40 protein-coding genes (1 of these 40 running past the window's edge) are annotated in these 57,671 nt (G+C 48.8%); 17 read left to right on the plus strand and 23 right to left on the minus strand.

The features are described 5' to 3' along the window. Positions 1-216: 216 nt before the first annotated feature. Positions 217-2,241 carry a tetratricopeptide repeat-containing sensor histidine kinase gene (locus tag BGO59_RS11650; protein WP_293683798.1) on the minus strand — a complete coding sequence of 675 codons (2,025 nt, stop codon included), beginning with the start codon at positions 2,239-2,241 and terminating at the stop codon, positions 217-219. 23 nt (positions 2,242-2,264) lie between these two features. Beyond that, entirely contained in the window at positions 2,265-2,999 is a 735-nt protein-coding gene (locus BGO59_RS11655; protein ID WP_293683799.1) for a LytTR family DNA-binding domain-containing protein, read from the minus strand. A gap of 165 nt (positions 3,000-3,164) precedes the next feature. Here BGO59_RS11655 and BGO59_RS11660 point away from each other — a divergent pair, with 165 nt between their 5' ends. From BGO59_RS11660 to BGO59_RS11670, 3 genes are all read left to right on the plus strand, one after another. After that, the gene (locus BGO59_RS11660) at positions 3,165-4,037 is read left to right on the plus strand and encodes a hypothetical protein (protein ID WP_293683800.1); all 873 of its coding nucleotides are present in this window, start codon (positions 3,165-3,167) and stop codon (positions 4,035-4,037) included. A 17-nt stretch (positions 4,038-4,054) separates the two neighbouring features. After that, positions 4,055-4,606 (plus strand): hypothetical protein, encoded by a 552-nt coding sequence (locus BGO59_RS11665; protein ID WP_293683801.1) that lies wholly within the window; start codon positions 4,055-4,057, stop codon positions 4,604-4,606. Between the two features lie 218 nt (positions 4,607-4,824). Further along, entirely contained in the window at positions 4,825-5,595 is a 771-nt protein-coding gene (locus BGO59_RS11670) for an SDR family NAD(P)-dependent oxidoreductase (protein ID WP_293683802.1), read from the plus strand. Between the two features lie 34 nt (positions 5,596-5,629). Here BGO59_RS11670 and BGO59_RS11675 read toward each other — a convergent pair whose 3' ends face one another. The 7 genes from BGO59_RS11675 to BGO59_RS11705 form a co-directional block, all read right to left on the minus strand. Beyond that, positions 5,630-6,730, minus strand: coding sequence for a response regulator (locus BGO59_RS11675; RefSeq protein WP_293683803.1), 1,101 nt, complete (start codon positions 6,728-6,730; stop codon positions 5,630-5,632). A 49-nt stretch (positions 6,731-6,779) separates the two neighbouring features. Next, positions 6,780-10,529, minus strand: a complete 3,750-nt coding sequence (locus BGO59_RS11680) for a PAS domain S-box protein (protein ID WP_293683804.1) — start codon at positions 10,527-10,529, stop codon at positions 6,780-6,782. A gap of 34 nt (positions 10,530-10,563) precedes the next feature. Then, positions 10,564-11,307: a response regulator transcription factor gene (locus tag BGO59_RS11685; RefSeq protein WP_293683805.1), complete on the minus strand. Its 744-nt coding sequence runs from the start codon at positions 11,305-11,307 to the stop codon at positions 10,564-10,566. A 455-nt stretch (positions 11,308-11,762) separates the two neighbouring features. Next, positions 11,763-12,614 carry a M12 family metallopeptidase gene (locus tag BGO59_RS11690; protein ID WP_293683806.1) on the minus strand — a complete coding sequence of 284 codons (852 nt, stop codon included), beginning with the start codon at positions 12,612-12,614 and terminating at the stop codon, positions 11,763-11,765. Beyond that, positions 12,604-13,023 (minus strand): response regulator, encoded by a 420-nt coding sequence (locus BGO59_RS11695; RefSeq protein WP_293683807.1) that lies wholly within the window; start codon positions 13,021-13,023, stop codon positions 12,604-12,606. The genes BGO59_RS11690 and BGO59_RS11695 overlap by 11 nt, the downstream gene beginning before the upstream one ends. Before the next feature lie 351 nt (positions 13,024-13,374). After that, positions 13,375-14,127 (minus strand): cyclopropane-fatty-acyl-phospholipid synthase family protein, encoded by a 753-nt coding sequence (locus BGO59_RS11700; RefSeq protein WP_293683808.1) that lies wholly within the window; start codon positions 14,125-14,127, stop codon positions 13,375-13,377. Between the two features lie 455 nt (positions 14,128-14,582). Then, the gene (locus BGO59_RS11705; protein ID WP_293683809.1) at positions 14,583-15,428 is read right to left on the minus strand and encodes a hypothetical protein; all 846 of its coding nucleotides are present in this window, start codon (positions 15,426-15,428) and stop codon (positions 14,583-14,585) included. Between the two features lie 241 nt (positions 15,429-15,669). Between BGO59_RS11705 and BGO59_RS11710 the strand changes: the two genes are divergently transcribed. Continuing rightward, a complete protein-coding gene (locus tag BGO59_RS11710; protein WP_293683810.1) occupies positions 15,670-16,041 on the plus strand; it encodes a hypothetical protein in 372 nt (123 codons plus the stop codon). 63 nt (positions 16,042-16,104) lie between these two features. On the opposite strand, the gene BGO59_RS11715 is transcribed toward BGO59_RS11710, so the two are convergent. The 6 genes from BGO59_RS11715 to BGO59_RS11740 all read right to left on the minus strand — a co-directional run bounded on the left by BGO59_RS11715 (position 16,105) and on the right by BGO59_RS11740 (position 24,560). Further along, positions 16,105-16,566, minus strand: a complete 462-nt coding sequence (locus BGO59_RS11715) for a RidA family protein (protein ID WP_293683811.1) — start codon at positions 16,564-16,566, stop codon at positions 16,105-16,107. An 87-nt stretch (positions 16,567-16,653) separates the two neighbouring features. Then, positions 16,654-17,901: an amidohydrolase/deacetylase family metallohydrolase gene (locus BGO59_RS11720; RefSeq protein ID WP_293683812.1), complete on the minus strand. Its 1,248-nt coding sequence runs from the start codon at positions 17,899-17,901 to the stop codon at positions 16,654-16,656. 37 nt (positions 17,902-17,938) lie between these two features. Then, positions 17,939-19,159, minus strand: a complete 1,221-nt coding sequence (locus BGO59_RS11725) for an aminotransferase class V-fold PLP-dependent enzyme (protein ID WP_293683813.1) — start codon at positions 19,157-19,159, stop codon at positions 17,939-17,941. A gap of 253 nt (positions 19,160-19,412) precedes the next feature. Then, positions 19,413-19,853 carry a RidA family protein gene (locus BGO59_RS11730; protein ID WP_293683814.1) on the minus strand — a complete coding sequence of 147 codons (441 nt, stop codon included), beginning with the start codon at positions 19,851-19,853 and terminating at the stop codon, positions 19,413-19,415. 12 nt (positions 19,854-19,865) lie between these two features. Then, positions 19,866-21,428, minus strand: a complete 1,563-nt coding sequence (locus BGO59_RS11735; RefSeq protein ID WP_293683815.1) for a SusD/RagB family nutrient-binding outer membrane lipoprotein — start codon at positions 21,426-21,428, stop codon at positions 19,866-19,868. A gap of 18 nt (positions 21,429-21,446) precedes the next feature. After that, positions 21,447-24,560, minus strand: coding sequence for a SusC/RagA family TonB-linked outer membrane protein (locus BGO59_RS11740; RefSeq protein WP_293683816.1), 3,114 nt, complete (start codon positions 24,558-24,560; stop codon positions 21,447-21,449). A 444-nt stretch (positions 24,561-25,004) separates the two neighbouring features. Here BGO59_RS11740 and BGO59_RS11745 point away from each other — a divergent pair, with 444 nt between their 5' ends. Then, the gene (locus BGO59_RS11745) at positions 25,005-25,763 is read left to right on the plus strand and encodes a DeoR/GlpR family DNA-binding transcription regulator (RefSeq protein WP_293683817.1); all 759 of its coding nucleotides are present in this window, start codon (positions 25,005-25,007) and stop codon (positions 25,761-25,763) included. Between the two features lie 181 nt (positions 25,764-25,944). Here BGO59_RS11745 and BGO59_RS11750 read toward each other — a convergent pair whose 3' ends face one another. Further along, positions 25,945-26,979, minus strand: coding sequence for a dienelactone hydrolase family protein (locus BGO59_RS11750; RefSeq protein ID WP_293683818.1), 1,035 nt, complete (start codon positions 26,977-26,979; stop codon positions 25,945-25,947). Positions 26,980-27,132: 153 nt separating this feature from the next. Next, on the minus strand, positions 27,133-28,212 hold the full coding sequence (dinB, locus tag BGO59_RS11755; protein WP_293683819.1) for a DNA polymerase IV: 1,080 nt from the start codon (positions 28,210-28,212) through the stop codon (positions 27,133-27,135). A gap of 214 nt (positions 28,213-28,426) precedes the next feature. Here dinB and BGO59_RS11760 point away from each other — a divergent pair, with 214 nt between their 5' ends. Both BGO59_RS11760 and BGO59_RS11765 read left to right on the plus strand, forming a co-directional pair. Continuing rightward, positions 28,427-28,765: a PadR family transcriptional regulator gene (locus BGO59_RS11760; RefSeq protein WP_293683820.1), complete on the plus strand. Its 339-nt coding sequence runs from the start codon at positions 28,427-28,429 to the stop codon at positions 28,763-28,765. After that, positions 28,762-31,443 carry a permease prefix domain 2-containing transporter gene (locus tag BGO59_RS11765; protein WP_293683821.1) on the plus strand — a complete coding sequence of 894 codons (2,682 nt, stop codon included), beginning with the start codon at positions 28,762-28,764 and terminating at the stop codon, positions 31,441-31,443. Before BGO59_RS11760 ends, BGO59_RS11765 begins: the two co-directional genes overlap by 4 nt. Positions 31,444-31,551: 108 nt before the next feature. Here BGO59_RS11765 and BGO59_RS11770 read toward each other — a convergent pair whose 3' ends face one another. Then, complete coding sequence (locus tag BGO59_RS11770; RefSeq protein ID WP_293683822.1) at positions 31,552-32,403, minus strand: sugar phosphate isomerase/epimerase; 852 nt, start codon at positions 32,401-32,403, stop codon at positions 31,552-31,554. 87 nt (positions 32,404-32,490) lie between these two features. Then, positions 32,491-33,717 (minus strand): ABC transporter permease, encoded by a 1,227-nt coding sequence (locus BGO59_RS11775; RefSeq protein WP_293683823.1) that lies wholly within the window; start codon positions 33,715-33,717, stop codon positions 32,491-32,493. Positions 33,718-33,921: 204 nt separating this feature from the next. On the opposite strand from BGO59_RS11775, the gene BGO59_RS11780 reads away from it, so the two are divergent. The 6 genes from BGO59_RS11780 to BGO59_RS11805 all read left to right on the plus strand — a co-directional run bounded on the left by BGO59_RS11780 (position 33,922) and on the right by BGO59_RS11805 (position 45,922). After that, the gene (locus tag BGO59_RS11780; protein WP_293683824.1) at positions 33,922-34,470 is read left to right on the plus strand and encodes a DNA-3-methyladenine glycosylase I; all 549 of its coding nucleotides are present in this window, start codon (positions 33,922-33,924) and stop codon (positions 34,468-34,470) included. A gap of 183 nt (positions 34,471-34,653) precedes the next feature. Next, a complete protein-coding gene (locus BGO59_RS11785; protein ID WP_293683825.1) occupies positions 34,654-35,001 on the plus strand; it encodes a PadR family transcriptional regulator in 348 nt (115 codons plus the stop codon). A gap of 126 nt (positions 35,002-35,127) precedes the next feature. Further along, positions 35,128-37,764, plus strand: coding sequence for an ABC transporter permease (locus BGO59_RS11790; protein ID WP_293683826.1), 2,637 nt, complete (start codon positions 35,128-35,130; stop codon positions 37,762-37,764). Positions 37,765-37,816: 52 nt separating this feature from the next. Continuing rightward, positions 37,817-40,477, plus strand: a complete 2,661-nt coding sequence (locus BGO59_RS11795) for an ABC transporter permease (protein WP_293683827.1) — start codon at positions 37,817-37,819, stop codon at positions 40,475-40,477. 103 nt (positions 40,478-40,580) lie between these two features. After that, the gene (locus tag BGO59_RS11800; protein WP_293683828.1) at positions 40,581-43,223 is read left to right on the plus strand and encodes an ABC transporter permease; all 2,643 of its coding nucleotides are present in this window, start codon (positions 40,581-40,583) and stop codon (positions 43,221-43,223) included. Positions 43,224-43,282: 59 nt separating this feature from the next. Continuing rightward, a complete protein-coding gene (locus tag BGO59_RS11805; protein ID WP_293683829.1) occupies positions 43,283-45,922 on the plus strand; it encodes a permease prefix domain 2-containing transporter in 2,640 nt (879 codons plus the stop codon). A gap of 40 nt (positions 45,923-45,962) precedes the next feature. On the opposite strand, the gene BGO59_RS11810 is transcribed toward BGO59_RS11805, so the two are convergent. The 4 genes from BGO59_RS11810 to BGO59_RS11825 all read right to left on the minus strand — a co-directional run bounded on the left by BGO59_RS11810 (position 45,963) and on the right by BGO59_RS11825 (position 49,444). Beyond that, positions 45,963-46,958, minus strand: coding sequence for a hypothetical protein (locus tag BGO59_RS11810; protein WP_293683830.1), 996 nt, complete (start codon positions 46,956-46,958; stop codon positions 45,963-45,965). A 45-nt stretch (positions 46,959-47,003) separates the two neighbouring features. Beyond that, the gene (locus tag BGO59_RS11815; RefSeq protein WP_293683831.1) at positions 47,004-48,296 is read right to left on the minus strand and encodes a T9SS type A sorting domain-containing protein; all 1,293 of its coding nucleotides are present in this window, start codon (positions 48,294-48,296) and stop codon (positions 47,004-47,006) included. Between the two features lie 93 nt (positions 48,297-48,389). Continuing rightward, positions 48,390-48,857, minus strand: coding sequence for a hypothetical protein (locus BGO59_RS11820; RefSeq protein ID WP_293683832.1), 468 nt, complete (start codon positions 48,855-48,857; stop codon positions 48,390-48,392). 59 nt (positions 48,858-48,916) lie between these two features. Continuing rightward, positions 48,917-49,444 carry a dihydrofolate reductase family protein gene (locus tag BGO59_RS11825; RefSeq protein WP_293683833.1) on the minus strand — a complete coding sequence of 176 codons (528 nt, stop codon included), beginning with the start codon at positions 49,442-49,444 and terminating at the stop codon, positions 48,917-48,919. 169 nt (positions 49,445-49,613) lie between these two features. Here BGO59_RS11825 and BGO59_RS11830 point away from each other — a divergent pair, with 169 nt between their 5' ends. From BGO59_RS11830 to BGO59_RS11845, 4 genes are all read left to right on the plus strand, one after another. Further along, positions 49,614-49,952, plus strand: coding sequence for a PadR family transcriptional regulator (locus tag BGO59_RS11830; RefSeq protein WP_293683834.1), 339 nt, complete (start codon positions 49,614-49,616; stop codon positions 49,950-49,952). After that, the gene (locus tag BGO59_RS11835) at positions 49,949-52,663 is read left to right on the plus strand and encodes an ABC transporter permease (RefSeq protein WP_293683835.1); all 2,715 of its coding nucleotides are present in this window, start codon (positions 49,949-49,951) and stop codon (positions 52,661-52,663) included. The genes BGO59_RS11830 and BGO59_RS11835 overlap by 4 nt, the downstream gene beginning before the upstream one ends. A gap of 62 nt (positions 52,664-52,725) precedes the next feature. Then, a complete protein-coding gene (locus BGO59_RS11840; RefSeq protein ID WP_293683836.1) occupies positions 52,726-55,350 on the plus strand; it encodes an ABC transporter permease in 2,625 nt (874 codons plus the stop codon). A gap of 56 nt (positions 55,351-55,406) precedes the next feature. Next, a protein-coding gene (locus tag BGO59_RS11845) for an ABC transporter permease (protein WP_293683837.1) crosses the window boundary here: on the plus strand, positions 55,407-57,671 show its 5' portion. 369 nt of this gene lie beyond the right edge of the window; only the first 2,265 of its 2,634 coding nucleotides appear in the window; its start codon is at positions 55,407-55,409; its stop codon lies off the right edge, out of view.

Here is a 57,671-nt window from a genome sequence, read left to right on the forward strand (position 1 = left end):
TTATATGCTTAATCCAAGTTGCTCCACAAGTATTGTCCTTGATCCCTCAAACATTAGCGATGCCAACGCATGGTTCACTGGTTTTATATTCGTATTGGTAGGTTTGACTCGTCAGTATCAGCTAAAGCAATTTGCTTGATTAACGCCCAGCGATCACTCTAATCCATCTGCTCTGTTATGGCTGAAAACCGTCTGCCCCCAGAACGTTGATACATTTTACGTAAATGACAATCGAAACTCTGTACCGTTACCAGGATCAGACCGAACGCTGATCTGACACGCAATTGACCGAGCCAGATCACGGATAAGATGTAACCCTAACCCACTTTTACCACCTATCGCGGCATCGCTGGTATACAAGGCAGCCAACTGTCCTTCCGACATACCAGGGCCATTATCGCTAATAATGAGCACCACTTGCTCTTCTTCAAGCCGGGCCTGCCAGTGTATGTACGCATCAGACTGATTAGCCAGTATCTTGACGGCGTTACTGGTCAGGTTCTGCATGATGGTACGGAGATAGTCTTCATCAGTAGCCACCTGTAACCCTGGGGGCGCTTCGAAGCGGAACAGAATCTGTGTTTCTCCCACAAAAAACCGTTGTAGATAATCGAACAGCGATTGTACCGGAATTATTTTTACAGTGGGACGGAATTGCTGCATCTGGCTCTTACTCCAGAGTAACATTGATTCCATTGAATCGAGTAATCCTTCGGCCGCTTCCGTAATTTTTTGCTGATGATAAACCGTCTGGTCAGGCGTAAGCAGGTCAGGGCTCGTACGTTGCAGATGCAAAAAGCTGATCAGGTTGGCAATTGGGCTACGCAGATCATGGCTCAGGATGGCAAAAAAACGTGTCTTCACCTGGTTAGCGTCGTCAAGTTCCTGATTCAGACGGAGCAAGGTATTCGTTGTACGCTGGCGGATTCTACTTTGCCAATAGAGCAGTCCGCCAATTACCAGTAATAACCCAACACCTACTAACAAAGCGGCCTGCTGACGTTTATGCCCAGCGATCACTAACCGATTGACTTCAAGCTGCTTGTCGCGAAGCGCTATTTCACGTTGCCCTTCCAGCCGGGCAATTCTATTTTTGGTCTCCTGCGAATAGAGCGAATCCTGTAAACTCTGAGCCGTCCTGAAATGCTCATAGGCCGCTTTATAATTCCCCATCAATGCCTGTAGTTCGGCCAGATTAGCCCGAAAATGGGCCTGATCACCCACTTCGCCCTTCATGCTACTAAGCCGAACTGCTTCGGTAAGGTAACGTTCTGCCAGTTGTAGCCGAGCCGTTCGACTAGCCGGTAAAACGGAGGTATTGGCCGATGAATCAACGCGTACCAGGTCCAGGTAGGCGACACCCAGATTGGCCTGATTATTAACGGCTTCCAGATGCTGCGGATTAATACGATCCCATAGTTGTTTGGCTTTGCGCGCATAGGCGATTTTTTGTGGATAATCACGCTGCATCGCAACCGACAGATTACCGTAGGTTTTAGCCATTCCCTCCTGATTATCGACCTTCTGATGTTCAGCCAATGCCTTAAACCCATAGTCACGGGCTTTGGGCCAATCCTCCATCTGCGTATACAGGGCGGCCATGCTACTCAGCGCCATAGCATATTCACGACGGGCGTTGATGTCGGGATTTCCCTGCTTTTGGCGGAGTATGAGGGCCTTTTGGCCAAATTGCAGGGCTTTCGGAAAGTTTTTCTGTATCCGGTAAATTTCGGATATGTTGTCAAGACATAAGCCAATCAGGTAGTTATCGCCAGCAGCTTCGGCATATTTCAGCCCCTCGAAATAATAGCGGGTAGCCGCCGGGTAATTTGACCGAATGTTCTGTTCGGCAACACCAAGGTTGTTGGTCGTACTGGCCAGATTCCATGTATCGCCTAGTTTTTTATAGATGGTAATAGCTTTCAGCAAATAATATCGGCTGGAGTCATAGTTACCTTTTTCGTTGTAAACCCTACCCATGTAGGCATTAAACACACCAATACCCCGTTGCCATTTCATGCGGGTTGTGTGTTGTAAACCCAATCGGCTATAATGCAATGCCTGATCGACATTGATAAAAAACGATTCCTCGGTAATAACCCGGTAAAGCCTCCCTTTAACGGTATCGTTAACCGCTTTAGGCAGTTCGCCCACCAGCGAGTCGATGAGCGCCCGACCCTGCTTCTGTGCCAACACAGGCACAGCCATAACGAGGAATATAATCAATAAAAATTGACGCATACGGAAAACGATTATCGATGCTCTCAGGCAAATCGGCTGGTTTGCTGACGGGCAATCAGTTCGTCCAGCGTCGACCGGTAGCTACGGCCAATTGGCAAAGTAAACTGCTGAACCTGAATCTGCTGGGGTTCGATTCGGTCGATAAAGTGTCGCTGAACAGCGTAACTACGGTGAATACGGAGAAACGATCCAAATGAGCTGTTCTGTAGCAAGGTCCCGATGGATGACAGTACTGTGTATTGCTGGGTGGGTGTTACGATCCGGGTATAATCTTTCAGCCCTTCCAGGTATACAATCTCATGCAGCTTCAATTTAACTTGCCGATGGCCGTCTTTGATGAACACGGTATCAGCTCCCAGGCTCAGATCGAACAATTGCGCTTTTCGGTTCAATTCAAAAAAATGCCCGATGCGGTCCATGGTGTGCCTGAATCGTTCAGCCCGGATGGGCTTTACCAGATAATCGAACGCATCGACGGCAAAGCTTTCGGCAGCGTAATCGGGATAGGCCGTAATGAACACGCATACCGGAATCTGCATCAGCCTGGCCCGAAGCTCAATCCCATTCAGGCCAGGCATATCTACATCGAGCAGCAAAACCTCTACGGGATGCTCCTGTAAAAACGGCAAGGCATCAGTAGCCGATTCAAACATCCCTATTACCTCGAGCATCGGGTATTGTCGTGCGTGAGCCAGCGCCGTCAACCGATCAATCTCGCTGTCATCAACAATCAGGCAGGAATAGGTAGTCGAAGGCATCACAGGAACGGTCAGTTACCCAAAAGTAAGTGCTTTTCAGTTTACACTGCTTACCGTTGGCTCAATACGGATGCTGTTCGTCGATTCAAACGGTCGTTAGTCGATTCAGGATTGTGCAAACGGCCTCCTCTCAGCAGTTTCGGACCGTCAACGTCGATTCCGATTATGAAAAAGCTCCTGTTTTTACTCCTGCTGGTCAGTTGCAGCAACCCTTCTAACGATCTTCAGCCTGATCCGAACTCCGGTAATTCGTCCACTCCTTCAACACCGGGTTCAACAACGCTGGGGAATGGGCAACCCGGTATTGTGGGTCTGGCTGGTATCGACGCCTGGGATAAGCTATCTGGCAGCGAGAGAGATCGGATCAAACGCTGGAATACGCTGTTTCTGCATCAATCTGTTGGCCAGGATCTGGAAGAAGGAGCCAAAGCCAACGGTAGTCCATTTGAGTACTTTGGAGCGCAGGATCGAGCTGATAAAGGCTCTGAAGGTCGGGGCTTACGGGGCGGTATTTTCGTCGATGTAGGCGGTATTTCGAACGGCAATCCCTACGAAAAAATACGGATTTTCACTGAAGTTGCTTTACGGAGCAAGACAACCTTGAACATTGCGGTGTTCAAATTCGGCTATGCCGATGTGCTGGACACCAACCGCGATCAGGTAAAAACGGCTTATAAAACCTTTATGGATGAGCTACGAAAACAAATTCCCGGACTTCGGTTCGTTCATATAACACCCCCACTCGTGTATTCGACCTCTGCCGAAGAAGGTAACGCAGCCAAAGCCAACGTAGGACAGTGGATGAAAGACACCTTTAAAGGAACGGATGTAATCTTCGACCTACAGGCTATAGAAACCAACGAGGGAACCTGCCAGCAAGCTAATGTCCCCCGCATCTGCCAGGAAAACCGCGCCAGTGCTACCGACCCATCGGAGGTAAATGGTGTAGACAGCGATGGCCAGGGACACCTGGGTAAAAAGGCGAGTCAACGCATTAGTAAAGCCCTTTTGTATGCTATTTATCAGGCTGGCAGGTAATTATTAAACACAAAATCATGAAAAAGCTAGCGACATATGGCCTGCTGATGGCTATCCTTTTTGGTAACTCCGGTGCTGGATGCAGCAGCAACACCGATAACCCAACCCCGCAGCCCGATTCGTTTACCAGTCTGCTTGGTCGGTGGGAACTTAAAGAAGCGAATGTCTATGCTCAGGATGCTGGCATGCCGCAACGACTACTCGGCAAGTCGGGTGAAGGACTGGCTTATAGTTTCTATGCTGACGGCTCGTATGACGGTTGTATCCTTTCGGGTTCCGACTGGGATAATGCCAGCCAGTCGGGAACAACGGGCAACTGGAACTGCACGACGAACAAACCTGGTCGATGGGCTCTAAAAGTTACCCGCGTGCAAGGGAAAGACATTGACGATGGTACGTTAACCCTGACAGCCCCTACCCTTCCTAAGCCGTTTGTGCTGGAAAAACTATTTGTTGGTTCTGCTACCAGTGGCTCAACGACAGTGACTGTTCTTGTTGGTGAATCCCCCACCGAAACCGATGCCAGTGGCAATACATCATGGGCAACTTATCATTTTGTAAAAAAATAGCGAGGACGCCAGGGCCGGATCGTCTATGGCTCACCAGCGAGGCAGTTAACAGAAAATAGCCGACTGTCTGTTTCTGTTCATGGATAGGGGAATGGGTAGTGAAGCAGCTTTGGGTAGCTTTTTACGAAAAATCAGAAAGACTTTTCGCTACTTTGCACTGCCTACAAACGTAGCCACAACAACACCTATTCCTCGCTTGCCCGAAGTGGCCTAAACACATGTCGAACAGAATTGCCATCGTAACAGGTGCCGCCAGGGGTATCGGTCTGGCCACCACAAAATTGTTTCTGGAACATGACTGGCAAGTTGCGATGGTCGATCGCGATGAAGCCGAACTCCAGTTGGCTTCAGCCAATCTAGCTAGTACGTTGCCTATTGTATGCGATGTTTCTATTCCCGATAGGGTTCAGGAAATGACCTCGAAAGTGCTGGCCACGTTTGGGCGGATCGATGCGCTGATCAATAATGCTGGGGTAGCGGTATTCGAGCCACTGGAAAAAACAGATTTCGACATCTGGCGCACCATTATGGCCACCAATCTGGATGGTGTTTTCCTTTGTTCTCAGGCCGTTATACCGGCTTTAAAAGAAAGCCAGGGTTCTATTGTCAATATTGCCTCCATCTCGGCACTTCGGGCCAGTACGTTACGGGTAGCCTATGGCACCTCAAAAGCGGCTGTGGTTCACTTGACCAAACAATTGGCGATTGAACTTGGCGATTATGGTGTCCGGGTAAACTGTGTTTCACCAGGACCGGTAAAAACGAAGCTAGCCGAAGCCGTCCATTCACCGGAGATTATTAAGGCCTATTACGATGGAATTCCATTGAATCGCTCAGCCACTGAACAGGATATTGCCGAAACGGTCGTCTTCCTTTGCTCGCCAAAGGCCTCTTATATCACCGGCCAGATGATTGCCGTCGATGGAGGCTTCGATGCAAGCGGGATCGGCTTGCCAGCCCTTCGGGCATTACGGGCGCGTTTTACTTAAGCATCCTGTTCGCTTTATTTCAGACTATCTCGGCCTACTCATCCAGTTGCAGCCATATTGATACAGTCGTCTCGTCGTCCGATTTGCTGGAAATACACAGTTGCCCCTGATTCAATTCTAAAATTCGTTTGACAATCGCCAGGCCCAGTCCGAATCCTTGCTGCTCGTATTGCTGGCGATCAAATTGGGTGTAAGGGGCGATCTGGTCATGGTAACATGCCTTAAACGGTTGCCCTGTATTGGTAAATGTCAGCCGATACTGATTGTCATCACAAACGCCGACCAAAAGCACTTTCTGTGTAGCATTGGAAAATTTAAACGCATTATCAATTAGTTCTTCCAGACATATACGAAGGCTATCCTCCGACATTCGAAGCGATACAGATTGGATGCTGAGCTGGTAGCCAATTGTCCGGTCGAGTCTATATAACACAGCCTCAATGAGGCTCTCGACCCGCTCAGCTGTAATACAGGAGCTACCTTTCGAAAAGTAAGCATAAGCCTCAGTACGAGATGGATCGATTTGCTGTAATATATCCATAAGTTGAATATTATCCAGCGATCGTTTCAACCGCAGGCCACTCACTTTGACCATACCCATCATTTCAATCGTTTCCTCATCGGATAACTGCTGATAATCATCCAGTAGCAGGGATGATATACCGATGATGCCAGCCAGGGCTGTATTATACTCATGCGCAGTTACGGAGGCTAATTTATGGCGAAACGTATCGATCTGCGTTTTAAGGTCTATTTTCCGCATATATTCCCGCTTCAAGCGGCTTTCAATCGTACGTAGCAGATTCTGAAAGGTGAAGGGCTTTGTCAGATAATCATCGGCCCCCAGGTCCATACCTCGTCGCATATCGGAGGTATCTGATTTAGCAGTAAGAAAAATAAACGGCACATTGGCTATTAGTCGATTGGAACGAACTACCTCAAGCACCTGGTAACCACTCACTTCCGGCATCATAATATCGCAAAGGATCAGGTCTGGAAGGTGTAGCATAGCCTGAGTTATTCCCTCCCGGCCATTGGTAGCGGTTTCTACCTGGAATCCCTGCGACGTCAGCAACTCTTCTACATTTTCGCGTATCTGAACGTCGTCTTCAATGAGTAGGATTTGTGTAGCCATGCATTCAATCTAGTTTGGCAATTTTGTTAATGAATTAAAAGTTAAGCCATTACGGACTGACCAGAGTCTGTTCAGTCATATTGATGGGTAGCGAGATCGTACAGATCGTCCCCAGCTTTTCCTGGCTCTGAATGTCAAAATGACCGCCATGGAGTTCGATAAACTGCCGGGCAATGACTAGGCCTAACCCAGTGCCTGGAATCCCACTTGTGTTGCTGGCCCGAAAGAAAGCCTGAAACAGGGCTGATAGCTCTTTCTCAGGAATACCAATCCCTCGATCAACCACCTCGAAGACAAGACGTTGCTCGTCGAAAACAATTCGTAGCCTGGGATTACTTTTCGAAAATTTGAAGGCATTGGATAGTACGTTGACAATGACATGGGTGATCAATTTATCGTCCATATACACCCTATGCGGCACCCCTTCTACGCTGAAATCGACAGCCCGGTTATCGTTTCTACGGCTGAAATGAGTGGCAATTATTTCTTCACATAGCAACACCGCATCGACAGACCGGGGAGAAAAGCTTACTTTTTTGGACTCAATCCGCCCGATTGTCAATATATCCGTGAGCAATACACTGAATTGCTCGATCTCTTTTTCGATAACGGAGAGATGTTTCTCAATAGATGCCCTGGCATCGGCAACGGGTAGATCCAGGTATAATTTAATTAAGTCAACACTCGACTGAATGGTGGCCAAAGGTGTTCGGAACTCATGCGAGGCCGTAGCTACAAACTGCGACTTCAGTTGGTTCAGCTCTTGTTCCTGCTGGAGCGATTGCTGTAAAACCAGTTCTTTTTCCTTCTGACTCGTGATGTCGTTGGCAATGCCAATCTGCCGGGTGACGGTACCGGTTTCGTCGCGAATAATAAACGTACGGACCGACATCCAAAACAAGGTACTATCCGGCCTGACTCCCCGGCACTGAATACTCACTTCCTCTCCTACTTCATACAGACTAATCGCTTTCGCAACGGCCGGCCTATCCTCTTCGTAAATGGCATCGAGAAACGAAAAGGGATTTTCGTATAAGCTCTGACAGCTCCGGTTCCAGATGCGTTCGTAGGCCGAATTGACGTAGAGCAACCGAAATGGGTCTGTTGCATGAATCCAGAATACTTCATCCACATTGTCGGCAATGTCTCGAAAACGTTGCTCACTTTCCAACAAAGCCGCTTCTGCCAGCTTTCGTTTGGTTACATCCCAGGCAACGCCAATCGCCCGTATGGGTTTCCCCGTTTCATCGTGGATTAGTAAACCATTTGCTTCAATGTAGCGCACACTTCCATCGGGCCGGATAATTCTGGATACGACAGATTGCTTGCTATTTTGCGCTCTGGAGAACGTAAGCTCCTGAAAGGTAGACACATCATCGGGGTGGATTATAGCCAGAAACTTCTCGAAGTTCCAATCAGGCTGCCGATATTCCTCACCAAAAATCTTCCACATCTGGTCATCCCAGAATAAGGAGTCCGTTATTAAATCTTTTTCCCATAGGCCCTGACCAGCCGCCTGGGTGGCTAATTGCAGCCGCTGATTCAGGCTACGTAGCTGACTTTCGGCTTCCTGCCGCTCGGTAATATCCCGAGCCGATCCGTACACTACCTGATTGATTCCGACGGCATTCCATTCAATGATCCGATAGGAGCCATCTTTTCGTCGCATTCGATTGATCTGATTTCGAATAGGCTGATCCAGAATCGTTTCTAACAAATTTTTATAAACAAATTTCTGCTCATCAGGATGAATGAGCTGTAAAAAAGGGATACGCATGAGTTCGGCGTCTGAATACCCCAGCGTATCCTGAAATGCCTGATTAACTGCCCATATATTCCCTCGGCTATCGGCAATACAGTGCATATCCAGCGCCCCTTCAAAAAAGGTGTTCAGTTCCTGATTCGACTGCTGAAGCCTTAGTTCAGCTTTTTTCAGGGCCGATATGTCAGTCGAAATACCCACATAGCCAATAAGCGCCCCGTTATCGTCCTGCAAAACACTGACGGCTAACAGAATAGGCACCAGCCGACCTGATTTGGTAGTGGCAACGCATTCACAATAGAAAAAGCCTTCGGCAGCCAGTATCTCCGCGAACCGGGTAGCCGGACGCACATCCTGAGTAACCGATCGATAGACAACGACAGGTAAGGGCTGATCAGTTGTACCGGGTTCGAGGTACGTCTGACGACCAATTAATTCATCAGGCCGATAGCCTAGTAAATGTTCACAGGCCTGGTTGGCGGTCTGGATAACCCCATTTATATCGGTCGATACGATCGCTTGCCCGGCATGTTTTAATATAGCCTGATGGAGAGTTGACAAACGGCGGATTTCCTGAGTTCGCTCTTCTACCCGCCATTCAAGCTGCTCTGTATAGTGCTTTAGCTGTTTATCCTGCTGCTGCTGGCGTAGGCCAATGGCTAACAGGCGCCCAACTTCCTGCGCAACCTGAAGATACTCTTCCTTAAAGAAATGAGGGGTTACCGACATCAACGTAAAGGCCCCAATACAGTCTTTCTGGCTGTATAATGGTATGGTGACCTGTGAACGAAAACCGTTCAGGTTAGGCAGCAAATCAGAAGGGATACCGGCTGTGTCGGTCTGTACATCCGGGTAATAGATCAGTTGAGTGGGTATCTGGTTTTGCAGGAATCGCTCATCAAAGTAGCGGGCCGGCACCGCTAGAGTAGGGTTACCCTCCAATTCACCCTCAATTACCCGGCATTGAGCTTCTGCCAGCCCTGTTTCTCTATTGATTTGAAATACCGAAATCCGATTACAAGGTACCATGGTATACATATATTGCATGGCAATCGACAGCGGTGGCTGATCATGCATCCTGGAATTGAGCAACGCCTGATCAATGGCATGCAGGCCTTTCAGCCGGAAGTTTACCCGTCGTATGGCCGCTTCCTGCTGCAATCGTAAGAGCACATTAGCAATTAACGTACTGAAGGTTTCTAACAACGATATATCGTTTTGATCCCAGCTATGCGGTTTACTGATTGTGTAAAACCCGATAAACCCCTGCGTTTTCCGTTTCTGAATCAAGGGAACGGCAATCATTGAATACACCGAAATGAAGTCAAAAAAGGCTTTTTCCTGAATCTGATCAGCCGTAAGTTCGTCAATCTGTAAGCGGATAAATTCACCATTTTCCAGCTTTGGCCGCATCCAGTCGAAGCACTCCCTGGGCCGAGTCTGAATTTTAGCTTTCCTTGACGAATGCCCCGGTGCACACCATTCATGCACACAATGGCCTTCCTGATAATCGTTGGAGTACATAAATACCGATGCCCGTTCAGCCCCGATGTACTCACCAATCTCTTGCAGGGCTTTACCAATATACCGGTCAGCCTGATCAGTTTTTAATGTAATGAAGCGACTGGAAATAGTCGAGATGATCGACTCCATAGCCAGCCGTCGCTGCAGACTATGTTCATATCGTTTCTGTTCACTGACATCCTGGATAGTCACCATGATCTGGCCACCCATTGGGGTTAACGTAATATCCTGCCACAGGATTTCTCCAGCCTGCTCCTGCCGCTTACGCATACGCTGTGGCTCACCCGTCTGGTAACTAGTTTCCAGCAATCGAATAAACTCCTCCCCCAGTGTTTTTACGCCGATCATCTGGCCCGTAAGTGCTTCCTGCGTTTGCGACACCATGTAGGCAAAGGCCTTATTAACCAGCTTATAGCGAAATTTAATGAGTAATCCCTGCGCATTCTGCACAGGCGCTACGAAAGCGACTCCCTGCGACGAAGCGTTAAACCAAAGCGCCAAATCTGTTTCCATTAGCACGTACTAGCATTCATGCAGTAGTCTGACTTTAAGTAGATAACCAGTTTTTAAAGAAACGAAACCGTGCTTTCGGCAAAATCACTTCCTGGTGTTTGCCCCCTGCTTCGATCAATAAGCAATGTTTGCCTTTATCCCAATACGTATAGTTCAGGACGCTTTTCCGGTGCAAAATAATGTGCCGATTTACCCGGAAAAACTGGGCAGGGTCTAGCTTGGCAGCCAATGTGTCGAGGCTTGTATCGACCTGGAACGTACCTAATGGATGATGGACAAAGTATCCCCGCTTGTGCGTGCAGAAATAACTGCATTCGTCAATGCGCAGGATCATGTATCCTTTCTCATCGCGACCCCGAATCGTTTTTAAGTACGGACTTACCGCACCAGTATCCCTTCGCTGCTCATAATTCCTCTTCAATCGACTCTCTATTGCATTCAGCAAATCACGGAGCAGGAAGGGTTTTGTCAGGTAATCATCGGCCCCCAGCCCCATCCCTTGTCGCAAATTTGCCATGTCTGCTTTGGCAGTCAAGAAGATAAACGGAATATGCGCCGTATCCGGGCAGGTTCGAATACTCTCCAGTACCTGATAACCGCTTACGCTTCCCATCATTATATCGCACAGGATCAGGTCGGGGAGCCACTGACGGGCTTGCTTCAACCCTGTTATGCCATCTTCAGCGGTTCGTACGTCATATCCATTCAATGCCAATTGCTCAGCTATATTCTCCCGGATTTGTGCAACATCGTCAATTATGAGTATTTGCTTCAACATGTGTAGATAAGATGCAACGCGAACTACGCATTCGGTAGCGAACAGCCATTAAATGCATTGACTAAACCCTATTACGTTTGTTGAGTTGCCAGGGCCCGGAGACTACTACCATTGGCGCCCTGCAAGGCTTATTTACTAAGTCAGCAGAAAAGAAAAGATATTGATCGCTGATTAATGAGTGCCACCAGTCAAAGCAAGGACTCACGCTTACAAACAATCCGTTAAGCAAATGTATTTACATAATTTTTAATAAAAAAAATACAAGTAATCCTACTTATTGGTAAGTAAAGTTAAAATACCATTAATATAAAATAAATATATTCATATTTACGATATTTCAATTCAATTCCTCTATAGATAAAATACGTACTGACAAGTAACAATACCCCGACCTATCAGTACGTACACAAACTATGCATGCAAAGCCTGCCTCCAATGGCGAACGGCTGCCAGTATTAAGGGTACATCGATTTTACGGTATTAATATCCAATATCGACAAGCCCTGACGCTGACTTATAAACGTCGACCCATCTTTTCTTGTCATCGTAGGTAAACCATTGCTCGAAAAGTCATAAGAGCTATACAGCATTACTGACCCAAAATCCAGTCCACCCGCGAAATCAAACCCATCCATACCCCGTTGAACGTACGTTTGGAAATCTGACTCATAACCAGGCAGAATATTATCTGTATTTATGGTAACGTACGAATCCCGGTCTGCCCGGCTCTGTTCATGCCATAACCCAATGGTATGACCAATCTCGTGAATCGTATTACCAGTGGTGCAGGTACTTGCCAGGTTTATGTATTGTACACTGCCAATATACCCCACATTGGACGAGCAACCGGGACCAGGTCGAAATAGCACATACCCTCGCTGGGAGGTACGGAGCACAAACCGAATTGGGGTATTGGCTTCCCAGTGAGCAATCGCGTCGGTTACCCGAGCCTGATTAGGAAGTGCCGGATCAACAGCATAATAAACGATTTTGTTGGGCCAACGGGTGGATACCTTTGAGCGGCCGGTGCCTTCTGTGTGTAAGTCGGCTGTGGTACTGATCGAATCGGGTTTTATCAGGATATCGCTCTGAAAAACCGCTTGACCGCCGACAAGGGAGTACGTGATTTTATCACCATGCAGAGTGCCTGTTTCCGGCAGCCCTCGTTGAAACGGGAACGCTTCTTCCGGACGGGTAACGTTTACTCTTGGACTGACGTCCCGCTCTTTTTCAGTTGCTATCTGGGAGCAACTTAGTGAGCTACAGACAAATGCACAAAGCAATATAGAGGTTAATTTAGTTTTCATGGGTGGTTAGTGGCAAGATCATAAACGATGTCAATACGTTTTCATCATTCTGGTAAAAACTAGATTTATCCAGAAATACGGAGCAGCCTAATTCCAGGCAGCGCTTTCGGGCAAGCCTGTCAGTCGAAGCGCTGTAGATGATAACAGGTATTCCTTTCCAGTCAGGATCGCCTTTTAGCAGACGTAATACATCATATCCCGATAGGATAGGCATATGAAGGTCTAGCAAAATCAAGTCGGGAAACCGGGCATCCAGACGATGGGTAAGCTGAGTAATCAGATCTGCGCCATCACTAAAACAGCGGATAGCATACGAATCACTTTGTTCGTCAAAAATGGATTGCACCAGAAAATGCTCACCCTGATCATTATCAACCAGATAAATCAGTGGATTGTGGAATGCATTCATACGATAGATAGAGAAAGTAGTTACGGTGAAAATGTAGTCTGCACAAATGGGCATACACATAGTTATGCCCTATCGTATGGCTGACTAACCATCCGATAGTACTAACCTACTATACATAGTCATAAAAGACTACTTACCATCATCCATTCATGCGTGAAATGACCCTTTTGCCGGACGAAATGACCTAAAACAATTTACCAATCACTCGCATATCAATACAGATAGTTACTACTTACCTATATTTCACAACAAAAATCACCTACTTAATCCATAGCCTACTCCCTCGATAAAACAGAGCAGGCGGTACCGACATATGGATACCGCCTGCTCAAACTAATTAACCCATATAGCCTACATTTTCTCGGCAACCAGATATACTTGTGGATCACCCATTTGGTAGGCGATCCCGTCGGTTGAGTTATAGACCGCTGTTGTTTGTAAGCCGAACTTTGCCAGCAGCCGTTTCATCTCGGCAAGCGTATACACATAGTGCTTGAAGTAATGCGTTTCCACATTGCCTGCTTTAGTATAGGTAAGTTCTGTAGTCAGGCAACTCTCGTCGATGGTATATCCATTGTGAATATCCATCAGCAGATCGCCCAGAATGTACTGCTTCGTACGCGGAAAGTTGGGCAAAATGCTTTCGGCGAGCAGACCCGAATTAATCACGAATCGCGATCCTGGTTTTAGAGCCTCAGCCACTTTCCCGACAAACACCTGCATGCCCTCGTGTGCTACGTACCCAAAACTATTTCCTAAACAGTAGGCGCCATCAAAACCCGAAGGCAACTCCATTGTCAGGATATCACCCAGAATCAGGTTCATCGACAGTTGTTCCGCTGCCAGTTGATTGCGAAGGGTTTGCATAAACTCTGTGGAAATGTCCACACCTGTCAGGTTAAATCCTCGTTTGGCTAATTCGACGGCATGACGACCAAATCCGCAGGGAATATCCAGTACCGCAGCACCGGGGGCAATTTCCAGTTCCTTAATGAGAAAGTCGACCTCGCGCAGTGTCCATTCTGGCGTCATGGCTCTTTCCCACATTTCGCAGTTTAGGCCTGCAAAAAAATCTTCGTACCAATTATTTTTAATTGTTGTCATTGTCTGTATGAACAGGGCCTTAGCCCATTAGTAGCTAGTTTAATTGACATCAACAGACCAAACCAGCGCCAACCTTATGGGCTGGTCATTGGACTAGTCCTATAGGCATGTATAAAGCGTATAGAGGTCAGCCATAGCAAAGCTGTCCAGGAAAACCCAGCTAAATCTGGCTATACGTATCAAGGCAAATCGGAGCCAATCAAACGGCTGACTGTTAACTGGTCAATCCGAATCGGCTCAATTGAAGGAAGATAAACGATGAACCCGCGTGGGGTTCTCAGGCCATGGTAGGCACCGGCAGTGTATTTATGTACGGAGTAAAGCTAATGAATTCGTTTGTCAGAAACCAATACCTGTTGACCCTACCACTAAAAACCTATTTATTAGGAAGTTATAAATAAAACACCCCGAAAGGTCGATAACCGTTCGGGGTGTTTTATTTCATTTTAGCAGTGCTATTTAAGCGAATACGCTTTTACCGTATTGTGAAAAAAAGTGGGAACAAAAAGCATCTGGTTACTGGAGCTATAGCCAATGTCGGCCGAATTGATTTTCTCTTTCGACGTGTCGAGTTTCAACTCCGTTTTGCCATCGGGCTGTACATACCAAATCTTTCCGGCCCATTCTGTAACGACATATTTTTTGTTGCCCAGGGCAACAATGCCATCGATTCCGCCCATACCTTTAGCCAGCGTAGTCAGTTGTTTGGTAGCTGGATTCATTGACAATAATGAGCCGTCGCCATTACCAATCAGCAGTTGATTGTTTTCGAACAGAAGACCGTTCGGCCCTTTGAGCGGAGCGCCTGCCAGCACCAGACTCGGTTTGCCACCCGTAATGGCCCACACCTTGCTGTCGTCCGAATCCGATACATACACAATGCCTTTCTGGGTATCTATGGCAATATCATTCAGGAACTTAGCCCCTGCTACCGGATACCGATTGAGTATTTTGCCTGTTGCCAGTGCCACTTCGGCCACCTGATTCATCTCGGTAACGTACAGCTTGTCGCCCAGAATACCCATCCCTTTGGTGGAATTGAGGCCTTCGGTGAATTTTAGCTTAATCACTTTCCCATCCATACCCACTTTGGCAAGGTAGCTGCCTTTGTTTTGCAGGGTTGGGTTTCCATTGATGCAGGCTACGTACAGCACTTTTTTAGCGGGATCTACCAGCACACATTCAGGGGTTCGGAGCGTGGTATCGGTTTCCCAAACAGGTTTTAAATGTACGGTTTGTGCCTGAGTGATCGTAGAGCAGGCAATCAGACTCATACAGGCGATAACGAGTGTTTTTCTCATCGATTGGTTGGTTTTGAGGAACAAATGAAGGCTATCTCATAATCGTTGATATAGCGCGGCCAATCTATCGAATTTTCGCCAAATAATACATCTGACCTGGCCAGTGAGAGCCTCTTACACCCTATATCCGAGTGAATGGCAATAGCTGGTTCACAAAAAGTCTTTCTGACAGATGCAACCTCACCCAAACGATTAACATCTACGCTATAAAACAGCATAAACCCGTTAACTCGTTTTACGAATGATCCGTTCTCTCTTATCAATCGCCCTGCTTATATCAATCAGTTCATGTTCATTTACCCGACAATGGCAGGGCAACTCAAACGCCCAACAAACCAAAGCCTCTTTCAAAGAATTGACTGGCCGACAGACCTTCACGCTTCATGTGCCTGAAAACGATATTTATCTGGCCTATCAGTTTATCGAAACCGATGGAGAAATGTCTGCGTCTGTAAAATCACCTTCGGCTACCGTTTTCAATAAGAGGATCAGCACATCCGAAGCTAACACGTTGCACCTGGTCAATCAGAAAGGAGTTGAATATATCGTGATGATTAAAGGGAAACGGGCATCGGGCGCGTTCGATGTTCGGTTTGTAGCGACGCCGAATTAACGGCTAGCCTGCCTTGAACCCCTCTCCTGTGTTTTGGGAGAGGAGTGCAAGGCAGGCTAGCCATTAGATATAGGCGATGCAGTCCATTTCGACCAGTGAATCGCCGGGAACACCACCATACACCGCTACGGTTGTTCGGACAGGAGGCTTACTACCGAATCGTCCTTTGTACACTTCATTCATGGCTTTATAGTCGTTCAGGTCGTGCAGAAAGACATTGACTTTCAAGACTTTTTCCATCGACGAACCGGCCTTGATCAACTCTTTTTCCAACTCTTTCAGTACTTCGTCGGTGTGTACTTTAATGTCACCCTCTTTGTGATAGCCCTTTCCGGCCACAAACACCAGATTCCCCAGCTTGGTAGACCCCGAAAAGAGAGGCACATCCTGATGATTCACTACGTTATATACCTCTTTTTCGGGTGCGGCTTCAGCGGCCACGGCTTTCGTAGTAGCGCCTAGCCCAATCGCTCCGGCGGCTGATGCGAAAAGGCGTTTTAAGATGGAACGACGTTCGGTTTTCATACGATTCTCAATCAGTTATAAGTTACTTTTTACGTTTACCAAGTGGTTGCAGGATGAGGGTATTGGCTAATCACCGCAAGGGCGTTATCAGTTTAAGCCCATCGGGCTGACGATCCCATTCAGGTCATAGACGATCTTTCCGCCTTTGATTGTCATTTCGCATTCAAATTTTTGCTTAGCCATTAGTTTATAGCCTGTTTTATCATACAAGCCAAAATTACCCTGCCGCATACTCAGAATAGCCACATCGGCAATGGCTCCGACCGACAGATGACCCAGGTTTTCGCGCTTGATGACCTGCGCCGGAGTCCAGGTACTAGCCCGGATTACACTAGGAATATCCTCTCCCATCGCTACGAATTTCGACATGATACTGAGGATATCTTTCATCGAGCCATTCATACTGCCTGTGTGCAAGTCGGTACTGATGGTGGTTGGATAAAACTTGCTTTTGATAGCCGGAATCGCCTGTGAGAAATTAAAGCTGGCCCCACCATAGCCCACATCAAACACAACACCTCGTTTGCGGGCCTCCCAAACAAATGGTTTTACGGTTTTGGTGGCTTCATCCACAATCGTTTCCCGGACATTGTTGGGCAATAGCGTATAGGTATGCGTAAAAATATCGCCCGGACGCAGGTGTTTCAAAAATAGGTCTTCCAGAGGTAATGGGGGTTGACTGCCACCGAAATCAACCATCACCGGCATGCCTGCCAGCGTGCCAGCCTCCACCGCATGATCGACAGGGGCCCAGCTTGCGCCCTGAAAATGAGCTACTTTAAAGCCAACCACATCGTTCTTATTCTCCATGGCCACCCGGGCCGCCTGCTTCGGATCCATGTCGGTAGTGTCCTGCTCGAATTTGCCGCCCCGCATGCCCTCGCCTACAATATTGAGAAACGACAATACCCGCGTTTTGGCCGTTAGGATGATGTTCTGCTTGAAGGTTTCGAAGGATTTCCAGCCTGCCCCGCCCGCATCGACAATCGTTGTAACACCCGTGCGAAAGGTAAAGCCATCGGGCGCTACGGCCGTGGCTCCATTGCTCAGGTAATGATTGGGTTGTGTACCGTAAAAGACATGCCCGTGCAAATCAATCAGGCCGGGAGTTACGTACATACCTTTTGCATTCACCACCTGTCTGGCCTGACTGGCGTCAATGGATTTGGCCACCTGCACGATTTTTCCGTCGGTAATCGCTACATCCATCAGGGCATCGATGTTATTCTTCGGATCAATCAGGTGCCCACCTTTGATAAGAACACTATACAACTGGGCATCAGCCGTATAGCCTGATATACAGATAAGGGTAAGGAATAGAATAATCTTTTGCATACGCTACGTAAGGTTTACTGTAAACCAGATGTGGACTTTATACCGAACCCTTAGCCAGTTCTTCTTTTAAGCGGGCAGCTACGATTTTTTCTTCACCGGACTTCAGCATCCAGGTTGTCATGCCGATGGTCTTTCCATCGCTGACGATCTCAATGGAGGGGGTTCCATTCCGTAAACCCTCCTGCACTGCTTTGGCTGTAAGATTCACTTTGGTTGTATCCCAGCTTATGCGCAGCGTTGGGGTATGGTTTCCCAGCTCAGGTGCGAACGTTTCGACGCTTACTCCCTTCACACTTTTAGCGGCTTCGGTAATGTGGGCGGCCCGTTCTTCCAGCATTTTCCAGTCTTTGGCCTGATCACGGGCAATGAACTTTTCAAGGGCTACATACATGCCCAGAATTTCTTCTTTGTTCACTTTCATGCCCCGCCCGATGGTCGATCCGCGCGGTGGCATACTAAGCCGGGCTGCATCGATGTACATTTTTTTACCCATGAGCAAACCCGCACTTTGTGGCCCACGCATAGCTTTTCCACCTGATACACAGACCAAGTCGAAGCCCATATCATTGAATTTCCATAGGTTTTCGACAGGGGGCACATCGGCGGCAATATCGATCATGGTGGGAATATTGTGCTTCTTACCCAGATCGACCCACTGCTGATGCATGATCTTACCTTTGTCGGACTGGATATTCAAAAACCAGAGCATGGCGGTTTTCGGATTGATTGCCTTTTCAAGCTCGTCAACCGTTTCCACGAACACAATTTTACACCCTGTATTGGTCAGGGCATGGGAGTACCCGACATTGTGGCCCTTCTGCACAATCACTTCCGATTTAATGTCGGTACCATCGAGGTGCGGCAGCTGCTCCACTTTTTTCTGGTCCATGCCCGTCAGTACACCAGCGAGACCCAGGGTCATTGCCGAAAAACAACCAGCGGTTACCACGGCCGATTCAGCATGGGTCAGAGCGGCAATTTTTTCGCCCACTTTGGTCTGCACATCGTCCAGCATCATAAACTCTTTCGACGACGCCAGAATGGTACTAACAACATCGTCGTCCATGAGCGAACCTGTCATAGCCGTATACGTGCCAGCTGCGTTGATGAAGGTTCGGATACCTAATTCTTTCACCAGATTACGGGGAGCCAGGGCCGGAGCTACCAGGGGCGAGGCAACGGACGCACCCTCGCCAAATAAACCGCCAACCAGCGGCATAGCCGATAAGTGTTTGATTAATGTTCGTCTGCTGAGCATGATTGGTTTATTTCTGTATTGTTAAAGGAATAATGATCTGATTAATGTGGCTCATAGGAGGTGGGTGTGAAGTCAGCTACTCATAGCTGACTTCACACCCACCTCACGAATATCCCGATTCCAGTGAAAAGAAGTCAAGATTAGACAACCCCCTAAAAAAGAGGACGATACACTAAAAATACCCTTACCCGTCGAGCGCGTTTCCACCGTGCAGCTATATCGCTGAAAGCAAGGGTGTTTTTAGCCATAAGCCTTAGACATACGCAATACAATCCATTTCCACCAGTGAGTTACCCGGTACACCTGCACGTGGAGCTACAGTTGTCCGAACGGGCGGTTTGGGACCAAAACGACCTTTGAACACCTCGTTCATCGGCTTGTAATCCTTCAGGTCATGGAGATAAACATTCACCTTCAATACCTTCTCCATCGATGAACCCGCTTTGGTCAGTTCTTTCGCCATTTCGTTAAGCACATGGTCGGTATGCGCTTTGATGTCGCCCTCAAAATGAGCCCCTATTCCGAAAATGAAAACCAGATTATCCAGCTTCTTCGCACTCGAATACAAGGGTACGTCCTGATGGACACCTCCATCCGTCACCTGATGGTCGGCAGACTTCATGGATGTCAGTCCCGCCAGGCTGGCGGCTGACGAAAAAAGTCGTCTGAAAAGCGAGTGGCGTTGTAATCTCATGTGCCTATCTTCTTACTTATCCCACCAAACCACACTCGACAGGGTATTGGTACCGCCCTGGCGCGTTCGCGCTTCGATGAAATTGGTTTTGTTATACGTCTCTTCCGAATCAGGGATTACGAAGCGGGTTGGAATCTTGCCCCCAGTCAAATTACCTGGATAATTGGTCGGCGTCAACACGGGATAACCCGTACGACGCCAGTTCGAGAAAATCTCGTATTCGTCTTCCAGGAAAAGGGATACCCATTTCTGTGTACTGATCTGCTCCATCTGCTGGGCTACCGTGCCGCCGGTTTTGTACGGATTAGCAACCAGATAAGCATTGATCTTCGCGTCGGAAATAACGCCCCCCGTACCAAAAAGTGACCACTGACGCATACCGGCTTTTACTGCATTGGTGTAGGCTGCTTCCGCCGAACTCCCTGTATACCAACCCCGAACAGCCGCTTCGGCCAGCAACAGATATATTTCGGCATTGGTCATTACCAGCAACGGGGCACTGTATTTCAGCAGTGTGTTTGGATTGGGTTCCGAAAACGAGTTGAAGTTCGCGGGCAGACTGTTATAGGCTGCGTTGGGCATACCACTTTGCAGGGCGGTAGTGGTATCGGCCGTAAACGTTTTATTGTCTGTGGTTGTCCACACAATCGAAATTACGTTCAGCCGTGGATCTTTGGTATTCTTCAGATAATCGATCAGGGTTTTGGCAAACTTCCCTCCTTCTACGTTATCGCCACCGGGTGTCACGTAATCGGTGCTGAGCAGGCCACTGGCAATAAAGTTCCGGCTGGCCGTTTGCGATCCATCCACATAGGCAATGGTAGCCCGGTCGGCATCATCCAGAATTACCCCACCGGCAATGGCTTTCTGTACCCATGTTTTCGCCGTTGTCGGATCTACTTCGGTCAGGCGCATCCCTAAGCGTAGCATCAGCGAATACGCGAATTTCTTCCACTTGGTCACGTCGCCCCCAAACATCAGGTCGGCATTTCCGAACGTTCCTTTCGAGGCATCGAAGGCCGCAATCGACTCGTCAAGCTCCTTGAGCAGATCAGCATAGATGGTCTGCTGCGTATCGTATTTGGGACTGTAGTTCTTATCCGACAGTGCTTTTCCTGCATCGAAATACGGAATATCGCCATAGATGTCGGTTAACCGGTGGAATATATACGCTTTCCAGATACGGGCTGCCGACAGTTTGTTCACATTTAGCGCATTGCCCGAAACGGCATCGATCACCTGCCGAATGGAGATGATAGCGCCCTGTCCGGCGGTAGTTCCGGCGTAGGCATTCCAGTTGCCCGTCGAATAGCTGTAGTTAAAATATTTGTCCCCGGCTGCCGGTACTTCCTTGTAAGTAGCAAAGTGCTGCATCGACTGGCCGATGGTCAGGTAGGCGGCTCCCGTAAAGTTGGTACTCACTCCGTCCAGCTGAGCGCGGGTGAACAGATACTCCGGAACAACCTCAGCATATTTATTAGGGTCAACGTTCATCTCCTCGAAGCCCTTATCGCAGGCTGTCAGAAGCAGAAATAACGGAGCCACGAAACCTATTTTTTTGATCAGACTCTTCATGGTCAGGATGTTATCAGGTTAGAATTTCACTTGTAAGCTTACACCAAGGCTGCGGGTTCTGGGTACGCCAAAGGCTTCCAGGCCCTGCGCGTTCGTGCTGGTGTAGCCCGACTCCGGGTCGAAATACTGATTCTTCTTATCCTTGTACAGAATAGCCAGGTTTCGGGCCACAAACGAGATCGACGCCGATTGTAGCTTCAGGAACGACAGTTTGCTGACCGGAAGGTTATAGCTGAAGATGATCTGACGGAGCTTCACGAAATCGTTATTGAACATGAACATAGCCGTGTAGTTCTTGTCGTTGTCGTAATAGGTGTCTACATCTTCCTTCGCCCAGGTTTTGGTGAACGGTGCCCCTTCCGGCGTTACACCCGTAACGGTAATCCCTGTTTCGCGACCTGGTAGGGTTTCCTGCGGCAGACCGAAGCGATATGCATACTGGTACAGGTTCGAATACACGATGCTGCCAAACTTCCCATCGACCAGAATGTTGAGCGAGAAGTTTTTATAGCGGAAATTATTGGTAATCCCCATCGTCAGTGGCGGGGTGCCCTGCCCGATTTCCTGTAGATCGCCCCGAACGGCGTAACCGCTAGCCGTGTTGAACACTACATTACCGTTGGCGTCGGTCTTTTTCCGATACCCCCATACCGTACCATAAGGCCGATCTAATACGTTACGAACCAATCCTCCACCAACGCCAGTTCCCACATCGATACCCGTCAGTCCGTCGGCCAACCGCTCAATTTTGCTCTTGTTATAGGCCATGTTGTAGCTCAAATCCCAGCTAAAATCAGCCTTCCGAATCGGTGTTCCGGTCAGCAGAAGTTCAACCCCTTTGTTACTCAGTTCTCCCACGTTCAGCAAGGCCGAAGTATAACCCGACGAAAGAGCAATGTTTGAGGTAACGATGTCGTTGGTGGTCTTTCGGTTGTATAACGTCAGATCAAAACCCAGTCGATTGTTCAGGAACTTGGCTTCAATACCGCCTTCGTAGGTTGTTGAGGTCAGCGGTTTCAGGTCGGGGTTTGGCACCTGCGACGACGAGAGCACCTGCACCGGACGGCCATTGTGCCCACCCTGCTGCATCGAATAGTACTGGTAAATCTGGTAGGCATTAACCGTAGCGCCCCCAACCTGTGCATACGACGCCCGCAACTTGGCAAAGCTAACCGCCTTGGGTAACCGCAGGGCATCCGACAGAATGAACGAGCCCCCCACCGAAGGATAGAAAATGCTGTTGCGCTTGGGATTCAGCACCGAAAACCAATCCTGCCGACCCGAAAGCGTCAGAAACGCCAGGTTTTTATACCCAAAATCGACTGAGCCAAATACCGAGTTGATGGCACTTTTCATGTACGTTGGGGTGGTCGTCGACGTAGCCAGGTTCGTGTAGCTGTAGAAATACGGTACTGTAAACTCACTACCGGCAATCAGCGTCTGGTCGTAAATAGATCGCTGGGCATTTGCCCCCAACAGCGCCGAAAAACTCAGGTCCGATAGCAGGTTGGTATTGTAGTTCAGCGTCAGCATGCCGTTGGTTTCTGAAGCGCTGGTCTTGCGTGCTTCGTAGGTTCCCAAAGGCTGGTACGCGTTGTTGGTTGGCTGTACGTATTCCGATTGGAAGCTGTAAAAATCCTGACTGACGCTCCCTTTCAGGAACAGGTTGTCCAGAATGTCGTATCGGATACTTCCCTGGCTGATAAAGCGATTTTTGGTATCGTCGTTTTTGAACTTATTAACCACGAAATACGGATTTGGAGCCGCCGGAACCGGGTTCCATTCCATTTCTTTCCCGGTTACCGGATCATATCCCGGTGCCAGGCTGCGGATATCGACCACGTTGGCCACCAGGTACGTAGCCCAGTGCGGGTTCATATCGGCATAGCCTACTTTGGGCCGGTTGGTCGCTTCTTCATAATTGTACTGGAAAACCGTTTCGATACTCAGCTTTTTACCCAGAAACGCATTCAGGTTCAGATTGGCAATCCGCCGGGCAAAGGACGAATTCGGCACAATGCTGTTCGACTGGGTATTGTTCAGACCTAACCGGAAATTAACCGACTCATTGCCACCCGTGAAGGCCACCGAATTGATGTAGTTGCTGCCGGTCCGATAGAAGTTTTTCAGGTTATCTTTCTGAGGTGAATAGGGATGCAGTTGCCCATCGACCTGAATCGTTGGCTGACCGTCCATCCGGGCCCCGTACGACAGACGTCCCGTGCTTTTGGCTTCGGTGACAGTCGTTGGCTTTTTCCCATCTAAGCCCTGCCCAAATTCATACTGCCAGTTTGGAATCACAGCAATACTTTCGAAGGTCGTATTGCTGTTGATCTCTACCCCTACGCCTTTCTGACCACGGCCTTTTTTCGTCGTAATCAGAATAACCCCATTCGATGCGCGAGCGCCATATAAGGCAGCCGCCGGACCGCCTTTCAGCACGCTAATCGACTCAATATCATCAGGATTAATCCCCCCGATACCATCACCCCGGTCTACGTTCATGCCGTTGCCGTCGGAAGCTGTACCTCCACCAGGAATACTGTTGTCCATCGGCATCCCATTGATTACATACAACGGCTGGTTATTTCCGTTGAGCGAGCCATTACCCCGGATAATGATCCGGCTCGAACCACCCGGCCCTGTAGCCATACCTGTCGCATTGACCCCGGCAATTTTACCCGTCAGTGCATTCGCCACGTTATTCTCACGAGCCTGCGTAAACTCGCTTCCTTTCACTTCGGAAACGGCATAGGCCAATGCTTTTTTCTCCTTCGAAATCCCCAGCGCTGTTACAACTACCTCGCCCAGGCTGGTGGCGCCTTCTTTCAGGCTGACATCGATTACTGATCGGCCAGATACGGCAATTTCCTGCGCTGTAAAGCCAATGTAGGAAAAGATAACCGTAGCCTGCGCACTGGTCAGATTAAGGGTGTACTTACCCTCACTGTCCGTTACAGTTCCTTTGGCCGAACCTTTTTCCAGGATTGTTACGCCCGGAAGCGGTTGCCCATCGCCTGCATTGATCACTTTCCCGGAAATCGTCTGCGCAAAGGTGGCAGCACTTACCAACCAAAGTGTCATCAGGAGCGTACCTCGTCGGGTAAGCCAATGTCGTAGTATACATTTCATAAGCATACACGTGGTTAATGTGATTAGTTAGGTTAATACTGGAAAGGCGACTATTTTGCAAATACCGCAACCTTATTTTGCAATATTTGCACAAGTATACGCATTAAAAAAGCCTTAAAGCAATTTTAATTCGCCTTTTTTGCAGCATAGCACATAAAATATATGCAAAACCTGCGTTTTTATTCTTATTTCTATAGTAAAGCTAAGAACTATGCAAATTTTGCAAAAGTCAAGAGTGGGGTCGAATTAGTATCCCCCTTCTCTTTGCCCTGCCAGGGATCGGACCATTCATACGACTGATGTGATCATAGTATCGTGCAAGTGGCCCGTGAGGAGATACATCCCGGAAAAGCCACCGCAAACGGTAAACAGAAAACCGTACTAGGTTAGACTTGGTTTATTTTCCACTTTTACATTTCGATTACCAGGATTTGTTGTAACAGTATGTCTATAGCCTTTTTAAAAGACGAGCGCAAACAACTAATTATCAAGCAGATAAACCTCCACACACGTGTTAATCTGACCGATTTAGCGAATGCCCTGAATGTATCGGAGGATACCATCCGACGCGACATTAATGACCTTTCAGATGAAGGAAAGTTGATAAAAATTCGTGGAGGGGCCATGTCGAAAGCCTATCACCATTCGTCACAAATTCAGGAAACTTACGCGCATACGAACAAAAAGATCATTGCCGAAAAAACAGTGACGTTGCTGCGGGATGGCATGTTGATCCTGATGGGGGGCGGAACCACCATCAGGGAGTTCATTAAACTGATCCCTGCTGATTTACGGGCTACGTTTATTACCGTCAATCCTCTATCGGCGGTTGAGCTACTGGATAAACCTAACCTGGAAATCATCATGATTGGCGGACAAATCTCGCGGTACAGCCAGATGAGCGTCGGTGGCGAAGTGTACCAGCGCTTATCCGAACTTCGAGTCGATTTGTGCATTATGGGCACCAATGCCATCGATGCCAAAGAAGGCCTTTCCGACTCCGACTGGGAAACCGTACAAGCCAAAAAAGCGATGATCCGAGCAGCTCAGAAAGTGGCCGTGCTATGCATATCCGAGAAAATGAACAGTGTAATGCGCATGAAAATTGCCGATCTGGATCAGGTCGATTACCTCATCACCGAACTCCCAGCCGATTCGCCACAACTTGCCCCCTACCAGGGCGGCAAAACAACGGTGTTGTAAGAACTCACCTACCCTGTGCGGTTATGTGGTGTCAGATGCTTACATCTGACACCGTGAGGTTTTGAGAAACCTCACGATCGGGCTTAAGAACCCGACTTCACAAACGAGATACCTCCGCCCGTCCACGATATAATCGCGGACGAGTACAACGCTAAGCGCTCTTCGCGTTTAAAGCAGAAAATCACAACCATTTTTTATAAAAGGCCAGAATATCGGCTCGCATCTCGGCCGTTTCCTGATGACCCACATCATAGATCCGTAGCTGCCAGGCAGACGGGGCTCCCTCCTGCCGATAAATAGCCTTGAGGTTTTTATCAATTTTTTCGAGCCCATCGACGGGGGTAAGCTTATCGAAGCGACCAGCCAACCCCAGATGCGGCCGTGGCGAAATCAGTCCGTTGATGGATGAAGTCGTAAAATGATTCAGCAAATCGGGGACGTAGTAGTAAATACCATGCAAGCCCAGCCCTTTGGCCGCTATAAGCGCCTGGTAATCCGTCAGGCAACAGAGATCGACACACACCTTTATCCGTTCGTCGAGCGCAGCCAGCCACCAGGCCATCGTACTTCCCATCGACATACCCATCGTCGCAATACGTTTCGGGTCAATCTCAGGCCGGGTTTGCAGATAGTCCAACGCTCGTAGATTATCATACACCATCATCCCCCACAGCACCTGCCCGTGCCAGAGCATTTCTTTAAACGTATCCTGTTCTCCCCGCGCCCGTCGCTCACCGAAGCACCAGCTATCGATGCATAAGCCCGCGTAACCTTCCCGCGCCAGGGCCAGCGCATAAGCAGGCTGCTGCATTTCGGGCCGTCCACGAACAAACTCTTCTTTCCCAACGTCGTATTGCCCAAAGTGCGAGTGGTTAAACAGCACAACCGGAATCTTGCCCGTTGCAGCTTTTGGTCGGGTAAAATAGGCGGGCACCTGCTCAATACCGTTCAGATCGAGCAACAACTTCTCAATGATCAGCTCATCCGTTTGCCGGGTTTCGATCAACTTCACCGTAATGGGTCGATGCCGATCAGGCAGTTTCCCCAGCAAGCGATAGAGTTCGGCCCGCTGGGCTTTTTTATCTGGAACAGCGTTTTTGGGCGAATCAGTACGGGCCATGTGCTGGTGAACTTGCGAATTTATCGACAAATAGTGGGTAAAACTCAGGCTACAGAGGCCAATCAGAACAGGCAGAATCCAACGTTTCCTGAACATATAGGACGAAGTAATTACGTATCTGTTAAAATCCGATTTCCTCAAAAATTACTTATTTCTCCTTTTAAGCCTCTATTTTCACCAACGCTCTATTCAAGTGACGATGAGATCATGCTATTGTGACGGGATAGTCATCGACTCCTTGTTGGGCAATTATAAATTCAGCGTCAACTGTCCGGCTGCGGTTGCTGGCTCGGCCTTAAAACTGGACAGCGAAACCCCTAGCAAACGAACCCCTTTAGGAAGAGGCAGTAAAGCCGCTAATAATTCGTGACTTAACTGAGTAAGCGCTGGCTGACTAGCGATAAAACTGGCGGCTGTTCGGCTACGGGTAATCTGCTGAAAATCGGCATATTTCACTTTCAGCGTCACCGTTCGGCCCAGAATACCCGTGCGTTCGCAATATGACCATACGCTGTTGATCAAGGGCTCCAGTTCGGCCACCAGATCAGCATGCTCGGTCAGGTCCTGATCGAAGGTGGTTTCCGAGCCGACGGATTTCCGTTCGCGGTCGGGCGTGACAGGCCGTGGATCGATAGCTCGGGCGATGTTGAAATAATGATGACCGACTTTGCCAAAATGCTGGGTCAGGAGCGTTTCGCTTTGCTGGCGCAGATCCAGCCCGGTATAAATGCCCAATTGATTCATTTTGGCCGCTGTAACCCGGCCGATGCCATGAAACTGACCTACGTTCAGTTGTTCAACAAAGGCCAGACCTTGATGGGGCTTGATCACAAACAATCCATCCGGTTTTCGGTAATCCGATGCCAGCTTTGCCAGAAATTTATTGTACGAAACCCCGGCCGACGCCGTCAGGCTGGTTGTCTGCTTGATCTGATCTTTAATGGCCTGGGCAATTTGCGTAGCTGTTCTACCCGACTCCAGACTGTCCGTAACATCCAGATAGGCTTCGTCCAGTGAGAGCGGCTCAATGAGTGACGTAAACTGAGCGAAAATAGCCCGAATCTGCCCCGAAACGGATTTATAGACATCAAAACGGGGCTTCACAAAAATCAGATCGGGGCATTTGCGAATGGCAATAGACGAAGCCATAGCCGACCGAACTCCAAACTGACGAGCTTCGTAACTGGCAGCCGCCACCACACCGCGTTGCCGGGAACCGCCGACCGCAACGGGTTTACCACGCAGTTCCGGGTTATCGCGCTGTTCTACAGATGCATAAAAAGCATCCATGTCGATGTGAATAATTTTTCGAATTATTGGCTCCTCCATTGAGTCTTGCGTACTACCTAAGATACAAAAAAACACGAAGCTACCTTCCCCCAAATCAGTCTTTTTTTATGCTGGAGCTGTTCAGCTTCGGACAGTACCTGTACGATTTCGGACAACAGCTTCCCACCCAAATCAGCCCAGTTTACCCGAAAATGCCGTTTTTATAAGTTGGCAAAGCATTTGTTCTACAAAAGTTGAATTTATTGGTCAGGATATGAAACGAACGTATCTGGGTGAGTTTGAAGAAGTGGTTTTACTAACCGTTGCGGTCTTGCATGAACGTGCCTATGGCGTTGCTATTACAGATGAACTTGATCGACAAACCGGGCGCTCGGTGAGCATCAGTGCGGTTCATGCGGCCTTGCATCGGCTCGAAGAAAAAGGGATGCTCACTTCCCACATGGGCGATGCGACCGCCGAACGGGGTGGTCGGCGAAAGCGACTATTCACCGTTACGATGTTAGGCAGCCGCACCCTGCACGACATCCGGGCCATGCGCGACCAGTTATGGAATTCTATTGCGCCGAATGCCTTACCTGCCATCAGCCTATGAAACCGACACATCCGACTGATCCGCCCCGTTTCGCTGATCAATTGCTCGAATGGTTCTGCGCTCCCCACCTACTGGAGGAGATACAAGGTGATCTATACGAACGCTACAAGCGGGATGTGGGCCTCGTTGGGGCAGCACAGGCCAACCGAAATTATTTCCTCAATGTGGTACGTTTTTTTCGCCCCTTTGCCCTCAAACGAAAAGCATCTGAATATACGTCACCCATTTTACTAAGTCCTGTTATGCTACGCAACTATCTCAAAACCAGCCTGCGGAATCTGGCCAAATACAAAGCCAGTACGCTGATTAACCTCTTCGGCCTTACCCTTGGGGTAACCGCCTGTCTGGTGATCTATCTCATTACGCACTATGAACTAAGCTATGACACCTTCCATCCCGACAGTAATCGAATTTACCGGCTGGTGGGCGAATCGCAGCACAATAAAACCGCCGAAAAACATCCGGTCGGGTTCACCCCCAATGCTGTACCGGCCGCTATTCGTCAGGAAATTACCGGCATCGGCACAGTGGCCGCTTTTCACAATATCGAGTCGGAGGTATTGATTCCGAACGGCAGCGAAAAACCAATCAAATTTGAGCACCGCCGACACGGGGTCGATAATGCCGAGATCGTGGTGGTTGACCCAACGTATTTCGACATTTTCACCTACAAATGGCTGGCGGGTAACCCAAAAACGGCTCTGAATGACCCATTTAAGCTAGTCCTGTCGGAACGAAAAGCCCGTAAGTACTTTGGCAATTTACCCATTGACCAGATTATGGGTAAGGAACTCATTTACCAGGATTCGGTCCATGTGCACGTGGCAGGTATTGTGCAGGACTGGAACCAGCCCACTGATTTGACCTTCACCGATTTTATCTCATTAGCAACGGTTAGAACCAGTCAGCTAAAGAAGGGAATTAACCTCGACCAATGGGAAGATATCTGGTCGGCATCGCAGGCGTTTGTCAAGTTGCCTGCCGGGGCTACGCTCGAGCAGTTTACAGCCCAGTTCCAGCGGTTTGGCAAAGCGCATTACCCGAACGAGTTTAAATTTGTACCCGCTTTGCAGCCGTTGGCAGACCTGCATTTCGACGAAGATTATCAGGATAACTATTCCCGAAAAGCGCACTTGCCTACGCTTTATGGACTGATGGGCGTTGCGGTGTTCATCCTGCTGATTGCGGCTATCAACTTCATCAATTTATCGACCGCTCAATCGGCGCAGCGAGCGAAAGAAACAGGCATTCGGAAAGTAATGGGCAGCAGTCGGGCGAGTCTGATTGCCCAGTTTCTGAGCGAAACGACTTTCCTGACCCTGATGGCCGTCTTAATTTCTCTACTGCTGGTCCATCCGATTCTTTCCGCGTTCCAATCGTTGACTCCCAAGGGGCTAACCTTCACGCTTTTTAGCGCGCAAACGGGTTTCTTTCTCCTGGCAGTTATAGTGGTCACGTCGTTATTATCGGGCCTATATCCGTCTTTTGTTCTGTCGTCGTATGTTCCTGCGTTAACCCTTAAAGGACAGGCGGGTCTGTCCATCGGCCGGAAAGCCACCCTTCGCAAAACCCTGATTGTCTTTCAATTCACCATATCGCTGGTCTTTATCATCGGCACATTGATCGTTGAACGTCAGCTTGGCTACATGCGCAACAAGGAACTCGGATTTACCTCCGATGCCATTGTATCTGTCCGCCCACCCTGGGGAGACAAAGGGAAAGTCCTGGCGCAGCGAATCCGATCCCTTTCGGGTGTTGAGCGTGTTGCGATGGAGTGGTTTCCGCCCATGGGTCAGGCGTTTATGGTAACCAAGCTCAAGTATCAGGGAAAGAAACAGGCCGTTGACATGGATGTGTCGGCCAAGATTGGCGACGAGAATTTTATTCCGCTCTATCAGCTCCGTTTACTGGCTGGACGTAACTACGTAAAAAGTGACTCCTTACGCGAAATCGTTATCAACGCTCACTACGCCAAAGCCCTGGGTTTCCGGCGGTTCAACGACGCCCTGAATAAACTCATTGAGTTTGATGGCAAAAAATACCCCATTGTGGGTGTAGTCGCCGATTTTCATGAACAATCATTCCATGAAAAAATGGGGCCTGTCTTTATGGGCTATATGCCCCATGCGCGAAATCTGGGGATTAAACTGTCGACAAAAGGCAAGCAGATGAGTGAGTTAAAAACCACGCTGGCCAGTATCGAAAAAGAATGGAAAGCGGTTTATCCCGATAACCGATTCGAGTATACCTTTCTGGATGACTCTATTGCCCAGCTCTACGAAAAAGAGCAGAAAACCAGCCAGTTGGTTAATACAGCCACGGGGATTGCGATCCTGATTTCATGCATGGGACTATTTGGACTGGCGATGTTTACGGCCGAACAACGGACCAAAGAGATCGGGGTTCGGAAGGTACTGGGCGCATCGGTCGCCAGCATTGTAGCGTTGTTATCAACGGATTTTCTGAAGCTGGTGGTTATTGCGCTGGTCATTGCTTCGCCCATTGCCTGGTGGGCCATGAATCAGTGGCTGAACGATTTTGCCTACAAGGTCGATATTGACTGGTGGATCTTCGCGCTGGCGGGTCTATTGTCTGTGGGCATCGCCTTATTCACGGTCAGTTTTCAAAGTATTAAAGCGGCATTAGCCAATCCGGTGAAATCACTGCGGTCAGAATAATTTTGTAGAGACGCGATACCTCGCGTCTCCTGTGCGTCAGCAATAGGCTACCTTAATAAAACATTCCGGTAATAGAACATTGGTCAGGAGACGCGAGGTATAGCGTCTCTACAATTTCACCCGATTATACATCTGGCGGAAGTTTTTCACGCTTTCGGCAATTTCGGGGCCGTTGTTTTCCCAATGGTATTCGTACTCGACCGAGATCGGGCCTTTGAAGTGCTGCCGCTTCATTTCGGCGATAACCTGCTCGATTTTACAATCGCCTGTCCCCCAGACAACGTCGTGATACTTGCCATCGGGGGTATCTTTCTTCACATCCTTAAAGTGCATGCCCAGTACATGCCCGTTTAGCTTTTTCAAGCATTCGACCGGATCGAGGCCCGAACGAACCCAGTGACCGATGTCTGAGCAGGAGCCCACGTATTTGCTGCCACCAATGGCCGCCAGAACGGTATCGGGATGCCAGTAACGCGACGGTTTAGGGTGGTTGTGCAGCGCCACATTGATTTTATAGTCTTCAGCCAGTTTCCGAACCAGTGGCATCTGCTGGGGTGTTGGTTCCGAATTAATGTTCAGGACGCCCATATCTTTAGCAAACTCAAAGAGGGCCTTCCATTCATCGTCCGTTTTCGGATTGACAACGCCATAGGCTACCACTGTAAGCCCACGATCTTTAATCAGTTTTTTGACTTTCTGCCGGGTACTGGCATCCATCGTAAAGTCCATTTTCCCATCAACGCCCCCACCAATGGTCTGTCCCGGAAACGCTTCAACGTATTTCAGCCCGCAGCTATCAATTTTGCGCAGGGCCTCAGCGAAAGAAAAAAGTCGGAAGGAATACGCCTGCGAGCCGAGTTTCCAGCCCGCTTTGTCTTCAGGATTTTTTTGAGCCAGCAACGGAGCACTGGCTACCGAAAGAAGCAGCCCACAGAGCAGGAATTTTGTCAGATATTTCATAGATACCGGGATTAGTTTTGGCTAAAAGCTCCGAACAAAGGCCGTTTACCCAATCCATACCCCGCTCTTTCCCGAAACTACCCCAAACTACTCCCGTCGAATGGCATCCACAGGATTGAGTCGGGCCGCCCGCATGGCTGGGTACGTACCGAAAATAATCCCGATCAGCATGGCAATGACGATGATGATCATAAACGTATTCCAGGTATAGGCAACCTGAAACGGTACATCGACCAGCGCCTTTATAATCGGGATAAACGCCATCGAACTGACGATACCTAAACCTAGCCCCATCAGGCTACCAAAGGTCGAAATGGTAATCGATTCAGAGAGAAACTGCCACAGAATATCCCGTCTTTTCGCGCCAAGCGCCTTTCTGACCCCAATCTCAACAGTACGTTCAGTTACCGAAATCAGCAGTACATTCATCACCCCGATACCTCCTACAATGACCGAAATACCAACAATGGCGCCCATCACCAGCCGAAACAGCAGAAACCCTTTAGCTGCCTGGCTAACCCGCAGTTCATTGGTCATAACGGCGAAGTCGTCCTTACCGGATTTGGTGTTGGTTTTCAGCCAGTTTTCGACCTGCGTTTTTAACACGGGGACATCTTCGACCTGTTCGGCGACCACAACTCCCATCGGCGGGCTGGCTTTCAGCGCACTGTCCGACACTAGTGTAATAGGCATGAGCAGTTGCCCCGTTTTCGCATCTTTATTGGCGGCAATACCGATGATTTTCAACGGCTTATTTTTGTAGATCACCTGTTGCCCAATGGCCATTTTCTCCGGCTGATTTCCAACCAGTTGCTTCGCCAGATGCTGGTTGATAAACGCAACGGGCTGTCGAGTCTGTAGTTCAGCGTCGGTGAATGTCCGTCCCTGAATCAGCGTCAAATCAGGATGGATCGGGAAGTTGGTCCCGGTGACGAGCGTACCCATTGCCCGGTTATCGATCTTTGTCATTACCTCCCCGTTCTGTCGCCAGTACAGATACCCCTTTGCGGGTTTGGTCAGTGACGAACGTAGTTTCTGAAACGACGGATTGGTAAAATAAGCGTACTCATTCTTCAACACCCGAACCTCATTGACCGACTTGTACGGATTGGTCTGAATAAGAATCGCTTTCAGATCGGTCGTTTTGGTAATCTGTTCCTGCGCATACTGCTCCATCCCATCGATCAGCGACAGAATAGCCACTAAGGCTGCTACCCCAATCACAATACCCAGAATGGACAGTACCGTATGGAAAAAACGGGTACGGATGTTTTCCAGAGCGGTCGCAAACGCAAAAAGGATATTTTTCAGCATAACAAACAGGGGCAACAATAATGGCTGGATCAATTATCGAAACAAGCTAGGCGACAACAATCATAAAAGCAACGTCTAAATGACAGACGGGTAAATTTGATCGCCAAGTGTTCGGATGGAGACGGACAACGACTGGAATTAACAACCATTCAGTATCTTTCGGGCCAACAGCCCCTATTCCAATCTACCTGATTACGTAACCGTATGTCTTATTGCCACGCCATCGACACCATGACCGAAGAACGGAAAGCCCTCCATAAAGCCTATCACGACCATCTGTATGGCTTCCCCATCCACGACGACAATGAACTGTTTTGCCGACTGGTCCTGGAAATCAATCAGGCGGGTCTGAGCTGGGAAACCATCCTGAAAAAAGAAGCGACGTTCCGAAAAGCCTACGACAATTTTGACCTGAAAACCGTGGCCAGCTATACCGATGCTGACCGAGAACGTTTAATGGCCGATTCGGGCATCATCCGCAATCGTCTGAAGATCAACGCGGCCATTGAAAACGCTAAGACAATTCTACAATTACAGGCCGAACATGGTTCGTTTGAGAACTGGCTGGAATTGCATCACCCCAAAACAAAAGCCGAATGGATAAAGCTGTTCAAAAAAACATTCCGGTTTACAGGCGGGGAAATCGTCAATGAGTTTCTGATGAGCATTGGTTATCTACCCGGTGCCCACGCTACCGACTGTGGCGTGTATAAAACCATAGTGGACGCCCGTCCGAAGTGGTTAGTTGGCTAATTTATCTGCGATTTTTATCCTGCTGAACCAGACAAGTCATGTCCCAAACCGTACAGCCAATGTCCACTTTCGGACATTGGCTGTTTTCGTATTTCAGCTAAAAAGGCCATTCTGATGCTCCTAATGGCCTTTCTTCGTTTTGGCCGTTGATTTGCTCAGCAAAAATAGAACTAACAAAATCCGATGAAACGAAGCTACTTAGGTGAGTTTGAAGAGATCGTTCTATTAACGGTTGCCGTACTGGAACTACAAGGACAAGCCTACGGAGTGGCCATTACGCACGAGATCATTGAGCAAACTGGTCGCTCGGTACGGCTCAATCAAATCCACGCGGCCCTCGACCGACTTGAGGAAAAAGGCATGGTGAAGTCGGAAATGGGCGAACCTACTGCCGAACGGGGTGGACGCCGGAAACGGCTCTTTACCGTAACGGCCTACGGTCGGCGAACCTTGCAGGAAATTCAGGAAGTCCGGGTTAGTTTCTGGAGTCGATTGCTGAATCCATTAAACCTAACCATCATTGGAGGCTAACCCTTCCTTGTAGAAACGGGTGCGCCGTTGCGACGAGGAATGACGCCCCCTGACCGGATGGTTTTATTTATAAAAATTGCTGACGCACAAGAGACGCGAGGTATCGCGTCTCTACATGGAAAACCTATGCAACAACCTCCCCAACTCCCCGACCGGCTACTTCGCTTTTTCCTGGCCGATGACCGGCTGGAAGAGGTATTGGGTGATTTGCACGAAGAATACCGCTGGCAGGTCAACCGCGTAGGCGAGCAACGGGCTCGCTGGCAGTACTGGATCGATGCGCTGGGATTTATAAAACCACAATTTTCTATCAGACAGGAATCGAACCACTATTCAAACCCATCGAATACGACGATGCTACGTAATTATCTCAAAATCGCTTTTCGCAATCTGGCTCGGCATAAAGGCTATTCTGCAATTAATATTGGAGGCCTGGCGGTGGGCATGGCGGTTGCCATGTTAATTGGCTTATGGATTTACGACGAGCTATCGTACAACACCTATCATCAACACTACAACCGTATTGCCCAGGTCATGCAACACCAAACGGTAAACGGGCACATCAGTACACAAGAATCCATTCCTATTCCGCTGGATGCCGAATTACGCAATAAGTACGGCAACAACTTTAAACATCTGGCACTGGCAGCCTATCCAGGCAATAGAATTCTGTCGTACGGCGAAAAGAAGCTAGCACGTACGGGAAACTACATGGGTGCCGACATGCCAGAGATCCTCTCGCTGGCTATGCTGAAAGGGAATCGCAATGGTCTGAAAGAGACCAACTCTATTTTGCTATCAGCCTCAACGGCCCAGGCACTTTTTGGCGATACAGACCCAATTGATAAACTCATCAATATCGAAGGCAAGGCCGATGTGAAGGTAACGGGGATTTATGAAGACTTACCGTTCAATACCGAGTTTCATGATCTGACCTTCATTGCGCCCTGGGAATTATACGTAGCAACACAGCCCTGGGTAAAGCAGGCACTCGACAAGCGCGTGTGGGGCGAAAACTCGTTTCAACTGTTTGTACAGCTTGCCGACCATACAGCTATAAAAACAGTAAGTGACCGTATCCTGAATGCCAAGTTAGATAATGTTCCGGCCGAAGATAAAAAATACAAGTCAGAGATATTTCTGCATCCGATGAGCGACTGGCGATTGTACTCCGGCTGGGAAGAAGGCGTCCAGACGGGAGGTTACATTCAGTACGTTCGGCTGTTTGCTATCGTGGGCATTTTCGTACTCCTGCTGGCGTGCATCAACTTTATGAACCTAAGTACAGCCCGGTCTGAGAAGCGGGCGAAAGAGGTGGGCATTCGGAAAGCAGTTGGCTCGGTACGTAGCCAGCTCGTGAATCAGTTTTTTAGCGAGTCGTTTCTGGTCGTTGTTTTGGCGTTTGTGGGTGCCTTGTTACTTATTATGGGGTCACTTCCCTGGTTTAATAATCTGGCAAATAAGCAAATAACTTTCCCCTGGAGTAAACTACCGTTCTGGCTAATCAGTCTTGGATTCATCCTAATAACGGGTCTGTTAGCCGGAAGTTACCCAGCTCTTTATCTATCGTCGTTTCAGCCAATTAAAGTGCTGAAAGGAACGTTTAAAGTGGGTGGTTTGGCAGCAATGCCGCGCAAGGTGTTGATTGTGGTTCAATTTACCGTGTCCATTACGCTGATCATCGGTACGATCATCGTTTACAGGCAGATTCAGCACACAAAAAATCGCCCGCTTGGCTACGATAACAACGGTGTGGTAATGATTCCAATGCTATCACCAGCGTTCTACGGCAAATACGACGTACTGAAAACCGACCTCAAAAATGCAGGTGTTATTCAGGAAATTGCCGAATCATCCAGTCCAATGACGGGTGTTTGGTCAAATACGAGCGGCTTTAACTGGCAAGGCAAAGACCCGTCGCTCGATACTGATTTTTCGACCATTTGGGTAACGCACGACTTCGGCAAAACAGTAGGCTGGCAGTTCAAAGAGGGACGCGATTTTTCGAGAGCCTTCTCAACAGATTCGTCGGCCATGATTATCAATGAAACGGCTGTCAAGTTTATGGGACTCAAGCATCCAGTTGGTACGGTTGTCACGTGGGGAGAAGAAAACGATTCCAGGGCGAAAAAGTATACCATCATAGGGGTAATTAAAGACGTATTGGCTGAGTCACCTTATGAGCCGGTGAAACAAGCCATTTACGTCATGGATTATAATAACGTCAACTGGATTATGCTCAAGCTATCCTCAAACCGAAGCGTCAGCCAATCCATAGCGACTATCGAATCTGTTTTCAAAAAACACATCCCCTCAGCGCCATTCAGCTACAAATTTGCCTACGAAGAGTTTGGCAAAAAGTTTGCGTCGGAAGAGCGGATCGGCAAGCTGGCTGGCAGCTTTGCGGTGTTAGCCATTTTTCTCTCGTGTTTGGGTCTGTTCGGGCTAGCTTCCTTTACGGCCGAGCAACGGACTAAAGAAATTGGGGTTCGGAAAGTACTAGGCGCATCGGTACTGAACCTATGGAGTTTGTTGTCGAAAGATTTCCTGATGCTGGTGATTATCGCCTGTCTGATTGCGTCGCCCATTGCCTACTATTACCTGAGCGATTGGCTGAACGACTACCAATATCGCACCGAGATATCGTGGTGGGTATTTGCGGGATCCGGCGTTGGCGCTCTGATCATTACGCTAGTAACCGTCAGCTTCCAAACTGTTAAAGCCGCATTGGTCAATCCCGTAAAATCGCTGCGATCGGAATAAATCTGTTGCCCGTAGAGACAAGGCATGCCTTGTCTCTACATACCCCAACCCTATGCCCAATACACCTCCCCAACTACCCGACCGACTGCTTCGCTTTTTTCTGCCTGATGATCAGTTGGAAGAGGTGCTGGGTGATCTGCACGAAGAATACCGCTGGCAGGTAAACCGTGTGGGTAAGCGACAGGCACGCTGGCAGTACTGGCTCAATACGATTGGCTTTCTGAAGCCGTGGGTAGTCAGACGAACGATCAACAAGTACCCAACTCCAACAAATACGACGATGCTACGTAACTATTTTAAAATCGCGTTTCGAAATCTGGCCCAAAGTAAAGGCTACTCGGCGCTGACAATTTTTGGTCTGGCGCTTGGTTTGGCCGTGAGCCTGCTCAGTATTCTTTATGTGACCGACGAACTGAGCTATGACCGCTACAACGAAAAAGCCGACCGTATTTACCGGATCAACAGCGACATTAGTTTCTCGCTCAAAGGCATACAAACGGCAAGATCGCCTACACCAATGGGCCAAACGCTGAAACGGGACTTTCCCGAAGTCGAGGAAGCCACCCGGTTAGGCAAATACGGTAGCCATCTGGTAAAAAGTGATCACACCATCATCCGGGAGAATGGTGTGCTGTATGCCGACTCGACTGTTTTCGACGTGTTTACACTACCTATGCTGGCGGGGAATCCTAAGAAAGCACTGACCGAGCCGCAGTCGGTCGTCCTTACGGAGCATACGGCCAAAAAGTACTTCGGCACTACGGATGCCCTAAATCGGGTACTGGTTTTCGATGACAACGATATCAGGCGGGTAACGGGAATCATTGAAGACATTCCTGCCCAGTCGCACGTTCAGGCCGACTTTCTCCTGCCCTTGCATGAAACAAATGATGCCAAAGTCAATAAATGGGGCAACCACATATTCTCGACCTATGTGGTGTTGCGGCCAGGCACTAAACCTGAGTTGGTAAACGCTAAATTCGAGCACATCCTTCAAACCTACGTCGACCCGGCATTACGGCGCTACTTCAACACCTCTCTGGCCGAAACTCGAAAAGCGGGCAATTACTTCAATTACTCCCTCCTACCTCTGACCGATATTCACCTGCATTCGGACCGAGACGGGGAGCTTTCGCCCAACAACAGCATCGAATATGTCTATCTTTTCTTAGTGATCGCCCTGTTCATCCTGCTGATTGCTGTCTTTAATTTTATCAATCTGACAACCGCCCGGTCAGCCAAACGGGCGCGGGAAGTGGGGGTTCGTAAAGTAGCGGGTTCAACCCGGGCGGAGTTGATTCTACAATTCCTGTCGGAGTCATTACTAACCACTTTTTTTGCCTTACTGGTCGGTATAGGTTTGGTCTATTTCCTACTACCTATCTTCAATAGATTATCGGCTAAAAACCTGGCGTTTAACCAGTTGATTGAGACACCATCCATTTTCTATCTGTTAGTAGGCGCAGGATCTGTTGGTATTCTGGCTGGTTTATACCCTGCATTATACCTCTCTTCATTCAAACCCATTACTGTATTAAAAGGCAAATTATGGGTAATGCCGGGGCGCCACAATCTACGCAACTACTTGGTTGTTTTCCAGTTTTCGCTCTCTGTATTACTCATTATAGGTACGCTGCTCATCAACCAGCAAATGCAGTATATCCAGAACAAGAAACTGGGCTTCAACAAAGAACAGGTCGTTGTCATCAATACGGCTCAATCGACGGAACAGGAAGTGATTACCTTCAAGCAGGAAGTGCTACGGAGTCCTGCCATAAAAACAGGGACTGTGAGTGGTTTTCTTCCCGTTGCGTCGAATCGTTGGAATGACATGTGGTATCCAGAAAACACAACGGATCAAAAGCAATCGGTAGGCATGCAGGAGTGGCAGGTCGATCCAGATTATATCGCCACGCTGGGTATGCAACTGCTGAAGGGTCGGAATTTTATAGCCGGACGTCTTGCCGATAAGCAGGCGGTCATTATTAACGAAAGTGCCGCCAAACGATTTGGGTATCAGAACCCCGTCGGGAAGAGTATTCATTTGACGGGTGGCGAGCAACTGACAATTATCGGTGTGGTAAAGGACTTTCATTATGAATCCCTTCGGAACACCATCGAACCCGTAGGGCTAGTGGTCGATGCAGGTGTGCTGGGTGGCCATAGCGAACTCTATTTATCTGATGTCTCTTTCCGGCTCAACACGGCCGATGTGGCTTCGGCGCTCGCTACCATTGAGAAAACCTGGAAGCAGATTGCTCCGGATCGGCCGTTTGCCTATTCCTTTTTAAGTGACGATTTCGACGCGATGTACCGTGCCGAACAACGTACTGAGCAACTATTTATGGCCTTTGCCGCCATAGCCATTCTGATTGCCTGTCTGGGTCTCTTTGGCTTAAGTGCGTTTGCCGCCGAGCAGCGACAAAAGGAGATTGGCGTTCGCAAAGTACTGGGAGCATCTATCCCGGCCATTGTCGCGCTGCTCTCGAAAGACTTTCTGAAACCAGTTCTAATTGCCATTGTCATTGCATCCCCCATCGCGTGGTGGGCCACCCATACATGGCTCCAGGACTTCGCCTATAAGGTTGACATTGCGTGGTGGGTATTTGCTCTGGCAGGAATACTGTCGATTGGGATTGCCCTGCTAACGGTGAGTTTTCAAAGCATCAAAGCTGCGTTGATGAATCCGGTGAAATCATTACGGTCTGAGTAGAGACGCAATCCTTTGCGTCTGCTGTGCGTCAGCAATTGGTTAGCATTAGCCCAAAACCATCCGGTCAGGAGACGCCAAGGGTGGCGTCTCTACATAAATAACCATGAAACAACCTCCCCAACTCGCCGATAAACTACTCCGTTTCTTTCTGTCCGACGACCGGCTGGAGGAGGTGTTGGGTGATCTACATGAAGAATACCGCTGGCAGGTCAACCGTGTGGGCGAGCGACGGGCAAAATGGCGATACTGGCGCGATGTGCTGGGTTTTCTGAAACCGTGGGCGGTTAAACGAAAAGTGGTAGAACCACCAGCAGCAGCCAGCCCTACCCGCTATCAACGATTCGATCCTTATTCAACAACGTCTTACTTCAATCCTGCTATGTTTCGCAACTATTTCCGAACCGCCTGGCGTAATCTGGTCAAAAACCGATTCTATTCGCTTATCAACATGACGGGCCTAACGGCTGGTCTGGCCGTGGGTATTCTGATTCTGCTTTGGGTACAGGATGAACTGAGTTTCGACCGATTTCATCAGAAAGCCGATGCCATCTACCGACTCGAAAACTGGGCTGGAACTGGCGACAGTCGGCAAATATGGACATCTACCGTAGCGCCCATTGCCGTATTAGGCAAAAAGGAACTGCCTGAAATCAACGATGGCGTTCGTATTTCGTACAACGGCACTTATACACTGTTCAAATACCAGGATAAAACCGTCAACGAAACGGGTACGCACTTCGCCGACCCCAGCCTGTTTTCTGTGTTCGATTTTCCGCTCATTCAGGGCAATTCGGCCAATCCGTTTCCCGACAATCAGTCGATTGTGCTGACTGAAAGTACGGCCAAACGCTATTTTGGTGACGCAAACCCAATCGGTAAAATTCTGGCCAGCAACAACAATAGCTCGTTTCGGGTCAGTGGTGTAGTTCGGGACTTCCCGAAGAATTCGAGTATTCAGGGCGATATGATACTGCCTATTTCGCTGCTGTTCGATGAGATGTACCGGACACGAACCGATGGAAAAAACAAAGACAATGATTTTTCGCAGTTCGATTACGAAACGTATCTGCTGCTAAAACCGGGAACCGATCTTGGTAAGCTGACCGATAAACTGCGGACGATTCACCTCCGTAACAAACCCGACGATACTGATCTTACCTACCTGCTACAACCGTTGGCCGATATGCATCTGTATAGAGCCGATGGTAGCCCAGGAGGGATCGAAACGGTGCGGATGTTCTCGGTGATAGCGCTGCTCATTCTGGTCATTGCCTGCATCAACTATGTAAATCTCTCGACGGCCCGGTCGCTGTTGCGGTCGAAGGAGGTTAGTATGCGGAAGATCGTGGGCGCGGCAAAAGGGCAGTTGTTCTTACAGTTTGTGATTGAAACTGCGCTTCTGTTCTCGCTGGCTGCTGTTGTCGCCCTCGGCTTGATTTACCTGCTTTTACCAGCCTACAATCAGCTAACCGAAAAACAACTGACACTTGATGTGACGAATTATCGCATCTGGCATGTGATGGCGCTAACCATTGCCGGAACTCTGATTGCGTCGAGTATTTACCCGGCTCTGCTACTTTCTTCATTCGAACCGCTCAAAGCGCTGAAAGGTCGAGTGTCGGCCCGGTTCAGTGAAGCAACGTTCCGAAAAGTGCTGGTGGTGGCGCAGTTTGCCGTAACGGTTATTCTGATTGCCAGCACGCTGATTATCCGCAACCAGTTGAGCTTCATTCGGTCCAAAGAACTTGGTTACGACAAAACCCATGTGTTTGCGTTCTTCATGCGCGACATGGGCGGGCACTACGACGCTGTCAAAGCTGAACTACTGCATCAGCCAGGCGTAGCGAGCATTACGCGTTCCAGCGCCAATATTGTCCGACTCAATTCGCAAACGGGCGACAATGAATGGGATGGCAAAGAACAGGGTGAAACGATGTTTATGCGCCCTATGGCTATCGACAACGATTTTATCCCGTTCTTTAAAATGAAGCTGGTTGAGGGAGCCAACTTTACGGGAGCCGTAGCCGACTCGACCCATTTTATACTGAATGAAACGGCCGTTAAAACGGCGCGACTGAAAAATCCGATTGGCAAGAAGTTCAGGCTCTGGAAACACAAAGGCACCATCATTGGCGTCGTCAAGGACTTCCATTTTGCATCGATGCGTCAGAAGATCGAACCGGCCATCTTCTATTACGAACCGGCCAATCTGAACGCGATGTACATCAAAACGACCGGAAAAGACGCCGAACGCGCCATCGCTTCTGCCCAGAAAGCCTGGAAACAATACAATCCCGACTACCCTTTCGACTACGCGTTTCTGGACGATGTATTCAACCGGCTTTACCTGTCGGAACAAAAAACGGGGATGCTGTTCAACATTTTTGCGGGTATCGCCATCCTGATTTCCTGCCTGGGTCTGTTCGGTCTGGCTACCTATACGGCGCAGGTACGCACCCGTGAGATTGGCGTACGGAAAGTGCTGGGAGCCAGCGTGTCGGGAATCATTCAGTTGTTAGCCAAAGACTTCGTCAAACTGGTGTTCATTGCTATTTTGCTGGCTACACCCATTGCCTGGTATACCATGAGTCTGTGGCTAGAAGATTTCGCGTACCGAACCAATGTACAATGGTGGGTCTTCGCCATAGCGGGTATACTGGCGCTGGCCATTGCCTTGCTGACGGTCAGTTTCCAAAGTATCAAAGCCGCCCTGATGAATCCGGTGAAGAGTTTGCGGTCGGAATAATCCTGTTTCCGTAGAGACAAGGCGTGCCTTGTCTCTACATGCCTTAACCCCTACACCCCATGCTCAATACACCGCCCCAACTCGCTGACCGACTGCTCCGCTTTTTTCTGTCCGATGACCGACGGGAAGAGGTGCTGGGTGACCTGCAAGAAGAATACCGCTGGCAGGTTAGCCAGGTGGGTGAGCGACGGGCCCGCTGGCGATACTGGCGCGATGTACTGGGCTTCATAAAACCCTTTGCCATCAGGCGTAGGCAGGTAAACGATACTCAGAACTACCGACGTTTTGCCAATCATTCAGTAACTACTTTCCCAAACCCGATTATGCTACGAAACTATTTCTCCATTGCCTTTCGTCAGTTGTGGAAGAACCCGCTGTTTAGCAGCCTGAACATTGTAGGGCTAACCGTTGGGCTGGCGGTCAGTACATTTATTGCACTCTATGTCTGGCATGAGTTCCACTACGACCGCTTCGAGCCGTTTGCCAATCGAACGTACCGAATTGTATCGGCATCGAAATATGGCGAAAACGAAGTATCGTTTCCTCAGTTGCATCACTCGTTTGGCAGCGAAGTAAAACGTCAGATTCCAGAAGTCGAAGAGCTTGTCCGGTTTTCCAATGGCTTTGGCGATGTTATCCTCCAATCGGATCAGAATCATCGGTTTAAGGAAACCAACATTGGCTATGCCGACGCATCGATTATACCCGTTATGGGGCTTAAGTTTCTCTATGGCGACGCGAAAACAGCCCTGAGCGAACCCGGCCGGATTATTTTAACCCGCCAACTGGCTGAGAAGTATTTCGGCAACCAGAACCCCGTTGGCAAATCGCTGGTCTTCGATAAACATTTTCCGCTTACGGTGTCGGGCGTGCTGGACGACTTACCGACCAATTCGGTCATTCAGTTCAACGGGCTGGTTTCGCTGGCGTCGATGCCTAAACTCGGAGATCGTCAGCGTGGTATTTATGAAAATGCAGGTTTTTTGAACACCTATCTGGTCTTACGGCCCGACGCCCGAGTCCATGATATAGAGAAGAAACTCGTGACGGTAAAAGCCGGTCTCAAATTCATCGATATGTCGGCCAATTATTTTCTGGAAGCCTTACCTACGCTGCATCTGGATGGTCGGGGGGCACCGGGCGACTCCCGGCAATCGCTGTATATTCTGCTGACAGTGGCGCTGGTTATTCTGACGCTGGCTGTTATCAACTACATCAGTCTGACCACTGCCCGCGCCACCAAACGGTCGCGTGAGGTAGGTATCCGTAAGGCTGTGGGTGGGCAACGCAGTGAGTTGATTGGCCAGTTTTTTCTGGAATCGTTTCTGACCACTACACTGGCGTTTGGGTTGTCGCTGGCGTTGCTTCAGGCATTGTTTCCGTGGGCCAATCATACGCTTGATCTGCAAATGGACAATCGGGTGCTGGCACAGGGGCCATACTGGGGCCTGATGATTGGGCTATGGCTAATTTGCTCGCTGCTGGCGGGAGGATATCCGGCGCTTTTGCTATCTGGTTTTCGACCGGCACTCGTGCTGAAAGGATCAACCAACTGGCGGCAGAGTGGTGCTGGCGTTCGGCGGGTGTTTACAACGGTTCAGTTTACAGCCTCCATCGGCTTGTTGATATGCAGCCTGGTACTGTACACACAGATGCGTTTTTTACGTACCAAAAACCTCGGACTGAATCGGTCGCAGGTGGTGGCACTTCAGATCGACAACGAAATGCTCCCCCAGTTTACGGGCCTGCGAAATGCCGTTCGGCAGTGGGCGGGCGAGGGAAATGTGGCGACGACCAATACCCGGTTGTTTACCAATAACATCATGACCATGTTCACGAAGAGCGAAAAAACGAAGAAAGAATTGATGGTGAATGCCATTGAGGTTGATAGACCGTTCTTCGATATGATGGGCATACAATGGAAAAACCGTCCTCTAGGCTGGGAGAAAGGAGCGATTACACGCGATTTGACTATTTATAACCAGACGCTTGTCAACGAATCGGGCATCAAGGGAAATCCCCTGCAACAACAGGCCGTATCAATCGGTCGATCAGCCGATGGGGTTGTCGCCGATTTCCATGTCAACAGTCTGCATGGTGCGGTTTCGCCGATGATGCTTACCGTGGTAAGTGATACGAGCCGGTCGATACTGGCCAATGGCGGCTATCTGCTGGTTCGGCTAAATCCACATACGGACGTTCCTAACGCCCTCGACCAGCTTAAACAGATTTACGACCAGGCCCACCCAACCGTTCCGTTCGACTATTATTTTCTGGATGATGCCTATAACAAACTCTACGCAAAAGAAGAACGGCTGATGCGGCTGTTCAACGGGTTCACGGCGCTGACCTTGCTGGTGGCCTGCCTGGGTTTGTTAGGGTTAATGACTTTTTCTGTCGAAGTACGGACCAAAGAAATTGGCGTTCGGAAAGTGCTGGGTGCGTCGGTGACGGGTATTGTGGTTTTGCTCTCGAAAGATTTTCTGAAACTGGTTTTGCTGGCAATGTTGATCGCGTCGCCCATCGCCTGGTGGGCCATGAACCAATGGCTTCAAAGCTTCGCCTACAAAATTGATATGGCCTGGTGGATCTTCGCCTTGGCCGGTGGAGTTGCTGTAGCCATTGCTTTGTTGACCGTCAGTTTCCAGAGCATTAAAGCCGCGCTCATGAATCCCGTGAAGAGTTTGCGGTCTGAATGATCTTTGTAGAGACAGGGCATGCCCTGTCTCTACTGCTTACCTATTGGCAACCAACATACCCATAAATAATACGACTGGTAGTCGTACCATTATTATTCGTTACAGACGCGTTCTGTTCTAAAGGCAAGCCCTGTTTATTAAGCGAATAACTAATTTTCTGCTCACTGAACTTCGCTACCGAATTAACCGTGGTACCCGAGTAACTTGACACATTGGTCACTAATCCTAACGACTGGTTTGTCGAATTAAACTCGTAATAGCCTTTGTCTGGATTGTAGTTGTACTTCACGGCATCAGGCCATCCTTTGGGGGTTATAAAGGAGGTTAATATCGTCTTACCAGCCTGATAATCATAACTCACATAGGCAAGGCTTACACCTGATAACTGATAAGTGCTTATCCGCCTGAGCAAACCCGTACTATCATATTCATAGTCGCTGAACTCTTTGCTACCTGCTAATCGACTGCGCCTGATCCGGCCTTTCTCAAATTCGTAGGCATGGTCATATTTATTTCCGCCAGTACTATACGAATAATCCGTCTGAAGGCCGGCCAGGAAAAGATACGTGTACCCACCACTTCCATTAACCGATAAAATCGACTTTTTTAATGAACCGGTACTGTCATAGGCAAACGTCTGGGTAAATAGTGTCGTCCCCGAAGCCGATAGATTGGTCAGTGTAATCAGACGCTCATTCGCGTATTGACAGGTCAATGTACTCGCCGGTTGGCCATTCTCCGCAGTTCTATTTACAGACAACAGGAATCCGGCATTATCATACGCATAATCGTCCTGCCAACTTCCTGGCGACCAGTGCCGCTGAAGTTTCCCATCAGGCCCATAATTCCAATACTCCGTGGCTTTACTACTGCCTGACTGAATGGTTTTACTGCTCATGAAACAGTGCCCGACCTGGGTAGAGTCGGTCTGAGGAGGGGCATCCTTTGGGGAGCAACTTATCTGTTGAAAGACCACAAATCCGTACCCTATACCGATTATCAACAGCCGTTGAAGACTGCGTACTATTGCTTTCATCTTGTTTTAAGCCGTATCAGCCAGCGAAAAAAGGGTTTCGATGACTTACTGTTTAAGGATTTGTTTAGTAACCTGCTGGTCACCGACATGAATACGCAGCCAGTAGTCTCCCTGTGGATAATTCTGAAGACCAACAGTAAACTCACCCTGCCAGATTTGAGCCCGGTACAATGTATTCCCCCGCCGATCCAATAGCTCCACCCAGCCTGTTAGGGGCGGCAGAAACCCTTGAATACGCACATTCACTTCGGTAGTTGCCGGAACAGGATACACGACTATGGCATCGGCCAGCACAGGATTCTCCACAAGTGCCGTCGGCAAAACCGTTATTACAAGATGTTCGGTTTGGAAGACTGAATTGACACATCCGTTTAAATAGGTTCTGAACTTTACGACCGCTCTACCGGGTTTGCTCGTATTAGGTATACCAGGTGAAATGTCGCCCAACGAGCTATAGGCGTTCGGGTAATCGGGTAGCCCAATGATGGGCAAATCGCCAGATTCCCGGACGTAGGAAATCTGAACATTATCGGGCAGGGGCTGCAGCCCATATTCTCTTATCGAGACAGCTTTATCGCCCTGTTTGTAGGTAATTTCACCCCAGATCTCTCCATTTGTACTCCAAATATTAACAGGAACTGGCGATGGTGCCCTGGGGCTGACTACTAGTTTTATTTCCTTCTTGTCGCTTTCACAACCATCCAGTAGTTGTGTCGCATAAAAATATTGAGTGCCAGCCCCGCCTTTTACAACGACAAAGTAGTTGGGTGTACTGCTATCATTATAGGGAATGCTGCCATCCGGATTATATAACTTGGATACGGTCATAGGCGAAGTCACCGTTACCGAAACACCTATAAATGCACTATTAGACCCATTCGCCCGTTCGCAGGTGGTCACTAAAGCAGGGACTTTAGGAGGTTCTGGTTTGGCTTTTATACGTAACAGACTAGTACTTGGTGTACCAATTATTGTTGAATCGGCCGAAACCAGGCGCACCTGATAGGCATCACCCGCCTGTGTACTGGCGGGAATGATGGCCCGGTAGGTTACCTCATTGCTTGTCGTACTCGTCAAGGAAACCGAGGTAACGGTTGAATAGGTTATACCATCTGCCGATATGGCTACTCTAAAATTACCCGCCACCCCGACTATTCGACCTGTAACATCAAGTTGAGAGCCAGCACAAATGGAGGTTACGGCTAGCGGTAAGGTCGTGATCGATTGCGCCAGGGCCTGTAGGCTACCAACACCTGCCAGCGCACCAACCATCGACAGCGTAAACCAACCTTTTCTGATTAGCCGAGGCCAGTTACAACAGAAAACAGCCTGTTTCATAAGGGTGAGGAAGTGATGTAACGAAAAATCGCTCCAAAAGTATTGTTCTTTCAGCCATGACACAATACATGCGACATATGAAAACAAAAGAATTTATACCTTATCTAGCTGCCGGACAAGAATGAACGAGGCCAGTTCCGAAAGCAGTAGCAGATAATGGGTAGTCGATAAACCGCCCAGCATGTACGCCAGAAAGACTTCATCCGCTAGAATAAAGGCGGCCCACAAACCGATCGTGACTCCAAAAGCCCGATGGATACTGGCCGTCTGCGTGAGCGTCTGACGGTTTACGGCGCCGAAGGCTTTCCAGAAGTAAATAGCCCCAAGTGCTTCCCATAGAATCACCCCACCAAAAAACAGCCTTGCCAACCAGGTTGGCGACTGATAGATAGCCAACACCCGAACGATAAGGGTATAATTGCCCGATACGAATGTCCAGTTCGTCGGCAGAATCGATAAGGTTTTGAGTGCATCGGCGGTATTGCTCGACCAAACGATAGAGAAATAAAGCGCCCAGAAAAGTATCAGTCCGGCCCGAATGCGTTTGTCGATGGCTTGCATAATTAGTGCGCTAAAAACGCTGGGAATATACCAGTTTATGGGACGTTTTCCAGCAAATTTTACACTAACCGGTACGTAAGCGACACCAATCCTGTAGAGTACGTTTTTGAATCCAGTAGGTTGAGCTTAACCCGCTCGTTTAACTGACTAAACAGCGGTTTGCCAGCCCCCAGCAGGATCGGATGAACCGCCAGAATGAGTTCGTCGATCAGCCCTTCTTCCATGAACGAACGAGTCAGGTCGGCTCCCCCGAACAACCATAAATCTTTTCCCGGCTGATTTTTAAGTAGATCGACCTGTGTTTTCACCTCTCCGCTAACCAATTCAGCCCCTTCTCCCACGTTTGTCAGTGTCGTTGAGAATACGTATTTCTTAAACTGAGGAAAAGAGTATTCACTGGCCGCTTCATTCGGATTCGTCATCAACTCATAGCTTTTTCGGCCGATCAATATCGAATCGATACGGTCGAGGAAAGCGGTCATGCCGTAATCCTGATCGGTAAAGCACCAGTCATATTCGCCGTTCGGACCTTCGATGTAGCCATCCAGACTGACGGCCACACATAACACTACGTTTCGCCTGTTCATTGGTATTTGTTTAGTTGTCTGGCCCTGTCCGGTTTGCGGACAAAGCTTGTCCAGAATCGGACAGTTGTTTGAGAACTTGTTGGTCAAAAATAGCCATAAAAAGCAATCAGCGGGCTTTTTAGGAGTTGGCACCCCATTTGATCGGCATTATCGTATAAAATAACAAACCATGAAAAGGGCCTTTCTGGGAGAGTTTGAAGAAGTGGTTTTACTGACCGTAGCGATTCTTGACGAAGAAGCCTACGGCGTAACGGTAACGCAGGAAATTGAACAGAAAACCGGACGTGCGGTGGGTTTCAGTACCGTTCATACGACCCTGCAACGGCTGGAAGAAAAGGGTTATCTGTCCTCGCGCATGGGTGGTGCTACGGCCGAGCGCGGAGGTCGCCGGAAGCGTTATTTTACTGTAACGGCGGCTGGTCGGAAAGCACTGGCCGAGGTCAAACAGGTTCGCGAGGAACTCTGGAATGCGTTACCTCCGCAAACGCTTCAACTGATGGGAGGATGAAAACTGCGACGAAACCACCCCGCTTTGCTACCTGGTTACTAACCACATTCGGTCATCCTGATACCTCAGAAGAAGTGCAGGGCGATCTACTGGAACTGTATGCCCATTGGACACAAACGGTGGGGAAGAGAAAAGCCAACTGGCGATATGGCTGGAATGCGCTGAAGTTGTTACGACCACTGGCTAAACGAACGAAAAAAGAACAGTATACAACACCTTTTTTACTGAGTCCCGCTATGCTACAAAACTATATCAAAATCGCATTTCGGAATCTATGGCGGAACAAAGCGTTCTCGGCCATTAATATAGTTGGACTGGCAATTGGCATAGCGGCCTGCTTCTTCGTGTTTCAATACGTTTATTTTGAAACAAGCTACGACCGCTTCAACGTCAATGTGACAAACATTTACCGCGTTCCTCTTTCGAATTCCGGGACCATGGCCAATGTATCAACTACGGCAGCAAATCATCCGGCGGTAGGTCCGGCTATGAAAGCGGATTTTCCGGAAGTGGTAGATTTTGTCCGTATGGTCAGCGTTTCGCTGTTTATGAATGCCTCAACCCTTTCGTATACTGATGCGAAAGGTGAACCCAAAACATTCAACGAAGGAAATATCTACTTGGCAGATGCCTCATTTTTTTCCGTATTCTCTTACCCCTTAGTAGCAGGAGACCGGAAAAGTTGTTTATCAGAAAGTAATTCGATTGTCATTTCTGAAAGTACAGCGAAGAAATATTTCGGCACTACGAACCCGCTGGGAAAAGCGCTTAAAATGAACGGGCGAATGCCCATGAACGTAACGGGCGTGTTTCAGGACATTCCAGAAAACTCACATATCAAGTTTGATATGCTGATTTCATTCGCTACGGTTGGGCCAAAATGGGGCTACAATGAATGGACCTGGCCGGAGTTTTACAACTACGTAGTACTAGCCCCCGGAACGGATGTTAAAAAGCTGGAAGCGAAATTTCCGGCATTCATCCAGCGCTATCTGGGTGCAAAAATGAAAGAGTTGAATTTCAAATCGTCTTTCCAGTTACAGCCGATTACGGATATTCACCTCAACTCCAATTATCTCAAAGAAGCTGAAGCGAATGGCAGTCAACGAGAGGTTTATTTTCTGGCAATTATCGGTGTATTTATTCTGTTTATCGCCTGGATCAATTACATCAATTTATCTACTGCCAAATCAATGGAGCGGGCTAAGGAAGTGGGGCTGCGAAAGGTTGTGGGGGCTGAAAAGGGTCAATTGATTGGACAGTTCCTACTTGAATCGTTTATCATCAATACGTTCGCGCTGGTGGTCGCCATGGTCATTGCCGTTTTGTTCATGCCTCTATTTAACAAACTCATTGGCAAGGATATAAGTGTAGGCTTTTTCTCAACTGGATTAGGGCACGAGCCCTTCTTCTGGGCCGCTGTTCTGATCATTTTTGTGGCGGGGGCGTTGCTGGTTGGTGCGTATCCGGCGTTTGTCCTGTCAGCCTTCCAGCCCGTAAAAGTCCTGAAAGGATTGGTTGTAAAATCAAATACAGGTATTTCGCTCAGACGAGTGCTGGTGTCATTTCAATTCATTCTGTCCATTATTCTGATTGCTGCCACCGTTATTGTCGTCCAGCAATTCAATTTCATGCGCAATGGGAGTCTAGGCTACAAAAAAGATCAGGTTCTTATTATAAAAGCACCCGCCATTACGGACTCAACGATCTGGGGTAAGTACACGTATTTCAAATCTGAACTAGCAAATACCGCTTCTGTGAAGAACGCGACGGCTACATCGGATATTCCCGGCACCATGATCCGTTACCGGAACGTTGTGCGAAAAGCAAATCAGGATAAGCACCATTATTTCGATACGTATCTGATGGAGATCGATGAAAAATTCGTTCCCACCTATCATATTGACTTGATAGCGGGGAGAAATTTTGTTGCCACGGACAGTTCAGCGATTGGCTCGAAGGAAAGTAAAAATGATCGGGTTCTGATCAATGAAGAAGTTGCGAAAGGATTAGGCTATAAAACAGCGAAAGAAGCTGTCAATCAGGATATACTATTTGTGCTTGGCCAGAGTGAAGTTCATTGTAAGGTGGTAGGCGTCATGAAAAACTTTCATCAACGCTCATTAAAAGAAAAGTACGATCCAATTCTGTTCTATTATCCAACCCGTACGGAGTGGAAATATATATCGGTGAACCTGAACCCTTCTGATGCCGCCCGCAGCATTGCCGACCTTGGAACACTCTATAAAAAAGCGTTTCCTGGAAATCCGATTGAGTACTTTTTCCTCGATGACAATTTTAACCGACAATATGAGGCCGACAGCCGACTGAGAAATGTATTTAGTTTGTTTGCAGTGCTCGCCGTCGTCGTTGCCTGCCTGGGGCTGCTGGGTCTTTCCAGTTTTGTGATCAGATTACGTACCAAAGAAATCGGTGTTCGGAAAGTACTTGGAGCCTCCATTGGTGGTTTGCTGGTGCTCGTATCCAAAGATTTCGTGAAGTTGGTTTGCGTGGCGTCGGTCATTGCCATTCCAATCATTTATTTGGTCGCCCGTGCTTGGCTCAACAATTACGCGTTTCACATCGATCTGGGCTGGACGGTCTTTATTATCCCACCCGCCTTACTGCTAGCTATTACGCTGATAACGATCTGCGTACAAAGTTTTAAAACCGCGCTAGCAAATCCGGTGAAGTCACTACGTTCTGAATAGCGTGGAGCTGGGTGCTCCTAGCAGGGATAAGCATGTGATACCCAGCACCGTGCCCAAAAAACATGAAACCGAACCACCATCCCCCACCCCGCTTTGCCACCTGGCTCTTGGACCATTTCGGCCATCCTGATACTCGCGAGGAAGTTCAGGGTGATCTACTGGAACTGTATGCCCATTGGACACAAACGGTGGGGCAGAGAAAAGCCAACTGGCGATATAGCCTCAGTGCTCTTAAACTGCTGCGACCACTGGCTAAGCGGAAAAGCAACGAACAGTATACAACCTATCATTTTTTGAATCCTGTTATGATACGCAATTATATAACCGTTGCCTTTCGGAATCTGATTCGCAACAAAGCCTTTTCGACGATCAACCTAACGGGTCTGGCGCTGGGCATGGCCTCCAGTCTCTTTATCCTGCTCTGGGTACAGGACGAACGTAGCGTAGATGCCTTTCATGCCAACGGGAAGTACCTGTATCAGGTCTACGAACGCCACTATTTTGACGGTAAAACCGAAGCCGATTATACGACCCAGGGATTATTGGCCGAGGAGCTGAAACGGGTTATTCCAGAAGTGCAGTACGCCAGCAGTATCCAGGGGAATCATATCGTCAAGACGGCCTTCGAAGCGGGTGATAAACTGAATAAAATGGACGGTACATTTGCCAGCGATGATTTCTTTCGGATGTTCAGTTATCCGCTTCTTCAGGGTACACCCCAAACCGCCTTGGCAGCACCAACGGGTATTGCCATTTCCCGGAAAATGGCCGATTATTTCTTCGGAAGCCCGGAACAGGCTATGGGGAAAGCGATCCGCTATGAAAACAGAGATGACCTGACCGTCACTGCGGTTTTTGAAAACATACCCGCCAATTCGTCGCAACAGTTTGATTTTCTGCGTGGCTGGAAAGCCTATGTAGCGCAGAATGATTGGGTTCATAACTGGAACAGCACCGATCCATACACCTACATTCAGCTACGGGCCGATGCGAATCCGATGGCTGTCGAAGCCAAAATCAAGGATTTCCTGTATCGGTATAAGCCCAAAAATCCGTCGTCTGTAGACGAACTTGCTCTGCAACCTTATTCAGAAACGTACCTCCATTCGAACTTGAAAAATGGCCGGCCGGAGGGTGGCCGCATTGAGTATGTACGCCTGTTTAGCCTTGTTGGTCTGTTTCTGCTGGTTATTGCCTGCATCAACTTCATGAATCTGGCGACGGCCCGCTCGGCCAAACGTGCTAAAGAAGTGGGGGTCAGAAAAGTAGTAGGTGCCATTCGGTCGGCGCTGGTTGGGCAGTTCGTGGGCGAAGCCATGCTGCTGACCTTATTCTCGATGCTTCTGGCAATTGGGCTGGTAGCAATTGCTTTGCCAACCTTTAACAACCTGACGGGCAAACAGCTGACACTACCTTTCGGCCAGTCTGTTTTCTGGGCTACATTACTGGGATTATTGCTGACTACCGGATTCTTGTCCGGTAGCTATCCTGCCTTTTTCCTGTCGTCGCTGAGCCCGATTCGGGTGCTGAAAGGCCGATTACAGTTCAGCCCCGGTGCCGCTACATTTCGCAAAAGTCTGGTTATTTTTCAGTTCGGACTTTCCATGCTGTTGATGGTTGGTATGATTGTAATGTACCGCCAAATGAACTATATCCAGACTAAAAACCTGGGTTACGACCGCGAAAACCTGCTTTATCTGCCCATCGAAGGCGATTTAACTACCAAATACAATCTGTTTAAATCAGAAGTCAGCCAGTTGCCCGGCATCGTATCCGTATCCCGGATTCGTAATTCACCTACTACCATCGATCATCACACAGGCGACATTCGCTGGGTAGGCAAAGATCAGAATCAGGCGGCATCGCTGGCGGACGTGCTGGTCGGTTACGATTTTGTGAAAACCATGCGGCTTAAACTGGCCGAAGGGCGTGATTTTTCTGCGGACTTTGGTGCCGATTCAGTCAGTTATGCAGGCTTCCTTGTCAATGAAGCTGCCGTCAAAAAATTCGGTTATACTAATCCAGTTGGCAAGCCGCTATGGTGGGGAAACAACGAAGGTAAAATCATTGGTGTACTCAACGATTTTCATTTCAGTTCAATGCATCAGGCCATTGAGCCCCTGGTGATTCGACTGGACGAAAGTAAACCATTCGGAACCATACTGGTACGCACTGAAGCCGGGAAAACCAAAGAAGCTCTGGCCAATCTGGAAAAAACGTGGCAGCAGTTGAATCCTAAATTTCCATTCACCTATCAGTTTTCCGATCAGGAATTTGCCCGGCTGTACAAACGTGAACAGATGGTCAGTCAGTTAGCCAATTACTTTGCGGTGCTGGCCATTTTTATTTCCTGTCTGGGACTGTTTGGGCTAGCTACGTTCACGGCCGAGCAGCGGACGAAAGAAATTGGTATTCGGAAAGTGCTGGGCGCTTCGGTGGGCAGTGTCGTTACGCTCCTGTCGAGCGACTTTTTAAAGCCCGTGTTGATCGCCATTATCATCACGACGCCCATTGCCTGGTACGTTATGACCCGCTGGCTGGACGATTTCGCCTACAAAGTCGACCTTTCTTGGTGGATATTCGCCTTAGCAGGCGGCCTGGCCATCGGTATCGCCTTGCTGACCGTGGGCTTCCAAAGCATTAAAGCTGCTCTGATGAACCCCGTAAAATCATTGCGGTCGGAATAAACCCATTATCACGTAGAGACAAGGCATGCCTTGTCTCTACAAACAAATACAAAACCATGCACCCACCCCGCCTGGCCACCTGGCTGCTAGAAACCTTCGGCCATCCCGACACCCTGGAAGAGGTGCAGGGTGATTTGCTGGAACTGTATGACCACTGGGTACAAACCGTGGGCATGAGAAACGCCAACTGGCGCTATAGCCTGAGTGCGCTGAAGTTGTTACGACCACTGGCCAAATCGACATCCCAACTTAGATACCCGACACCTTTTTTATTAAGTCCTGCTATGATTCGCAATTATGTAAAAATCGCCTGGCGTAATCTGACGCACGCCAAAGTCTTTTCCGGCATCAATGGATTTGGGTTAACGCTCGGAATAACCTGCGCCCTGCTGGTCTTTCTGGTTATCGTTCATGAAACCAGCTACGATACGCAGCATAAAAACGCCGACCGTATCTATCGCGTCGAAACGGTGAACAACAGCGACCCCAACCCGCATCCGGGAACCTACACCGAAATGGCCGTTGTCTTGCCTAAAGAAGTGCCTGAATTTGAAGCAATCGCACCCGTCTACTACGAATGGGGCCGGGGGGTGTCGATTCCGGCGTCGGGTGATGTTTTCCGGGAACCGATTACGTTTACCGATCAGACTATTTTTCATCTCCTCGATTATCAATGGGTTACCGGCAATGCTCAAACGGCACTTACCCAACCGAATCAGGTAGTGTTGACAGAATCATCGGCAAAGAAGTTTTTTGGCACCACCAACGCCCTTGGCAAAGTCATTCGCTACGACAACAAACAGGACTTGCAGGTAACGGGTGTGCTGAAAGATCATCCCGAAACCACGAGTTTTCCTTTTGATATCATGGTTTCCTTTTCCACCCTTAAGCGTGTGCAGCCGGATTTTGATTCGCACGGCTGGAATGGATTTGGCGATAATTTTCATATCTATACCCTCCTCAAACCAGGATTCAGGCCGGAGCAACTGACGAATCGCTTTCATGCCATACAGGTCAAATACCAGAAAGATCCGAAGACGGTTGCCAATCAGCACTTCGCGTTACGACCGTTATCCGAAGTACACTATGGGTTCAATTTCAGTGGTCGGCAGGCCAGTATAAAACTTCTCCGCATCCTCGCCCTGATTGGCGGTCTTGTTCTGCTCATCGCTTGTATCAATTTCATCAACCTGACGACGGCCCAAGCCCTCAAACGGGCGAAAGAAATCGGTATCCGAAAGGCGGTAGGTAGCAATCGATTGTCGCTCATCTACCAGTTTCTGACCGAAGCGGGTCTACTTACGTGCCTGGCTACCCTGATGGCTCTGGTACTGGCCTGGCTATTCCTACCCTCGATTGCGTCAATGATGGAGCTGCCCCTAACAACCGCTGATTTAGCCACCTGGAAGGTCGGGGTGTTTCTGGCTGGTTTAGCGATCATTACTACTGCCTTAGCCGGAACCTATCCAGCCTTCCGACTATCGGGTATGCCACCGATCTGGGCACTGAAAACCAATAAGCTCCCAAAAGGGGAACGCAGTATCTCGTTACGGCAGGGATTGGTCGTGGTGCAGTTTACCATTTCCATGATTCTGATTAGCTGCGCCTTGCTTATTAACAGGCAACTATCGTTTTTTCAGAACGCCGATCTAGGGTTCAACAAAAACGCCATTGTCACCGTTGGACTGCCCAGCAACGAACCCGACAAACTGCAAACGCTACGGGCGCAGCTAATGGAATCGCCACAGATAAAAGATGTGAGTTTCTCGCTCAATAGCGCATCGTCGGAAGGCAACTGGATGCAGGGCATGCAATACCGCAAGGGAGCCAACGTGAATGAAATTAAAACCCAGATGAAAATGGGCGATTCGCATTTTCTGGATACCTACGGTATTCAACTGCTGGCAGGCGAAAAACTCAAGGATACCGATACCACAAAGGCTTCGTTAAAAGTCATTGCCAACGAGATTTTCCTTGACCGAATGGGCATTAGTCGGCCGGAAGCAGCGCTTGGGCAAACGATATTTTACGGCGACGGGCAGGAATTTGCGACCATTGTTGGGGTGGCAAAAAACTTCCATGTCAATTCGCTTCACCAGAAGATCGACCCGACGCTAATTCAGGTAGTCCCCAATAATTTTTATCAGGTAGGCATTAAGCTACAAAGCGAATATCCTACCACCCAATCGATACAGTCGGCGTTGACGACCATTGAAAAATCCTGGAAAGCTACGTTCCCCAACCATGTTTTTGAGTACCAGTTTCTGGACAAAACGCTGGCAGACGCTTACAAAAACGAAACCCGAACCTCGCAGTTGATC

It is taken from the genome of Spirosoma sp. 48-14, from assembly GCF_001898575.1.
In the GTDB taxonomy this organism is placed as follows: domain Bacteria; phylum Bacteroidota; class Bacteroidia; order Cytophagales; family Spirosomataceae; genus Spirosoma.

Coding starts and splice junctions, on each gene's coding strand:
- BGO59_RS11810 (WP_293683830.1), bottom strand. CDS start 46,958: ATGAAAGCAATAGTACGCAGTCTTCAACGGCTGTTGATAATCGGTATA.
- BGO59_RS11740 (WP_293683816.1), bottom strand. CDS start 24,560: ATGAAATGTATACTACGACATTGGCTTACCCGACGAGGTACGCTCCTG.
- BGO59_RS11720 (WP_293683812.1), bottom strand. CDS start 17,901: ATGCAAAAGATTATTCTATTCCTTACCCTTATCTGTATATCAGGCTAT.
- BGO59_RS11840 (WP_293683836.1), top strand. CDS start 52,726: ATGAAACCGAACCACCATCCCCCACCCCGCTTTGCCACCTGGCTCTTG.
- dinB (WP_293683819.1), bottom strand. CDS start 28,212: ATGGAGGAGCCAATAATTCGAAAAATTATTCACATCGACATGGATGCT.
- BGO59_RS11670 (WP_293683802.1), top strand. CDS start 4,825: ATGTCGAACAGAATTGCCATCGTAACAGGTGCCGCCAGGGGTATCGGT.
- BGO59_RS11735 (WP_293683815.1), bottom strand. CDS start 21,428: ATGAAGAGTCTGATCAAAAAAATAGGTTTCGTGGCTCCGTTATTTCTG.
- BGO59_RS11790 (WP_293683826.1), top strand. CDS start 35,128: ATGCAACAACCTCCCCAACTCCCCGACCGGCTACTTCGCTTTTTCCTG.
- BGO59_RS11775 (WP_293683823.1), bottom strand. CDS start 33,717: ATGCTGAAAAATATCCTTTTTGCGTTTGCGACCGCTCTGGAAAACATC.
- BGO59_RS11765 (WP_293683821.1), top strand. CDS start 28,762: ATGAAACCGACACATCCGACTGATCCGCCCCGTTTCGCTGATCAATTG.
- BGO59_RS11820 (WP_293683832.1), bottom strand. CDS start 48,857: ATGCAAGCCATCGACAAACGCATTCGGGCCGGACTGATACTTTTCTGG.
- BGO59_RS11830 (WP_293683834.1), top strand. CDS start 49,614: ATGAAAAGGGCCTTTCTGGGAGAGTTTGAAGAAGTGGTTTTACTGACC.
- BGO59_RS11825 (WP_293683833.1), bottom strand. CDS start 49,444: ATGAACAGGCGAAACGTAGTGTTATGTGTGGCCGTCAGTCTGGATGGC.
- BGO59_RS11805 (WP_293683829.1), top strand. CDS start 43,283: ATGCTCAATACACCGCCCCAACTCGCTGACCGACTGCTCCGCTTTTTT.
- BGO59_RS11650 (WP_293683798.1), bottom strand. CDS start 2,241: ATGCGTCAATTTTTATTGATTATATTCCTCGTTATGGCTGTGCCTGTG.
- BGO59_RS11760 (WP_293683820.1), top strand. CDS start 28,427: ATGAAACGAACGTATCTGGGTGAGTTTGAAGAAGTGGTTTTACTAACC.
- BGO59_RS11780 (WP_293683824.1), top strand. CDS start 33,922: ATGTCTTATTGCCACGCCATCGACACCATGACCGAAGAACGGAAAGCC.
- BGO59_RS11795 (WP_293683827.1), top strand. CDS start 37,817: ATGCCCAATACACCTCCCCAACTACCCGACCGACTGCTTCGCTTTTTT.
- BGO59_RS11730 (WP_293683814.1), bottom strand. CDS start 19,853: ATGAGATTACAACGCCACTCGCTTTTCAGACGACTTTTTTCGTCAGCC.
- BGO59_RS11715 (WP_293683811.1), bottom strand. CDS start 16,566: ATGAAAACCGAACGTCGTTCCATCTTAAAACGCCTTTTCGCATCAGCC.
- BGO59_RS11675 (WP_293683803.1), bottom strand. CDS start 6,730: ATGGCTACACAAATCCTACTCATTGAAGACGACGTTCAGATACGCGAA.
- BGO59_RS11660 (WP_293683800.1), top strand. CDS start 3,165: ATGAAAAAGCTCCTGTTTTTACTCCTGCTGGTCAGTTGCAGCAACCCT.
- BGO59_RS11770 (WP_293683822.1), bottom strand. CDS start 32,403: ATGAAATATCTGACAAAATTCCTGCTCTGTGGGCTGCTTCTTTCGGTA.
- BGO59_RS11690 (WP_293683806.1), bottom strand. CDS start 12,614: ATGAAAACTAAATTAACCTCTATATTGCTTTGTGCATTTGTCTGTAGC.
- BGO59_RS11705 (WP_293683809.1), bottom strand. CDS start 15,428: ATGAGAAAAACACTCGTTATCGCCTGTATGAGTCTGATTGCCTGCTCT.
- BGO59_RS11685 (WP_293683805.1), bottom strand. CDS start 11,307: ATGTTGAAGCAAATACTCATAATTGACGATGTTGCACAAATCCGGGAG.
- BGO59_RS11710 (WP_293683810.1), top strand. CDS start 15,670: ATGATCCGTTCTCTCTTATCAATCGCCCTGCTTATATCAATCAGTTCA.
- BGO59_RS11695 (WP_293683807.1), bottom strand. CDS start 13,023: ATGAATGCATTCCACAATCCACTGATTTATCTGGTTGATAATGATCAG.
- BGO59_RS11655 (WP_293683799.1), bottom strand. CDS start 2,999: ATGCCTTCGACTACCTATTCCTGCCTGATTGTTGATGACAGCGAGATT.
- BGO59_RS11835 (WP_293683835.1), top strand. CDS start 49,949: ATGAAAACTGCGACGAAACCACCCCGCTTTGCTACCTGGTTACTAACC.
- BGO59_RS11745 (WP_293683817.1), top strand. CDS start 25,005: ATGTCTATAGCCTTTTTAAAAGACGAGCGCAAACAACTAATTATCAAG.
- BGO59_RS11785 (WP_293683825.1), top strand. CDS start 34,654: ATGAAACGAAGCTACTTAGGTGAGTTTGAAGAGATCGTTCTATTAACG.
- BGO59_RS11815 (WP_293683831.1), bottom strand. CDS start 48,296: ATGAAACAGGCTGTTTTCTGTTGTAACTGGCCTCGGCTAATCAGAAAA.
- BGO59_RS11700 (WP_293683808.1), bottom strand. CDS start 14,127: ATGACAACAATTAAAAATAATTGGTACGAAGATTTTTTTGCAGGCCTA.
- BGO59_RS11750 (WP_293683818.1), bottom strand. CDS start 26,979: ATGTTCAGGAAACGTTGGATTCTGCCTGTTCTGATTGGCCTCTGTAGC.
- BGO59_RS11725 (WP_293683813.1), bottom strand. CDS start 19,159: ATGCTCAGCAGACGAACATTAATCAAACACTTATCGGCTATGCCGCTG.
- BGO59_RS11800 (WP_293683828.1), top strand. CDS start 40,581: ATGAAACAACCTCCCCAACTCGCCGATAAACTACTCCGTTTCTTTCTG.
- BGO59_RS11665 (WP_293683801.1), top strand. CDS start 4,055: ATGAAAAAGCTAGCGACATATGGCCTGCTGATGGCTATCCTTTTTGGT.
- BGO59_RS11680 (WP_293683804.1), bottom strand. CDS start 10,529: ATGGAAACAGATTTGGCGCTTTGGTTTAACGCTTCGTCGCAGGGAGTC.